Annotated in this window: 56 protein-coding genes (1 of these 56 cut by a window edge); 26 read left to right on the top strand and 30 right to left on the bottom strand. The window is 57.5% G+C overall.

The window, feature by feature from the left end; all coding sequences use genetic code 11:
• From AC5P6E_RS12285 to AC5P6E_RS12275, 3 genes are all read left to right on the top strand, one after another.
• A protein-coding gene (locus AC5P6E_RS12285) for an ankyrin repeat domain-containing protein (RefSeq protein ID WP_495231017.1) crosses the window boundary here: on the top strand, positions 1-765 show its 3' portion. 300 nt of this gene lie to the left of the window's left edge; 765 of the gene's 1,065 nt are visible here — the last part of the coding sequence; the start codon falls outside the window, past its left edge; its stop codon occupies positions 763-765.
• Positions 766-967: 202 nt separating this feature from the next.
• Entirely contained in the window at positions 968-1,201 is a 234-nt protein-coding gene (locus AC5P6E_RS12280; RefSeq protein ID WP_407619606.1) for a hypothetical protein, read from the top strand.
• Between the two features lie 93 nt (positions 1,202-1,294).
• The gene (locus AC5P6E_RS12275) at positions 1,295-1,513 is read left to right on the top strand and encodes a hypothetical protein (RefSeq protein WP_495231016.1); all 219 of its coding nucleotides are present in this window, start codon (positions 1,295-1,297) and stop codon (positions 1,511-1,513) included.
• A 424-nt stretch (positions 1,514-1,937) separates the two neighbouring features.
• On the opposite strand, the gene AC5P6E_RS12270 is transcribed toward AC5P6E_RS12275, so the two are convergent.
• Positions 1,938-2,321, bottom strand: coding sequence for a hypothetical protein (locus tag AC5P6E_RS12270; protein ID WP_407365403.1), 384 nt, complete (start codon positions 2,319-2,321; stop codon positions 1,938-1,940).
• 185 nt (positions 2,322-2,506) lie between these two features.
• Between AC5P6E_RS12270 and AC5P6E_RS12265 the strand changes: the two genes are divergently transcribed.
• The 6 genes from AC5P6E_RS12265 to AC5P6E_RS12240 all read left to right on the top strand — a co-directional run bounded on the left by AC5P6E_RS12265 (position 2,507) and on the right by AC5P6E_RS12240 (position 7,129).
• Positions 2,507-3,253, top strand: a complete 747-nt coding sequence (locus tag AC5P6E_RS12265) for a hypothetical protein (RefSeq protein WP_495231015.1) — start codon at positions 2,507-2,509, stop codon at positions 3,251-3,253.
• A gap of 102 nt (positions 3,254-3,355) precedes the next feature.
• Positions 3,356-4,189: a hypothetical protein gene (locus AC5P6E_RS12260; RefSeq protein ID WP_495231014.1), complete on the top strand. Its 834-nt coding sequence runs from the start codon at positions 3,356-3,358 to the stop codon at positions 4,187-4,189.
• A gap of 318 nt (positions 4,190-4,507) precedes the next feature.
• Complete coding sequence (locus AC5P6E_RS12255; RefSeq protein ID WP_495231013.1) at positions 4,508-5,347, top strand: abortive infection family protein; 840 nt, start codon at positions 4,508-4,510, stop codon at positions 5,345-5,347.
• Between the two features lie 10 nt (positions 5,348-5,357).
• Complete coding sequence (locus AC5P6E_RS12250) at positions 5,358-6,176, top strand: cytidine/deoxycytidylate deaminase family protein (protein ID WP_495231012.1); 819 nt, start codon at positions 5,358-5,360, stop codon at positions 6,174-6,176.
• 25 nt (positions 6,177-6,201) lie between these two features.
• A complete protein-coding gene (locus AC5P6E_RS12245) occupies positions 6,202-6,717 on the top strand; it encodes a hypothetical protein (protein WP_495231011.1) in 516 nt (171 codons plus the stop codon).
• Between the two features lie 175 nt (positions 6,718-6,892).
• Positions 6,893-7,129 (top strand): hypothetical protein, encoded by a 237-nt coding sequence (locus AC5P6E_RS12240; protein ID WP_495231010.1) that lies wholly within the window; start codon positions 6,893-6,895, stop codon positions 7,127-7,129.
• Here AC5P6E_RS12240 and AC5P6E_RS12235 read toward each other — a convergent pair whose 3' ends face one another.
• Positions 7,130-8,161 (bottom strand): HNH endonuclease signature motif containing protein, encoded by a 1,032-nt coding sequence (locus tag AC5P6E_RS12235; protein ID WP_495231009.1) that lies wholly within the window; start codon positions 8,159-8,161, stop codon positions 7,130-7,132.
• 416 nt (positions 8,162-8,577) lie between these two features.
• Between AC5P6E_RS12235 and AC5P6E_RS12230 the strand changes: the two genes are divergently transcribed.
• From AC5P6E_RS12230 to AC5P6E_RS12190, 9 genes are all read left to right on the top strand, one after another.
• Positions 8,578-9,024, top strand: a complete 447-nt coding sequence (locus AC5P6E_RS12230) for a hypothetical protein (protein WP_495231008.1) — start codon at positions 8,578-8,580, stop codon at positions 9,022-9,024.
• Between the two features lie 14 nt (positions 9,025-9,038).
• Complete coding sequence (locus AC5P6E_RS12225; protein ID WP_495231007.1) at positions 9,039-9,650, top strand: hypothetical protein; 612 nt, start codon at positions 9,039-9,041, stop codon at positions 9,648-9,650.
• A 43-nt stretch (positions 9,651-9,693) separates the two neighbouring features.
• Entirely contained in the window at positions 9,694-10,512 is an 819-nt protein-coding gene (locus AC5P6E_RS12220) for a hypothetical protein (RefSeq protein WP_495231006.1), read from the top strand.
• Between the two features lie 556 nt (positions 10,513-11,068).
• Positions 11,069-13,909, top strand: coding sequence for a TraM recognition domain-containing protein (locus AC5P6E_RS12215; protein ID WP_495231005.1), 2,841 nt, complete (start codon positions 11,069-11,071; stop codon positions 13,907-13,909).
• 104 nt (positions 13,910-14,013) lie between these two features.
• Positions 14,014-14,520 (top strand): hypothetical protein, encoded by a 507-nt coding sequence (locus tag AC5P6E_RS12210; protein ID WP_495231004.1) that lies wholly within the window; start codon positions 14,014-14,016, stop codon positions 14,518-14,520.
• 100 nt (positions 14,521-14,620) lie between these two features.
• Positions 14,621-15,190 (top strand): hypothetical protein, encoded by a 570-nt coding sequence (locus AC5P6E_RS12205; RefSeq protein ID WP_495231003.1) that lies wholly within the window; start codon positions 14,621-14,623, stop codon positions 15,188-15,190.
• A gap of 478 nt (positions 15,191-15,668) precedes the next feature.
• Positions 15,669-17,033, top strand: a complete 1,365-nt coding sequence (locus tag AC5P6E_RS12200) for a type IV secretion system DNA-binding domain-containing protein (RefSeq protein WP_495231002.1) — start codon at positions 15,669-15,671, stop codon at positions 17,031-17,033.
• A 91-nt stretch (positions 17,034-17,124) separates the two neighbouring features.
• Complete coding sequence (gene mobF, locus AC5P6E_RS12195; protein ID WP_495231001.1) at positions 17,125-19,947, top strand: MobF family relaxase; 2,823 nt, start codon at positions 17,125-17,127, stop codon at positions 19,945-19,947.
• Positions 19,948-20,008: 61 nt separating this feature from the next.
• Positions 20,009-20,494: a hypothetical protein gene (locus AC5P6E_RS12190; protein ID WP_495231000.1), complete on the top strand. Its 486-nt coding sequence runs from the start codon at positions 20,009-20,011 to the stop codon at positions 20,492-20,494.
• A gap of 43 nt (positions 20,495-20,537) precedes the next feature.
• Here the strand turns inward: AC5P6E_RS12190 and AC5P6E_RS12185 are convergent, their stop codons facing one another.
• Positions 20,538-20,960, bottom strand: coding sequence for a hypothetical protein (locus AC5P6E_RS12185; RefSeq protein ID WP_495230999.1), 423 nt, complete (start codon positions 20,958-20,960; stop codon positions 20,538-20,540).
• 955 nt (positions 20,961-21,915) lie between these two features.
• On the opposite strand from AC5P6E_RS12185, the gene AC5P6E_RS12180 reads away from it, so the two are divergent.
• Together AC5P6E_RS12180 and AC5P6E_RS12175 are read left to right on the top strand one after the other, a co-directional pair.
• Complete coding sequence (locus AC5P6E_RS12180) at positions 21,916-22,146, top strand: hypothetical protein (protein ID WP_495230998.1); 231 nt, start codon at positions 21,916-21,918, stop codon at positions 22,144-22,146.
• Positions 22,139-22,486: a hypothetical protein gene (locus tag AC5P6E_RS12175; protein ID WP_495230997.1), complete on the top strand. Its 348-nt coding sequence runs from the start codon at positions 22,139-22,141 to the stop codon at positions 22,484-22,486. The genes AC5P6E_RS12180 and AC5P6E_RS12175 overlap by 8 nt, the downstream gene beginning before the upstream one ends.
• A 90-nt stretch (positions 22,487-22,576) precedes the next feature.
• Here the strand turns inward: AC5P6E_RS12175 and AC5P6E_RS12170 are convergent, their stop codons facing one another.
• The 8 genes from AC5P6E_RS12170 to AC5P6E_RS12135 all read right to left on the bottom strand — a co-directional run bounded on the left by AC5P6E_RS12170 (position 22,577) and on the right by AC5P6E_RS12135 (position 31,208).
• Entirely contained in the window at positions 22,577-23,635 is a 1,059-nt protein-coding gene (locus AC5P6E_RS12170; protein ID WP_495230996.1) for a hypothetical protein, read from the bottom strand.
• Between the two features lie 74 nt (positions 23,636-23,709).
• A complete protein-coding gene (locus AC5P6E_RS12165; RefSeq protein ID WP_495230995.1) occupies positions 23,710-24,156 on the bottom strand; it encodes a hypothetical protein in 447 nt (148 codons plus the stop codon).
• Between the two features lie 122 nt (positions 24,157-24,278).
• Positions 24,279-26,336: a YadA-like family protein gene (locus tag AC5P6E_RS12160; protein WP_495230994.1), complete on the bottom strand. Its 2,058-nt coding sequence runs from the start codon at positions 26,334-26,336 to the stop codon at positions 24,279-24,281.
• On the bottom strand, positions 26,333-26,707 hold the full coding sequence (locus AC5P6E_RS12155; RefSeq protein ID WP_495230993.1) for a hypothetical protein: 375 nt from the start codon (positions 26,705-26,707) through the stop codon (positions 26,333-26,335). The genes AC5P6E_RS12160 and AC5P6E_RS12155 overlap by 4 nt, the downstream gene beginning before the upstream one ends.
• Positions 26,708-26,819: 112 nt before the next feature.
• Positions 26,820-27,338, bottom strand: coding sequence for a Csu type fimbrial protein (locus AC5P6E_RS12150; RefSeq protein ID WP_495230992.1), 519 nt, complete (start codon positions 27,336-27,338; stop codon positions 26,820-26,822).
• 76 nt (positions 27,339-27,414) lie between these two features.
• On the bottom strand, positions 27,415-29,574 hold the full coding sequence (locus tag AC5P6E_RS12145; protein ID WP_495230991.1) for a fimbria/pilus outer membrane usher protein: 2,160 nt from the start codon (positions 29,572-29,574) through the stop codon (positions 27,415-27,417).
• Positions 29,574-30,200 carry a fimbrial biogenesis chaperone gene (locus AC5P6E_RS12140; protein WP_495230990.1) on the bottom strand — a complete coding sequence of 209 codons (627 nt, stop codon included), beginning with the start codon at positions 30,198-30,200 and terminating at the stop codon, positions 29,574-29,576. The genes AC5P6E_RS12145 and AC5P6E_RS12140 overlap by 1 nt, the downstream gene beginning before the upstream one ends.
• Positions 30,201-30,314: 114 nt before the next feature.
• Positions 30,315-31,208: a M15 family metallopeptidase gene (locus tag AC5P6E_RS12135; RefSeq protein WP_495230989.1), complete on the bottom strand. Its 894-nt coding sequence runs from the start codon at positions 31,206-31,208 to the stop codon at positions 30,315-30,317.
• A gap of 228 nt (positions 31,209-31,436) precedes the next feature.
• Between AC5P6E_RS12135 and AC5P6E_RS12130 the strand changes: the two genes are divergently transcribed.
• Together AC5P6E_RS12130 and AC5P6E_RS12125 are read left to right on the top strand one after the other, a co-directional pair.
• Positions 31,437-32,468, top strand: coding sequence for a hypothetical protein (locus AC5P6E_RS12130; protein WP_495230988.1), 1,032 nt, complete (start codon positions 31,437-31,439; stop codon positions 32,466-32,468).
• A gap of 540 nt (positions 32,469-33,008) precedes the next feature.
• Entirely contained in the window at positions 33,009-34,241 is a 1,233-nt protein-coding gene (locus tag AC5P6E_RS12125) for a chymotrypsin family serine protease (RefSeq protein ID WP_099559573.1), read from the top strand.
• 247 nt (positions 34,242-34,488) lie between these two features.
• Here the strand turns inward: AC5P6E_RS12125 and AC5P6E_RS12120 are convergent, their stop codons facing one another.
• From AC5P6E_RS12120 to acuI, 3 genes are all read right to left on the bottom strand, one after another.
• Positions 34,489-37,242, bottom strand: coding sequence for a UvrD-helicase domain-containing protein (locus AC5P6E_RS12120; RefSeq protein ID WP_495231056.1), 2,754 nt, complete (start codon positions 37,240-37,242; stop codon positions 34,489-34,491).
• Between the two features lie 107 nt (positions 37,243-37,349).
• The gene (locus AC5P6E_RS12115) at positions 37,350-37,670 is read right to left on the bottom strand and encodes a hypothetical protein (protein ID WP_005410147.1); all 321 of its coding nucleotides are present in this window, start codon (positions 37,668-37,670) and stop codon (positions 37,350-37,352) included.
• Positions 37,671-37,816: 146 nt separating this feature from the next.
• Positions 37,817-38,806, bottom strand: a complete 990-nt coding sequence (gene acuI, locus AC5P6E_RS12110) for an acrylyl-CoA reductase (NADPH) (RefSeq protein WP_248853671.1) — start codon at positions 38,804-38,806, stop codon at positions 37,817-37,819.
• Between the two features lie 102 nt (positions 38,807-38,908).
• On the opposite strand from acuI, the gene AC5P6E_RS12105 reads away from it, so the two are divergent.
• The gene (locus AC5P6E_RS12105; RefSeq protein ID WP_043398633.1) at positions 38,909-39,247 is read left to right on the top strand and encodes a winged helix-turn-helix transcriptional regulator; all 339 of its coding nucleotides are present in this window, start codon (positions 38,909-38,911) and stop codon (positions 39,245-39,247) included.
• A gap of 85 nt (positions 39,248-39,332) precedes the next feature.
• On the opposite strand, the gene AC5P6E_RS12100 is transcribed toward AC5P6E_RS12105, so the two are convergent.
• The 8 genes from AC5P6E_RS12100 to AC5P6E_RS12065 all read right to left on the bottom strand — a co-directional run bounded on the left by AC5P6E_RS12100 (position 39,333) and on the right by AC5P6E_RS12065 (position 46,590).
• Entirely contained in the window at positions 39,333-39,530 is a 198-nt protein-coding gene (locus tag AC5P6E_RS12100; RefSeq protein WP_032128612.1) for a hypothetical protein, read from the bottom strand.
• A gap of 115 nt (positions 39,531-39,645) precedes the next feature.
• On the bottom strand, positions 39,646-40,023 hold the full coding sequence (locus AC5P6E_RS12095) for an EF-hand domain-containing protein (RefSeq protein ID WP_483697888.1): 378 nt from the start codon (positions 40,021-40,023) through the stop codon (positions 39,646-39,648).
• 27 nt (positions 40,024-40,050) lie between these two features.
• Positions 40,051-40,449 carry a hypothetical protein gene (locus AC5P6E_RS12090; protein ID WP_483697762.1) on the bottom strand — a complete coding sequence of 133 codons (399 nt, stop codon included), beginning with the start codon at positions 40,447-40,449 and terminating at the stop codon, positions 40,051-40,053.
• A 90-nt stretch (positions 40,450-40,539) separates the two neighbouring features.
• Positions 40,540-42,504, bottom strand: coding sequence for a MacB family efflux pump subunit (locus tag AC5P6E_RS12085; RefSeq protein ID WP_483697760.1), 1,965 nt, complete (start codon positions 42,502-42,504; stop codon positions 40,540-40,542).
• A complete protein-coding gene (locus tag AC5P6E_RS12080) occupies positions 42,501-43,691 on the bottom strand; it encodes an efflux RND transporter periplasmic adaptor subunit (RefSeq protein WP_483697758.1) in 1,191 nt (396 codons plus the stop codon). The genes AC5P6E_RS12085 and AC5P6E_RS12080 overlap by 4 nt, the downstream gene beginning before the upstream one ends.
• A gap of 135 nt (positions 43,692-43,826) precedes the next feature.
• A complete protein-coding gene (locus tag AC5P6E_RS12075; RefSeq protein ID WP_109813647.1) occupies positions 43,827-44,243 on the bottom strand; it encodes a hypothetical protein in 417 nt (138 codons plus the stop codon).
• 323 nt (positions 44,244-44,566) lie between these two features.
• Positions 44,567-45,916 carry a sensor histidine kinase gene (locus AC5P6E_RS12070; RefSeq protein ID WP_010484812.1) on the bottom strand — a complete coding sequence of 450 codons (1,350 nt, stop codon included), beginning with the start codon at positions 45,914-45,916 and terminating at the stop codon, positions 44,567-44,569.
• Positions 45,916-46,590, bottom strand: coding sequence for a response regulator transcription factor (locus tag AC5P6E_RS12065; RefSeq protein WP_401744009.1), 675 nt, complete (start codon positions 46,588-46,590; stop codon positions 45,916-45,918). Before AC5P6E_RS12065 ends, AC5P6E_RS12070 begins: the two co-directional genes overlap by 1 nt.
• Positions 46,591-46,801: 211 nt before the next feature.
• Between AC5P6E_RS12065 and AC5P6E_RS12060 the strand changes: the two genes are divergently transcribed.
• On the top strand, positions 46,802-47,083 hold the full coding sequence (locus tag AC5P6E_RS12060; RefSeq protein ID WP_010484816.1) for a hypothetical protein: 282 nt from the start codon (positions 46,802-46,804) through the stop codon (positions 47,081-47,083).
• 58 nt (positions 47,084-47,141) lie between these two features.
• Here the strand turns inward: AC5P6E_RS12060 and AC5P6E_RS12055 are convergent, their stop codons facing one another.
• Positions 47,142-49,283, bottom strand: a complete 2,142-nt coding sequence (locus AC5P6E_RS12055; protein ID WP_483697755.1) for a TonB-dependent siderophore receptor — start codon at positions 49,281-49,283, stop codon at positions 47,142-47,144.
• A gap of 74 nt (positions 49,284-49,357) precedes the next feature.
• The gene (locus AC5P6E_RS12050) at positions 49,358-50,002 is read right to left on the bottom strand and encodes a TetR/AcrR family transcriptional regulator (protein WP_483697753.1); all 645 of its coding nucleotides are present in this window, start codon (positions 50,000-50,002) and stop codon (positions 49,358-49,360) included.
• Positions 50,003-50,084: 82 nt separating this feature from the next.
• Between AC5P6E_RS12050 and AC5P6E_RS12045 the strand changes: the two genes are divergently transcribed.
• Complete coding sequence (locus AC5P6E_RS12045; RefSeq protein WP_483697752.1) at positions 50,085-51,608, top strand: FAD-dependent monooxygenase; 1,524 nt, start codon at positions 50,085-50,087, stop codon at positions 51,606-51,608.
• A gap of 8 nt (positions 51,609-51,616) precedes the next feature.
• Here the strand turns inward: AC5P6E_RS12045 and AC5P6E_RS12040 are convergent, their stop codons facing one another.
• The 6 genes from AC5P6E_RS12040 to AC5P6E_RS12015 form a co-directional block, all read right to left on the bottom strand.
• Complete coding sequence (locus AC5P6E_RS12040; RefSeq protein WP_010484824.1) at positions 51,617-53,320, bottom strand: ATP-binding protein; 1,704 nt, start codon at positions 53,318-53,320, stop codon at positions 51,617-51,619.
• Positions 53,321-53,501: 181 nt separating this feature from the next.
• Positions 53,502-53,750, bottom strand: coding sequence for a hypothetical protein (locus AC5P6E_RS12035; protein WP_005410137.1), 249 nt, complete (start codon positions 53,748-53,750; stop codon positions 53,502-53,504).
• Between the two features lie 97 nt (positions 53,751-53,847).
• Positions 53,848-54,093, bottom strand: a complete 246-nt coding sequence (locus AC5P6E_RS12030; RefSeq protein ID WP_010484828.1) for a hypothetical protein — start codon at positions 54,091-54,093, stop codon at positions 53,848-53,850.
• Between the two features lie 125 nt (positions 54,094-54,218).
• A complete protein-coding gene (locus tag AC5P6E_RS12025; protein ID WP_010484830.1) occupies positions 54,219-54,488 on the bottom strand; it encodes a hypothetical protein in 270 nt (89 codons plus the stop codon).
• A gap of 103 nt (positions 54,489-54,591) precedes the next feature.
• Complete coding sequence (locus AC5P6E_RS12020) at positions 54,592-55,068, bottom strand: hypothetical protein (protein ID WP_495230987.1); 477 nt, start codon at positions 55,066-55,068, stop codon at positions 54,592-54,594.
• A gap of 93 nt (positions 55,069-55,161) precedes the next feature.
• Complete coding sequence (locus AC5P6E_RS12015) at positions 55,162-56,400, bottom strand: NADH:flavin oxidoreductase/NADH oxidase family protein (protein ID WP_010484834.1); 1,239 nt, start codon at positions 56,398-56,400, stop codon at positions 55,162-55,164.
• 89 nt (positions 56,401-56,489) lie between these two features.
• On the opposite strand from AC5P6E_RS12015, the gene AC5P6E_RS12010 reads away from it, so the two are divergent.
• Positions 56,490-56,629 (top strand): MerR family DNA-binding transcriptional regulator (locus AC5P6E_RS12010; protein ID WP_495231055.1); only part of this gene is annotated, 140 nt, incomplete at its 3' end.

Below are 56,629 nucleotides of genomic sequence, written 5' to 3'. Positions count from 1 at the left end.
GCGGCTGAACATGGAGACGTCGACATGGTCGAGCTGCTATTGCCAGTCTCGGACCCATTGGCAGATCACTGCTGTGCATTGCAGGCTGCTGCGGAAAAAGGGCATAGCAGAGTCGTTGACATGCTTCTTCCTTTCTCAGATCTCAACGATCGCTCACGAGCATTAGGCTGGGCTGCTTTTTTCGGGCATAACGAAATCGTTGAAATGCTTCTTCCTATCTCAGATCCCATGGCAGATCGTTCAAGGGCCTTGCTGCATGCGGCTGAAAAGGGACACAAAGAGATCGTTGAAATGCTCCTTCCTGTCTCAGATTTTAAAGCAAATGGTTCAAGGGCACTGATGTATGCGTCAGAAAATGGACACAAAGAAATCGTTGAAATGCTCATCCCTGTCTCTGACCCTGAGTCAATTCGCTATGCTCTATGGGATGCCTCGAAATTAGGATATCTGCAAATGGCTGAAATTCTAATTCCTGTCTCGGATCCTAAGTCTCATAACTCGCAAGCATTGGGTTGGGCTGCTTTTGGTGGGCATCAAGAAATTATTGAGTTGCTCATTCCTGTATCTGATGTAGACGCCGCTTGTGAGAGTCTTGATGAAACGGAGTCGGCGATGGTAAGAGCTGTCGAAGCGAAGTTAAAGATGAGAGAGCTTCAAGCCTCAACTATCCAAATCCAACAGAGCTTCAATCAATGCGTTGATCAAGCAAAGTCTGACAGCCAGGGCACTGCGGCCACTCAAAGAGCCCAGGCCCGAAGGCTCTGATGCACCTACCCAAGTTCAAGATAGAGCCCCTTCGCCGGGGCTTTTTTGTGTCTCCCATCGGTCGCCTTGCGCTGCGCTCCCAGGTGCTGGCGGTCGGGTAAGCACCAATCCTCTGATTTAGAGGCACTGATTAGATCCTGAAAGCTTGACAAAAGTTCGATCTGCCTTTTGCTTGATTCATCCACTCAATAAAGGAGATCACATGAAAATCAACGCAATTCAGAGACTCATCTGCAAGGCTCGTGAGGCCGGAGTTATTTCGATCAAAGAGGGAGTCTTTCTTTCAACTGGAGCAAGCATCAAGGAGAGATTGCTTGTCTGGGATGAGGCAGCGTCTACAAATGTCGTAGACGAAGAGCTTTGGATCTACACAGAAAACGGGCTGTTTATGCCATTGGGTCAAAGGCCCGAGCGAGAGCTCAACTGCTATGTGTAAAAAAAAGACCGCCGAAAGGCGGTTTTTTACTGCTACATCTATTGACAAAAGTTCGATCTGCCTTTCAATGAATATAAGGTAAGGAGATCACTTATGAACACTCAAATTAAACTCAAAGACATCACTACCCCCGAACAGCTTAGAGAGCGCATAGGTAAAGACGGTTTAGGACTTCCCAAGCTTTCCTTGGGCATTTATTGGAAGCGCTTCAAAGGGTTGATGACGAGTAGCCGGACCAGTGACGAGCAAGTTGAGACTCGTGTTGAGTTCTGCTGCTTCGATGGCACCAAATCAGTCCGCCGATTCGTCTAACCAAGGAGACTCATATGAACGCTTATATCTCACATGTCCAAGTTTGCCTTGCCGCTAAAGAGAGCTTTGGTCTTTGCTCCCCAGCAGACTTCCTTCACGAACTAACGGGCTACGCTCAGTCTGATTTTGATCATGCTTTTGACAGAGCAGCACGGAAGGGCCTGGTCAACGTCTACGGACGAGACACGGTTCTGATTTCGGGCAAAGGTTCAATTTTCTTGCAGAGCCAGGCCATCGAGGCTCATAAATGGCGTGCCGTTGAACGGGCCAAGCAGTGGCTGGTAGAGAGAGAAGAACGTCGGCGTTGGGAAGTCCAGCAGCTCATCAAATCAAAGATGGAATTCGCACGACAACTTCGTGCTGCCGCGCCTTGGGTGCTTCGCACGCGATCATTGATCGCCCCGGGCGGGCCCGAGTCGCTTGCTCACGAACCAGGGCTCTTCCGCTCAATGGCATCCCATCGATCCGCTGCTGCACGGTAGATGAAGCCTAAGGCAGGAAACGTCAGCAGGACTGCTGCCGCAACCGCGAAGTAGGATCTAAGTGGCTGCACATCTCCGTCTTCGTCTGTCCAGCCCCAGTCGTCCGGCATCCAAAACAAAGCGCTTTTGGTGCCCCCATAGATGAAGATGGCAACGCCTAGCCACGCAAGGCCAAAGTAGGTCCACTTTAGGGGTGACATGCCCGACTGGATGTGGGCGCGGCGAACGAACGCTTGTGGCTGGAAGTGGGCACTCCAAACATAGTGGATCAAGGCAATAAGCGAAGCGGTGCTGACAGCACCCGCGATCATTGTAATGACAGACATTTGCCCTCCTGGGCGGACTGAATTAGGTGCGTAGATCACTCATTGCATGTGCAGCAGTCTACCGCCGTGAGCGCTCATTGCGATGCCACCTATGGCGAGCGAATTCTCACGAATAAATGGCAAAAAACATTGCTAAAGAATAGTTTTGCGTTTTAATGAGGTTGTTCAAATAATTAGGAGATCTCATGTTTTTATATCACTGCACTGACAATGAAAATCTTTGCAAAATTCCATTAGATGATTTTACGAAGGATAACCTCATTCGTGGACTGTGCTTTTCTGATAACGCTCTAGATCACTTTGGTGACGTAACGTATCGAATAGAGCTTAAAGATGAGTGGAATATGCTCACTACCGATATGCTTCATAACCTGGATGAATCACCAACCAATTCTATTGACTACATGTCTGACAGGCATGGAAACCCGTTAATTGTTAGGGGGGAAGATATTAGGTCTGCGTTCGAAAAAGCCTGCCTTGAATTGGATTACGATAAAGAACAGTGGGAAAATCTGTGGACATGCGCGATTGAGTTTGACGACTGTAGTGGCAACGATGAGCTTATTGAATATGCCAATGGAGAAGATCCAGCCTGGGATTTGCAGAGCATACGCGGCCGAACCGCCTATCATCTTGGTTTAGCTGGTGCTGTTATTACAGATGAAAACGGAACTTCATACATCATCTCAGATAGCAGCCTTCGACTTGATCGAGTCGAATACGATGAATACGATGACGAGAACACGGAAGATGGGTGGCGTGTCGTGGAAAGGTGCTCGCATACCAAGCGCGCTGATGAGTCTATGTTGACCCAAGAAGAGTTCCAGACAAACAAAGTGGAAGCTCCACCGAGCTTCAAGGAACGCGTTGCGAGCCAGCGTAGTCTTGGTCCGTCCTCAGCAATGCAAGTCACCAGTTCCCATCGTCTTTGATCCAGCGCACAGCGCGTCCGCCGGGTGTCAGGAAAAATCTGACACCCTCGCCTTCACGTAGCGCTTACAATGCGGTTGTAGTCAAGGGAACAGGGGAAGTTCGTGCGCTCTACCATTTCACCGGCCGTCCTGGCCGCACTATGCGTCTTTTTTGTAGGTTGTCAGCAGGACGCGGCTTCAACAACCTCCGGTCACGTGGCAAACAGCAAGCCTCCGATTGTCATTACAGAGGAGCCTTGGGTAGGCAAAGCCTTCGATGGTGAGACGGTTCGTTTGAATCCTCCCATCCGGTTCTACCAGGAGCTCATCCGGGCACGCAACCAGGTGGCAAAAGGCGAGTTCGAAACCACCGCGGACTATGAGAAGCGGAAAGCGGAGCTATCTCTACCTGTTGGCATTGATGCCGGCAAAGTCTATCTCTTCGAATTCACGACGAAGGTCAAATATGATGCTGATCAAGGGGCGTATACAGCGGATCCCAGCTTTTGCACGGACTACGATTTCACCGCCTTGAAGAACACATTGGCTTGCCGCCTGGCTAGTGTCGAGGGTGCGCCGCTAGTCAACAGGCGGGAGGTCTACGGACAGACCCAACTGTTTGAGAAGAAGACAGACACCGAGTATTCGGTGCTCATGTCCCCACAAGATGTTCGTAAGATCGCTAAGCGTTCCTCCCAATACGCAAGCTATGCGTTGCCCTCGAAGTGTCCAGTGGCAGTAGAGGAAGCTAAAAATTACGGCCCGATTGCCATGGCTTACGGTGTGACCTTTGAGCGACCTGACTTCGTCAAGGGAGACACCATGCATCTGCACACCTATCCGGAATATAGGAACGAATGGGACGTAGAAAAGATAGGCGTCTTTGGCAAGATGGCATCACTGGTCTGCTACACCAACGACGAGCACAAGCGTGTGGTCTATCGGCAGGTGCTCTAGATGCCACATTCTAAAATTCGCAGGCGAATGCGATTCGTGCACGGGCTGGCTCTTCTGTTCTTGGGGCCTCTCGCGTCTTGGCTCGCCTTCGGGCTACTTGTGGAGTTCCAGGAGTCGCCAAGTTCGGTAAGCACGATTCCGTCAACTTGGGGCTACTACCTTGGGATCACGGCGATCCCGATGATCTTCGGGTCGATTCTTGTCGCATTTGTGCGCCCAGCATATGGATGGCTGATCTATGCGCTCGGCGCTGCATTTATGCTCTACGGACAGGCTGCATTGTCGGCCATGCCAACTCCTTACTGACCGGAGCAAGCCATGCTGAAAGAGTTCCCCAAGCCGTTGGCTGCCACCATTGGTGATGTCGTTGGCTCCTACTACTACAGTCACCGACGCTTGGAGACGATGCTCTACGAAGCAGGCGCTTCTGGCGATGTTCCTGAGGGAAATTGCGTTGACAAGGTTCAAAATTGGCTTGTGAGAGAAGGGAAGGAGGATGTCTCTAAGGCCTTCACGATCCTTGGCAAGCTCATTGAAACGCTGATGGATGGTGAGGTCTCGACCTGGGATCCCGACAAAGAGCTCACTGCTCGCAAGCGAATCAATGAAATTCTTGCTCGCTATCAACTGTCCTATGGATTTGGCGGCCGCATTCTGGGCGCTCACTCTGTCACAGCTCCAAGCAAGGCGTTCGGCGATGCTTTGAAGGACTTCTCGGTCGCAGAAGTGGAGGAAGAGTTTGAGCGAGCGGTGAGATTCATTGACAGTGATCCGGCTGCTGCCGTCACGGCAGCATGCGCCATTGTCGAAGCTCTCTGTAAGCACTACATCGCCACTGAGCGCCTGGACCTACCCACGAGTCAGACAGTGAAGCCCCTGTGGGTTGTCGTTGCTAAGCACTTGAAGCTGTCGCCTGAGCAGCTGGAAGACGATGACTTGAAGCGTGTGCTGTCAGGGCTAAGCTCCATCATTGACGGGCTCGGTGCTTATCGAACGCATGCGGGCAGTGCCCACGGCCAGCACAAACGCGCCTACAAGGTCGCTCCAAGACACGCGCGCCTTGTCGTCCATTCCGCCCATTCCCTTTGCCTTTTCGTGGTAGAGACGTGGAAAGAGCGCAAAAAACGGGAAGTAAACGTGCCTCCATCAAAGAGATGAGTCTAGTTCAATGACGATTGGAACACTGGAAAGCCTAACTGAAAGCGAGCTCTTTGATCGAGCTATACAGGAAATGTTGAAGTGCCCTGAATACCCGAAGATTGGCGCAGTCATATCTAAAAATGGACGTGTGCTGTCAACGGGTTTCAAAGGGGAGGTGAAGGGTGTCCACGCCGAACGAGTTGCCATTGAGAAGCTGAGTGTAGATCAACTCAACGGGGCTAAGATCCATACAACACTCGAGCCCTGCGTTGAGATGAGCGTCGATCAACCCAAAAAATCTTGCTGTGCGTTGATTTTGGAGTCTGGGATATCAACGGTCAGTATCGGTGTTCTAGATCCAAATGGTCGAATTTATGCAAATGGGATGAACTCTCTTCGCGATGGCGGGATAAAAATTGAGGTTTTCCCGCTTGAAATCCGTCAGAGAATTGAGGCTGTGACCTTTCCCTTCGACGACTTTAGTAAAGCGATTGGTGATGGGAAGCGCCGAATTCGTTCGGTCAAGAATGGAAAGAAGTTCGAGGTTCAATTTTCGATAGACGATCACAGAAAGATCAGCTTTAGTATCAGTCCTCTCTCGATGCCACTCGACCGCATTGACCTTGTGTCCGACAATGACTCAGTGCGCTTAGCGCCGGATATCACAAAGTTTGGTGATATCCCTGATCCAGTGCTCTACCAGGACCCGTCGCATTTTGCGAGACTTGGGGTGGGGGAGATAGCTGTCATTGCTAAAGCCAACGCTACCATGGCACTGCTCGTGAAGATCTTGGATATTAGCAGCACTGATATCTTAATTCAGTGGGAAGTGAGAGACATTCCGTGAAGTCGATGCGTCGGGAGGTAGTGAGATGATCGAGCTATCGCGTCAAGGGCCGTTGGGAGAGTCCCCGGAGCTTGGATCGAGCATCCTGGCCCCAAACTTTGCAGTGCTGACGACCAAACACGAGTGCTGGACATGCGCAGCCGTGGTGCCGGTCAGCGCTTTGTGGGTGCCAAGCTTCGTTGAGCGCTTCGATGACGGCGAAGAGCTCTCCGTCGAAGATGCAGCCGTTTTCAGATTTGTGGAGTCGATCAACCTTCCAGCCGCACGGCACATCTCAGCAGTTGCCCCATGGATGGCTATGGCGACGACGAAGGGATCGGGCACGCGCTACCTTGCTAACCATTGTCAGGCGTGCTCGGTAGTGCAGGGTGACTTCCACCTCTTTGGAGTAGATGGTCCTTTCGGCTTAGTCACGTTGGAGAAGCAAGGGACAGAGCACATTAGCGTTCACGCTGTCGATTGCGCGATTGAAGCAGCTGCCGGCATTGCCCAAGCGAATTGGATCGACGAAATTTCAGCTCGTGCGGTCCAGCCTGGGTAATTTTCATAGAAGCTCACAGCACTCCACAGCCCCGCTTATGCGGGGTCTTTCATAGGTGATGTCTGTTGCTGAACGAGCATTTAGGAATAGGGACGGTGTTCTCGTGTCCTGATTTTGAGGTGACGGATATCGTCGTTTCGAAGCTTGGCATCCCGCCAAGATTTGGAGACGGATCATGAAATACACGGTTGAGGTTAACGGGGTTGTGCAAGTGTCGGCTTACATCGAAGTCGAAGCCGACTCTCCGGCAGAGGCTTTGGAAATGATTGATATCGACTCAATCCCGGATGATGATTTTGGTGTTGAAACCTGGCTTGGATATCCTGAAATCCAAAAAATATCCGATGAGAGCGATACGGGGTTGGCGTCGAGCTATGACGATCATCTTCCCGACGTTTGGGAGCTCTGCTAATTAGAGTAGTGAGAAAAGGCGAGCTTCCAGGACGGCATAAGCACCGTCTTTGGAAGCCTCGACGATTCGCTTATGGTGATAGACAGCGAGCCGCTGGCTGCGGTTAGCCTCAACTTTCGCAGCACTTTTCCGACGCTTTCTTATCGCGTCTGGTCTATCCGAAAGGACGCGAGATGCGTCAGGGCAGCGGGCGAGCTCACCGAACTTGCTGGCATGATTAGGCCGTAGGCGCGATCTGAGCGCAGCGACAGACCGAACATGATCTGGCCAGAAGTCTTGCCACTCGCTACCGAGCGCATGTGCGTTTTTGCCAGGGACTCGCACTGGCACCATCAAGGCGTTGAGCTCGATGAGTGACCAGATCAGTGGCAAGAACAGATCGGGGGCAACCTTGAACACTTGGCTAGAAGCTCCCACAGACACCGTATCGGCTCCAAGAAATTTGGTCAGCACACGAGCAGCACCCAAGCTCTGAGCGTCACCTGAGCGCGAGCCTAAGCCAACCAAAGCTAGCTCAGAACTGCGGTGCGCGAAGACACGAAAGCGCGGCTCAGCCCAACGCTTGGCCAGGTGCTTCAACACTGTGCTCTTCATCGAATTGCGAGTATGGGGCGTCCAGTGATTGGCAGAGCGCGCCAGGAGCTCGACGCGGCGCTGCATCAGGTCAGTTGGGGAAAAGCCCAGGACGCGGCCGTGCGATGGAAGGGGTGGGGCAGCAGCTGGGCTGCAGAACGCACCGCCCAGGCTGAGCAAATCTGAAGTGCCGCGCATGCGATTGCAGCGCTCACAGCACAGTAAGCAGTTCGAGAAGTCATCCGGGCCGCCGTGCTCAATGGGAACGATCTGAGCAACGACGATTGATGATTCCTTGGTGAAGTCGGTCTGGCAGATGGGGCAGGAGGTCTGCATCGATCTCAACTGCCCACGAAGTTTTGTTGGCAGATGGAATGATTGGCGAGCCGATAGTTCAGAGATGGCTTGGCTGAAAATCGCGATCGGATCATCAAGCGAACTTTGCTTTGCTTCGTTCACTTGCTCGATCCTAATTTTGTCTGTTGTCTCCATAAAATCTGTCGTCTCCGGTTCTTGCTTGATCTCATTTCAGTGAAGCAGAAATAGAGATCGGCGCAAGAGTCAGCATCGAAAAGAAAGACCAGGAGCGTAAAGAAAAGGCAGAAGCGTCGGCTGGCGGAACGGCAAAGGCATCGTCATTTTCACAAGTCTAGATCATACACATGACGCACCTTGGGGTGTTCCGCGCTGACCCCCGCGCGCCCTGTGTAGAGCCTCTGAGAGCTTTGCACCGCAAGGATTGAAAGAAGCCCCCGACAAGGGGCTTTTTTAATGCCTTCAATTCCCCTCAGCATCTTTCGCTAAATAGTTTTAAGCAGACCCCTTGCCAATTCACGGAATCGCCTTACGGTCAATTTATGCCAAACGGAGAATTTATGAAGCTGATCAAAAGAAATGTATTACTTGAGAGTGATCAATTGAGATCACTCAGTGCAATGGCAATTCGGAAAAGAACAAGCGTCAATGAGTTGGTGCGACTAGCTGTCGATGGACTGTTGAACAGCCAACTGCTCAATGAGCTCCATGAAAAAACAATGCAAGAGCTTAGGGGTTTTGCTGATCGCGAGGAAAAGCGACTGGCAGAAGTTCGTAGAGAACTTCTTGCTGATCTAAGTGCAGGAGTCCAGGCAATGAACGAGGCATCCGAGCGGCACATCGAACGAAGCACTGATCTGACCAAGGCCTTTGTTCGCAATCTTTCAGATGCATTGAACGGTGAACCGATCCAAGAAAAAGCGATGCCGGCAGTGAGATCGAGCCGAGAAATATTGAATGGGATGCAGAGTCAAGGCTTCACCAAAACTAACAACAACCCTAACTAACAAAGGAGATTTAAATGAACAAACTAAAATTAACGATGATCGCAATGCTTGCTTCCTCGCTCGCTGGATGCGCCACCATTGATCAACTTGCCGGTGGAAGTGCATCTCCGGTCAACAAAGTCACAGTCGCGAAAGGTGCGGGAATTGGCTGCGCAGCTGGTGGTGCACTCGGGGCCATCTTTGCAGGCAAGGACGGTGCGCTGAAAGGCTGTGCGGCGGGCGGATTGATCGGTGGAGGCTTTGCTTACAAGCAAGAGCTGGCACGAGCACGTGAAGCCGCAGATGCCGCCCGCTTGGCGGGAATGAAGGCCACAGTGGACGTGAAGACTGAGACCACTGCTGATGGCAAAGCCACGGAAAAATTCCAAGGTCTACTGATCGAGTATGACCCCGCATCCGTAGTCAAGCCGGACGAAAAGACCAAAGCCTTCTTCGACAAGCTGAGCGCAATCTTGAAGTCGTCAAAAAATGAGCTGACTGTTCGAACCGAAGGTGGAGCAGGGTGCTTGGCAGTCGTCGGTGAACTCAATGGGCGAGCAGCTTTGGAAAAACACAAACTCGACAATCAATGCGGAAAAGTAACACCCCACCGCATCTTAGTCTCCCCACTGCCGGAGTTGAAATAAGTGGAGCCCTTCGGGGCTCTCCTTATCTCAAAAGGAGATCAAGATGAGTATCAGTGATTACGAACGAAAAAAACTATTGGAAAAAGCTGCAAAGCTTAAAGCTGAAAAAGAGGGTGGACCATCTTTTCCAAACCCTCTAGATGAGCAGAAAGTTCAAGATCGGAAGATGGATCTGCGCTTGAAACAGACCCAGGTCGCGGCCAAGGCAACTGCAAAAGCCACTAGCGGATTTGCCAAAGAGGTTGCGGCCAAGGCTGCCAAGCTTGCCCAGGAACAAGCGCAGCGCGCCAAAGATAAGGCAGATGCATGGAAGCAGGCACAAGATGCGAAGCGAACAGAGCACGAAGAGATTAAGCAGATCCAGGATGCTGAGCTTGATCGGGAAAAGCAAAGCACGGTCATCGAGAACACACCTGTTGCCAATCCCAAAGCCCTATCGAAGCCAACTTTCAAGATCCTGGCTTCCATAGCAGTCTTCACCGCTCTTTCGGGAGCAGGTGCATGGGTCTGGACGCAACACGAGAGCGAGCAGACCCCTGAGCCGCACCAGGTCGAGTTGCCTTCCACACTGCCGGTTGCGCCACCACCTCAGGTGCAGGAAGCGCCCAAAGCCTCCGAGCCCGTCCAGGTCGTAGAGCCTGTTCAGGAAGTGGCTTTGACGCCCATTGTCGAGGAACGGCGAAGGTCGGCTGCACCGATGCCTCAGAAGGTAGACCGATCACCTGCACCCAAAGCGGTTGCTCGCGCACCCAAAGAGCGATCAGCGATGCGACAACAAATTGAACAACCCAAGGCAAAGCGGAGTGATTGGGTAGACAAAGCTAACAATGATCTCGATCACTTCGCAGAGCAATTAAAGTAGACAAAAAGCGCAGCTAATATGTTGCGCTTTTCGCTTTTTGGCTTATTGCTGATCTACCACTCAAAAAATAGGAGATCAGTGTGTTCGAAAGTTTATTTCGCCAATTTAGAACAAAGGTCAAAAGCGCGGATGGATCGCGCTGGATGCATCTTCACGGAAGGCTTCTCATTGGAAGCGTTGAAAGCAAGGGACTGGGTCCGTTGCACCCCGATGTTATTCGCACTTACTACTACTTCCACAAAGACCGCTACCCGCTGGACGGGGTCATGACGCAGGCGGGCTGGGGGAGAGACTGTCAAAGGGCCGATATACGCAGACGAGTAGAGACGGGTTATGTAGGTGTCTATGCATGCTTGCTTAGCATAGCCCTCATCACTCTCATGTTACTTGCCTTCATGATGATGCTGGGCCTAGGTTCACTCGGGAACAAGGTAGGTAGCGCAGTAGGTCTCGCGCCGTCATATGAGGCGTGCAAAACGCAGTATCAGAAATCAATCGAGACTGGCTCCGATGTCAATCCGAAGTGCCAAGAGGTGATGGAAAAGGAGGGTGAACTATGATCCCGACTATCTTTCAGGTGCTGAGTGTTCTCGGCAAAGTCCCGGGCTTGAAGCGATTTGTTGATGTTGAAGCGTCAATCCAAGAGCGCACCAATGACGAAATTCATGAAGTTGTCGGCGCGTTCGATGACTTCATCAAAGTGCCGAGCAACATCTTGGTCGATGTCAAAGAGGAAGATCAGGCCATTGTTGAAGCGTATGGGGCAATTCAATTCCCCGATGGCCGCTGGCACGTAAGCGATGATTTGAAGCATTCGAAGGACCTTGAGCCGTGGATGCCAGACGCCACTGATGACATGATCGTTCGCTTTGAGAATTCTAAGATCACGCGTTCTGGCAAGCCCATGGATGGCGCAGTGCTTCCTCAAGACACGATCACTGGATCTGTCTCGTCGGCAATGCCATTGATGTTCGCAGCGCTTCCCGTGATCGCTTGCGCAGCTTTCATTCTTAGTCGCTTCCTTGGAGCTTATGGATACCTGGCTCTTTTTGCAGCAGTGCCGTATCTCAAAGCCATTCGCCTCGATAAGTCAGCGTCACATGCTATCGGTTCCTTCTTCTGTTTGCTTGTCGGGCCATTGATTGTCGGAATTGCGTCGCTCGAAAGAGCTCGAGCTGACGAGAGTATTGGCGCAGCTGGTATGCATGCCCTCAGAGGGGTCTTAACAGGATCGGGCCTAATTCCTTTTGGAATCGGCTTTCTGGTTCTTATAGCCCTCACCTTTGCCTGTTGCTATTTCAGCAGTAAGCAAGGGACTAAGCATGAGAAATCACTCGATCTATTCACGAGGGCGTTGAAGGTCGAAGTCTCATTCGTTGTCTATGCCGTGGCTGTTTCGATCCTCCCTGCACCTCTTAGTTTGATTTTCATTTTTGCAGTGCCGAATTTGTATTGTATCCGCTATGCGCAGATCGAGCGCGAAACCCGCACGTCCGAGACATCGTCAAACAGCAATCACTTCACTGTCGGTCGTCACGAGAAGACTGCGCGCAGCATGATGAGGAAGCAATGGGTCGCTCAGGCGTTGCGTGCGCTCAATGATAAGACGCCGCTAATTCCCCTGGGAAAAGCCACTGGCTTCTTGTTCAACAAGATGTATCGCTTTGCGCCCGTCCCCGGAAAAATGCTGGTGGCTTCGTTAAAGGACACTTCTCAACACATCTTGGTCATCGCCAAGTCTGGTGGCGGCAAGACCTTCTGGCTTCGAAAGTTCATGGCATTGGTCAAGTTGACGAAATGGGCAGGAGCCATTGTCGGTGACGGCAAAAATGTGCTGGTTCGCGAAGTGATGAGCTTGATGGATATCGTGATTGAGCCTGGTATCAACCTGTCTCTAAGCCAAGGGATGAATGCTCAACAGCTTGTCCAGGCGTTTAGAGAGTTGAAGCGAAAGGGCAAAATGTCCGAGGACGAAAGCAGCTTCTGGACAAGCATGGGCTTCATCGTCTTAGAGCACGTAGCGATGATTGTTGAAGCGGCATGCGAAGCCGAGAAGTTTGTTCGCAGTAACACGGCACTATTGATCTCTGACGAAGAACAGCAGTTGATCAAATTCACTTCTATCGAGCGATTGGCTGAGCTGGAGGGTGATCAAGAGCGATTGTCGCACGCCAAAAATGCAATTGCTGAGACCAGAGCAAATATCCGCAAGTTGGAAGCATCTTTGAAGCAGCCGCGCTCGTGCTACTGGACAATTGGTCAGATCCAGCGCTTCTTAAATGTAGTCAATCAGATCAAGCAAACGGAAAAAGGGTTCGAGCTCCACGAAGAGTTCCGGGGCGCGTTCGACTTCATTGAAAAATCTGGCTATCTGAATGTGGCGGATGCAGCCAACCAGATCAAAGGGTCAGTCTCGTATTTCGCAAACACCTGGGCAGTGATGGCACCTGAAACCCGCACCAGCATCACTTCGAACATCGACAACGCCTTGAACGACGTCTTCCGTGGGCGACATCTCAAAAACGCGGATGGAGTTCTGTGGGCCGACACCGAGACAGGCATCGACTTTCAAGGCGTGTTGACCAATAAGCTCTGGATCGGGGTGAACTTGCCAACCATGGTCCATGGGGTGGGTGGACAGATCACAGCAGACATCGTGCGAATGCGAGTCTACAACCTCATCAAAAATCGCCCTGTCAATTGGGCTGACCTTGAAGGGCACAACCCTGTCTTCAACTTCATCGATGAGGCTCAGTCGGTCATCGGCGAAGCAGAGCGTGATTTAATCGCAATGGCACGAAGCTTGGGCTGCTACTTCGTGTTCTTGACGCAGAATATCAGCTCCTTCCTTGCTAATTTCAGTGAGCACGGGGCGCACAACTTGTTCGAGCTATTTGCTACCAAAGTTCTTATGCAGAACGAAAGCTCACATAGCACATACAAGTATTTCCAAGAAATGTTGGGCAAAGCCAGGCTCACGCCATATAAAACCGCGTCAGTGGGGATCAACAACCAGGCTATGCTCCAGCGCTACGCCAATAGCGCCCTGGTAGATCCTGAGCACCCCGATGCTGTCTTCATGCAGAAGCTGAGAGAGAAGGGAGTCGGCGCGATCCAGAACTCCTATGTCCACTCCGCTCCCCGACAAATCGACGTAAAGGATGCGGCGCACCGCTTTGAAGACGTTGCTCGAATTAAGAACTTCGATCTTGAAACAGTGCAGGGCACTGAGTTGTCCTGGGTGATGGACGATGACGATTTTGCTAACACGCTGTTCCAAGGCCAGGCATTGATCGTCGTGTCGCGCGCCGGTTCAACGCGAACAGAGATCTGTGAAGTCGGAGGCCTAGAGGCAGATCAAGTGGAGGATTTCATGAGAGAGAACAGATCGGCCTGATCGACTCTCTCTCTACAGCATTAGCCCCGATTGCTCGGGGCTAAATGCTTTACAAGGTCCCAGTTTGCCTTACGTTAGTTTTACCCCAACTTTGGAGACCATTCATGACAAGTTTTGCAGAAGCACAAAAGAGACGCAACGAGTTCTATCAAAACAGCCCAGGTCCACAGATGACAATGACTGATCAAGTCAAGTCATTTAAACAAGAGGAACATAAGATCACCTCCCAAGTGAGCGATGCTCTGAGAACTGAACTTACTTCACTGTCCAAAAGCGCCGATCCGGATTTGCTGAAATCGAAGGTTAGTCAGGTCGATTTCCAAAGCAAGCTGTCGGTCTATCGCTCTGACCAAATTGAACAAATCATACATGCGCAAACGCAGAACGCGGAGCGCGTGTCACGCAGTCAGAACAACGACGGCTATCAGAAGCAGTTCATCAACCGAGATGGCATTGACGAAGAGAAGCAACACGAAGAGAAATTCAATGCATTCATGCGCGAAAAAGGACGTGTTCCGCAGGAGGGAGAGATGGAGAAGTTCACTGCCAAGCCAACGATCACTCAGTCTGAAAAGCCATGGGAGCAAAAGACCAAAGCACAGTCGATGTAAAAAGAGGCCCTTCGGGGCCTTTTTCTTACGCCTCATCCCTTGACTTTCGTTGCATCTGCCTTTGACTGATTTTACTCAAACAAAGAATGGAGATGCAGGAATGATCAATGCTATCGAACGCTTGCCAATCATGGAGCGCGAGCTTGCCAGGATGAATGCTTGTTCGAACCCATGGCAAAAGAAGTTGATTGAAGTAGCGAATTCAGTGTGCTTGGGTAGGTCGGATGGTCCCCATGCCGTTGACGACATCACATGTATCTTTCTCCACAACCTTTCGATGCTCGATCATCCGAGCAAGTGGATGGGTGATCACCGCTACGAAGCTTCCAGCTACGTCGATCTACTACATAGCCTTTTGATGTTCGGCGCTGATCCGAACGCACAGCTAAGCAATGGGCGCAATCTCTTGGATGTGCTCACCGCCGAAGGCCGATATTGGCTCTGGAAAGACGTAAACGAGAACGTCCCAATCCTTGTGCTTGGTGCTTTCTCCCTTGGCGCTGTCGCATCGGCAGATGCAGCTAAGGCAATGATCCTTCCTGTGTATCCGCACATCCACGCGGATCACATTGATATGGAGTCGGCTCTAGTCTGCTCCCGTATTGACTTGCTACATCTTGATCGCTGCACCCCCAGTCCATCGGGACAAGCATCTGCGAAACGTCTATGAAAGTGGCGGTCTACAACGCATTCGGCAAAGTCCCGAACTCCATCCCGCCTAGCCAACCTGTTCGCCGGGTTGACCATGGCGTAGCGTTGTTCCTGATCCTGCTTCTAACGGTCTATCCAAGCCTCACCTGGCTCGCCTGGCAGCTGCCTGATAGCCCACTGACCCCGAGCCTGTCCTTTGACCTGGTGGGGGCTCCTGCTGCCATCCTCAACAAGCTCACTTTGGGGACTGTCTATCCAGCTAGAGCACATGAATACGTCAGCGCCATGTGGGAGCCCTGGAAGGTCTGGATTCGTGTTGGCCCATCACTGGCCGTCAGTTTGGCCGTGGCGTCTTGGGTAGGTGCAAAAGCTCTAGAACCCCGATCAAACACATGGCATGTATCGGGCCCAAGGCTCCTGGAAGGGAGGGAGGCGATCCGAGAGGCACATCGCCGCTCGATGAAGCCACGGCAGATCAAGGAGGATGGATGGCTAGGATGAGCTTGAAGCTCCACCCAGTGTTGCACCTACCCAAGTCTCACTGGTCGAGGCACACGCTCTTACAGGGCTCAGTGGGAAGCGGCAAGACGCAGATCTTGTTGCCGATCATTGAGCAGATTATCCGGGCCGATCACAAGCTGTTTTTGTTCGACACGAAGGGCGACTTCACGAGCTACTTCAAGAAGCCGATCATTGTTTTTCCCTTCGACGAAAGGAGCTATGTATGGGATATCGCAGCGGACTGTCGCTATCCACTTCAAGCAGCAATCTTGGCGGAGATCCTTATCCCAGGTAGTGCAGACCAGAAGAATGGAGACTTCTGGACAACGGCAGCAAGGCAGCTACTTGTTGGCGCAATTCGATCTCTACAAGCCGAGAAGCCTCTCCAATGGACCTTTGCTGATCTTGCAGAGCGCAAGAACAGAAACGCTGAGGACATGCTTCCAACAATCCAAGAACATTTCGCCACAGCGACAAGCTTGGTGGAGAACACTGAGAGCCAGACCACCGCTTCATTGCTTGCCACGCTCGTGGCTCAAACGAAGCTGATCGACGACCTGGCATTGGCATGGCCCGTGCGCAAAGAGAATCGCCGCTTTGCCATCACGGAGTGGGCTCAGGATGGCTATAAAGGACGCAAGCAAGTCATAGTGCAGAGCGGCCCGGAAGAGGCTATGACAAAGGCCTACATCAGTGCCTTGGTGAACCTTGCTGTCCCTGAGATCATCTCGCCCAAGCTCCCAGATGCGGAGAAGGATCGCTTCATCGGTTTCGTGTTCGATGAGTTGGCATCGGCTGGCAAGATCAACATCGGTCCGTTGATTGATAAGGGCAGATCCAAGGGCGTAGTGTTTATTGGTGCGTTTCAGGACATCTCGCAGATCAAAGCTACCTATGGGGAAGACTTCCAGAAAGCTCTAACATCCATGGTGGGCACCCATGTGATCTGCCAATTGCAGATGGGCGACACGAGAGAGAAGGCTGCTCAGCAGCTGGGGAAGCATCGTGTCGCGTATCGAACGCATGATGAAAAGGCCACAGTGCATGAAGAGAGCAGGGCACTGATCAGCCCAGGTGAGCTTACGGACCGCCTTGGCCCGCGCAAAGGCAAGCAATATGGCCCGAATGGGTTTGGGGTGCGAGCAATCGTTCAGATGGGCGGAGATCCATTGCTCTTGGACTTTCCTGGTGTCGTCATGAGGACCAAGCGTCCTGGGCAGATCCCCGCTCGCTGGATGACTCAACCTCACCAGCGCAACAACCTGGCCATTCCCGGACCTACCCAGGCTGCATCTCTTGGCGCTCAGCCAAAGCGGGTGGGGATGACGAAAGAAGAGATCGATCAGTTCTTTCGAGAATGATGCAAAGCATCCACACCCAACCACGTCCTTTGATCTTGACGTTTGCTCTGAATGCCTTTAACTGATCACATCACATTAGAGGAGATCAGACTTGATTCCAATTACCGCACTTACAGCGCAAGGCAGGAACAAAGACGGCAAGGCAGTCGTTGAATATCTGCTCGCTACCGAGGGCCTAATTCGCTACTACAACGGCGAGGTTCAAGAGGTCTCGGCGTCATATTGGGGCGGTAAGCTCGCGCATGAAATCAAGCTCGCTGGCGTTGCTGTGGACGGTAGGCATATGCTCTCTCTATGCGACGGATTTCATCCTTTCACTCATGAACCGCTTTGCCAGAATGCCGGCGAAAAGCCGGTCCTGAAACCAAAGTTCGATGCGAAGGGTGCTCCGCTCCTTGATGAAGATGGCAACCAGGTCATGATTGAACAAGGCGGTCACCGAGTTGGTTATGAGCTGACGTTTAGCGCACCAAAGTCGTTGTCCACCGTGTTTGCACTGGCAGATCAAGACGAGCGAGAGAAAATACTGGAAGTCCAGCGTAGGGCTGTCGAGCGGGCCTTTGGCTACATCGAAAGCAAGGTCGAGACCAGGCGTGATCAAGGTGGTAAGACTGTCATCCCAGTCGATGGATTGATCATCTCTTTTCATCAGCATCTAAGTTCAAGGAATCTGGACCCTCAGATTCACACCCATGCGCTTGCGTATGGTGTTGCTAAGGGTGTTGATGGGAAGTGGGGAACCTACGACAGCCATGAGATCTTCGCCCACCGCAAAGCTGCTGATGAAATCTACAAGAACGAGCTCGCTGCGGGCTTGAAAGCCCTGGGCTACAACATTGAACAGCACATCGAGGTCAATGCACTGGGCGAAAAGACGGGTGTCCGCACCTGGAATATTCCTGGCACAGAACGGCTTTCGGAGCTTTGGTCTAGTCGTCGAGAAGACATCTTGAAGCACCAGCAGGAAAACGGTGGGACGATGCAGCAAGCGTCTCTTGCTACACGCAAGCACAAAGATGAACCTACTTTTCTTGAACTGGTTGAGGCGTGGAAGCAGGACGCCGTTGAGTTACAAAAGGAGCACCCAGAGCTTCTGATGACCGTTGCTGAGATCAAACAGCAGAAGATCACCAAGGAATTCGTTCCAGCTACGGACGAAGAGATCTTGGAGCTTCTCCACGAGAATGAAGCAATCTTTGATGAAAAAGAGCTCCGTTTTCGGTTGGGACAGGCTAACTCGGGAATGATCGATTCAAGCCAACTGGACGTCATGGTGTCGGACTTCATCCAGCGCAACAATCTTGTTCGTGTCTGCCCTGAGCGAATCCACACGGACGACATGGGCTCATCCCTTGCTCGCCGGCATACAGAGCAGCGCTTTGCTGCCCCGTGGATGGTGTCGATGGAGCGAGAGATCCTACACAAGACTCTGAGTCGCGAGGGCGAGACCTCCCAGCACGTGCCGCTCGATAGGCTCAACGACGCCATCCAAGCCTTCGAAGCAGCCAAGGGCTTCCAGATCAGTCCAGAGCAGCGTGAGGCAGTTGAGCACCTCACCATCAATACAGGGGGCGTGGGCGTGCTTTCAGGGCTTGCTGGAACTGGTAAGACGACAGTGAGCCAGATTTACGCAGAGGCGTTCAAAGCCGATGGGCGCACCGTGCTAGGAGCCTGTGTTTCGAACGAGGCGGCCGAAAAGCTTCACCAGGAATCGGGCCTTGTGTGCACTAGCGTTGCCAAGCTGATCAGTGACCTGGGCAAGTCCAAGCTCAAGTTGACCGAGAACCACGTTGTCGTCCTGGACGAGGCTGGAATGGTCGACAGCCGCCAGACTCGTGACCTGATGGCCCACTGTCAAAAAGCAGGAGCAAAGCTCATCTTGCAGGGTGACCAGGAACAGATCCAACCTGTCGGTGCAGGTTCGGGAATGTCCATCGCCAAGGATGCGATTGGGGACGCAAAGCTCACCGAAATCCGTCGTCAGAAGAACGCACAGGACCGTCATACAGCAGGGCTGTTCTACGACTATGGCGCGGATGGCAAGGTGCGGAACGCCGATAAGGTGCAGTCACGCGGTGACATCATTGAGAAGAGCAAGAAGATCTTCCAAGCGCTTGCAGACAACGGTCAAGTAGACGAGTGGGCAACAGGCGAGCAAGCGAAGAAGGCTTGTATCAAAGCCTATTTCAACAGTCTTGCACCTACCCAGGAACGTCTCATTCTTGCTCACTCGAACGAGGATATGCAGGATCTCAATAAACGGGTCCGTCAGGAATTGAAGGCGAGAGGTCAGGTAGACAAAGAGGACTTCACTTTCCGATCTATTGGCAAAAATAGGGCGTTTCGTGACCTTGCGTTGAGCCGGGGTGATCAGGTCATCTTCAACGTCAAAGATGAAGGCCTGGATGTCATCAACGGGACCAAAGGGACGGTGAAGAGCATCAAGCGAAGCAGTGCGGGTGGGGTAAGCCTCGGCGTCGAGATCGAGCGCAACGGGCTCACGAAGGTGGTTCGCTTTGACTCCCACCAATACAGCGCTCTTGATCTGTCCTACTGCTCGACGATTCACAAGGCCCAAGGGCAAGGAAAGACCGATGTCTTCCACCTAGGCCATGCTGGGATGACCGACAACCAGAGCGCTTTGGTGGCCTTTACCCGACTGACGAAAGGCAGCTACACCCTGTTTTCCGATTCGATGAGCCTGGACCAGATCAAAGGAAAGCTTGGGCAGCAGCGGCTCAAAGAGAACGCCATCGAGGTGAAAAAGCCCATGCGAGCGAAGAAGCCCGACCTGAAAAGCGAGTTTGAGCAGCTGGGTCAGCAGCTGGGGCAGAAATTGAAGGTCAATTCCGATTTCGTGGCACGCCTTACCGCTCGTCGGAATAGGCAGGCTAGGATAGCGTTAACACGTTGATTCTGCTCTAGATATGGTGCAGCATTCCCTTGCCGGGGCTGGCCTGGTCAAAGGAATCGACATGAGCCTTCTTACCAAGTTCTCCAACATCTTGAACCAGCAAAACAAGGAAGCTGTGGATCAGGGGCTTGATAGCATCCATGGTGACCAAGTCGCTCACCAGGCCGACCGGGCCCGGGACTATCGGGGACAGGCTCGCATCGCTCAGTTCCAGAACGTGCAGCTCGCAAACCAGGTCCACGATGCAGCTGCGGAGCTTGCCGTGGTCAAGGCACAGCTTGCAAAAGAGCGAGAGAAGACAAAGCTCTTCGAAGACTGCTTGATCGGGGACCATGCGGTCATTTCGACGCTCGAAAGCGTGATCCGTGTGCTTCGACCGTCAGATCTGAGCGATGAAGCGCTGCGTGAGCTTGTCAACGAGAAGGTGAGCAAGGCGCGTGTCAGTTCGGAAGTTGTTCAGGGGGGTAAAAATCGACTCACCATCTTTCAAGAGGGTGATGAGTTCTCTGATCACCCCGATGGCGGGTTCTTCTACGAGTTCTACTGAGCACCTTTTCAATGAAAAACCGCCGAAAGGCGGTTTTTTTGCGTCAGGCACCTGGAACTCTTGCGCGTCCAACGGTTACGACGTGCTCGCGAACACGTGGGATGGCTTCTGATACACGACCTGCGAGAAGGATCAACGCTGGATCGCTGTTATACATCTTGACCCACATGCGCTCTCGGATACACAGATCAAGCACCCGAACCTGCTTGAGCAGTTCTTCGTAATCGGGGATTGCAAGTCCGCGAAGCATCGTGACGCTACCAGACAGCGATGATCCCATTTCTTCCCAAAGATCTGCTGATTCTGCCTCACCAAGCGCACCCTGCACGCCTGAGTAGACCATCATCCACCGCGCAAAATCTTCCGTCACATTGAGGTCCTTGCTGTAACGGTAGTAGCCATAAGCCTTGGACAAAATCCAAATTCCAGCCGCGCACAGGGCGACTGTCCCAATCAATTCAAGCATCCTTGCAGCATCCATGGAAAATTGTGGAGGCACTATACATCAGGCTTAATAGCTTGGGGCTCCAGTCTCTGACGATGATTGCACGATCAAATTACGGCCGAAATCTTGACACCTAGCTGATTCGCCTTTTGATGAAAAGACCCATCAGAGGAGATCACAATGAAAAACATCCCACATCCACTTTTGCTCTCAGTCGTTGTGGCGAGCTTCGTCACCATGCTCGTGCTTTGGCCGAGCTATGGAGCTTCGCCCTTCCAACTCTCTACATACATGGCATCAGCTGCCCTCGCACTGGCTCTGTGCTTAACGCGCTTGAAGAAGATCTTGGTGGCAGAGCGAGTAAAGGCCAAGCGATGAGGTCTCGAGGCTTTGCACTGGTCGAGCTCAGCCTTGTCGTTGGCCTTGCTGCGATAGCCGGTGTAGGTGCCTGGATGGCCTTCGGTCCCACATCCGCTGGCACAAGGATCCAACAAGAAGCGGCAAGTCTTACCCAACTGGCTGACGCCATCGCTGCGGACTTCGCCGTCGAAGAAGGGCGCTATCAAAGCGTCAGCACAGCAAGCGCCGTTGAGCGTGGGTTGGCCCCGTCTGCCTGTGTAGTCGGCCAGGAACTGAACTCTCGTAGCTTAGGCAGCATCGAGCTCTCACCCCTCAATGCAGGGCAGGGCTTCCGAATCACCGCGACTGCAGTCCAGGCGAACCTGTGCCTAGGGCTGGTGCAGAGCTCTGCCAGGGCGTTTTCGGAAGTCCACGTCAATGGTGTGCTTGTCTACTCTCGCCGTTCAATCAATCACAGTGCGTTAGCTGAGAGCTGCGCCGAGGGTGGCGAAGTAGCATTTGACCGGATCTAGCCAATGTCAAAGGTTTGGCCACGGTGCCTGTCTCCGTCTCGACGAGTGAGACTAGGGCATCGTATGCTTGGGGTTCAACCAACAGTGGAAGTAGGGGGCGCGACGTGGCAGAAGGAACAGGGGGCGCGGGTTCGGGCGGAATTTGGGCGTTGGTGATGAGTGTTGTCACTCTTCTTTTGAAGATCTGGGACTCTATTCCCGAAGAGCAAAAGAATAAAATCATCAATACTATCGTTGAAAGTTTCACGAAAACTTTCGAGGCCTTCTTTGATAAATTTCACGCATGGGTTAAAAGCGATAGCGCCGATGCAGCTCCGGAGATGACCCATGAGTGATCGGAATTTCTCATTGTCGAGCTTCATTGCTGAAAGCAGTGCCGCAGCAAGTAAGGCACTCCCAGGCCCGTCGGCTTCAACTGGTGGTGAGCTTGGACAGGTGGCAACAAGGATCGCGGACGGCATTACGCCGATCCTGGCCATCTCTGGCCTCAAGAAATCAGAGCAACAGAAGTTCGAGGAATCAGCCGTTGATCTCGTTACGTCCTCGGAATTTATTGATGGACTTAGCGAAAAGGTCGGGGTTCCGCTTGAAGGCGAGACCAAAGAGCAGTTCGTTAGCCGAGCGAAGTCGGAGTTGCGAACCCTCCTGACTCAGAAGTTGCTCAAAAAGAAGTAGAGAGCAATTGCAACTGCTTTCATAGAGCCCGTCTTCACGACGGGTTTTTCTTTGCCAGACTTGCAACTGTGCGCAAGCAGAACGATCAGCTTACAGCAGCCCAAGAGCCTGTCGTGCACGCACGATCAGCATGTCTGCCTCCCCATTGGGCATGGTCTCAGCCGTAAAAGGCGCGTTGACGAAGTAGCCTTCATCTTGGGGCCTGATGTTGACGCCGGCATTGACATAGCTCTCGATGACGACTTGCTTAAGCTCATCAAAGACAGCGAGTCCCGCCTTGTCATCCATCCGATTCCAGGTGCTTCTTAATGCTGTCCATAACCGAGGGATCAACGCAGTAAGCCCTGAATCGGCGTAGGTCGGGCAGAGCACCTTAAGATCCGTCTCGTCCTGATTGGCATCAAGGTGACCGAGCAGATACGAGGCCAATTTGAGAGGCATAGCCGTGTGCGTGCCCGCTTGTAGCAGGAGCGTATCAACGCTGCCGTGAACGCGGAAGTCCTTAATCTTGTCCCTTGCTCGCTCAAGATACAGCCCAGCTGACTCATCGAAGTTCTTCGCGTATTGCTCGTTCAATGCTTCAACATCACCGATAAATCCGGTGAGGCGACATGCTGCATATTCCTCCCAAACGGCGGTTGCGGTGTGCAGAAATAGGTTGTCGGCAAAGTTGCCGTCCTTAAGCTTTTCATCAAGCCCTGGGGATGATTCGTCTCGCCATTTCAGCTCTGCAACGTGACCAAGCTCATGGGCAATCAAGTGCAGTGCTTGCTGAAAGCCAGGAAGCGTGTCGTCAACGATGTCCTGGATGAAAGCTGCGCTGTATACGACGTGTGTCTTCTCGATTCCGTCTCTTTTCACAGTGACGGCCTTTGCAATGCATTCGACTTCCGCAGTTGAAGTGAACGAAGGCGGTGATACGCCGGGCTCACCCATGTCAACGGACGCTATGGCCGATGCAAGGTCATACCCGACTGTCACGCCTGCCAGTCGTTCAAGATCCAAAACACGACTGCATGCCGTAAGAGCCACAGATAGGTGCTCATAGAACACTTGACCGAACTCTTGGCTTGGGAATCCCAAAAGCGCAATTCTAAGGTTCTTGGGAACCGTAGAGGCCGGCATATCTTGAATTGATTGTTTTTCCACAACTGGCTCCGTAGATAGCGAATCTTAGCCGCCTGGCTGACCCTACCTCAGCAGTTGACCGTCTGAGCTGTGAGCTAAGCACCTGACTCAACAAAGGCTTCTGCTTCCTTGGTCAGACCGCTACACCCGGAACCAAGGCTATCGTAGAGGTCGCCAAAATCACGTGTCATCAGAACGCAATGGATGCTGTAAATTGCAGATCGACGAATGTAAAGCTGGTCGTCTGGGTTCTGCTCTTTTAAGAGCTCAAAGAACCTTGCCCTGCCCATGAAGTATTGGTAGTCCCGTTGAGCGGCAATGGCCTTCTGCGCAACGAATTCAAGCGGGTAAATTTCAAGATACTGCTTGACCTCAGGATGTCGATCTAGTTCGCCGGCTTCGTGATGTATTTCATATATCTCGTGGAAGAAGTGTGCCTCCACAAGCTTGGTGCTGAAATTTGCTCCGTGATATGCAAACGAGCTGATACCAAATGCAGCTTGCACCAATGCCTCTGCTACTGCCCTATTGTCGCTTGACATGTTGACCTCCGTGTAAGGAATGACATCATAAGCTATAGCAAAAAAATGGGGGCCCCCTCACTCAAAAAGGGAGCCCCCGCCCAGGGAGAAGGAGATCGGATCTCCCTGGGGTTGAACAATAATTATTGGCCGAGGTTGACTGAGATCCCGATGCCGCCTTGCATAGATCCGCCACCCATTCCTTTGGAGAATCCTGCCGACAAGTTGACCCTGTCACTCACGCGGGCCTTCCAACCGACAGCCACGGCAGCTTTGTTGCCGTAGAAGCCCACACCCGCTGTCGCATGCACTTCTCCGATCACTCCGGAAGTCTGTGCACCCATCATCGAGGCGAATGCTGCGGACTGAGCTCCCTGGATCTTGACCTCACGTTCCAGGTTGCCAACGCGCCGTGTGGCGTCTTCCCAACGATCTGACCACTGCTGCTGCATGTCATAGAGCTGGCTTCCATTGATCGCATCGGTGGAACCTTGGCTGATAGAGTCGTTTCCGACGCCTGTCACCCGATTGCCACCGGCATTGATTCCCTCACCATTGATGATGGTCTTGGCTACCTTGATCGATCCTTGATTGGACAATTCGACTTGATCGGACAGGCTCACAGAAGTGCTCCCATCTGCTTGGGTCTGAACTTCGATGTTCTTGCCAGCTGCAACTTTCGCAGAACCGTCTTGGCCGTCTTGGCCGGGTTCTCCTTTGTCTCCTTGCGCTCCTGCCTCACCTTTCTCTCCCTGGGGACCCTGTGGTCCAGGTGTGCTGGATCCACCACCGCCTGGCGCGTTCTCCAAACCTGTCACCCGGCCATCCAGGTCTGCCAGCGCGTCCCCCACGGTGTTGTAGCTCGCACCACTCAGGAAGTCGTAGCTCGGGGCGACAATGGTGTTCGTGATCGCGTTGTAACTTGCGCCGCCACCCAAATAGCTAGTGGTCGAAGAGAGGGCGCTTTGGGTATTGGACACTTGAACGGAGACGCTGTTGAGCTGAGCCATGTTGACCGCGTCATTCTCGTCTTGACCACTGGCAATGTTCGTCAAGCGAACGGGCTGACCAGCCGCACTGCCAAAGCTTGCTGTCATTGATTCGGTGCACGATGCACCGTAGCCAATGGCGATACAGTCCTGGCCGGCCGTTGCGTAAGCACCCAACGCCACCGACGCGTCGCCTGCAACGGTTTGATGTCCACCCGCAAAGGCGGAATCACCCGCTGAACTGAGACTGCCGATGACTGTCGATCCATAGAGCGAAGCCGCGCTATCTGTGCCAATCACCGTGTTGTATGTGCCAGCTGCCTTGGCCCCGGGACCTGCTGCTACGACCGACTGACCGCTCGCTTGTGTGGCATCTGAGCCATCAGAGACAGGAGAGGTCGCTTTGAAATACGGTGAGGCCGATCCACTGCTTGGCTTGTTGTCCAACGCAGTCAACGCAGCTCCTACGGTTGTGTAAGTCCCGGTCGAAAGCGCGTAGCTTGGGGCAGTGAAAGCGCCATTCGTGAAGCTCGCTCCGCCCCCCAGAGACGCAGCAAGTGGGGCAATCTGGCTCACGATCACTGCATCATTTGCACCCTGGCCGGCTGCAACATTGACGATTCGGCGACGCAAGCTGCTGTCACCCACAGAAACGGTATTGGCACCCCCGTCTGTGGAACCGTGGCCTAGGGAGACAGCATTTTGGGAGGACGCTTCGCCGCCAATAGCGATTGTGCGGGCCCCTGTTGCTTGTCCACCAATTGCGATTGCAGAACCGAACATGCTGCCGTTTGCGACCGCGCCTGAACCGATGGCAATGCTGCCGATGGTGCCCGCATAAGCACGGTATCCAAGGGCTACCGCTTGCTGGCCAGCGACAGAAAAATTGCCGATTGCCGAACCGCCCCAGGCAGATGAGGCCGTATCGCCAAAGGCAACGCCGCCGTCTGTATTGGTAGCCCGATTCCCAACGACAGTTGCCGTTCCGATTGGGTTGGCATCAATGGAGTTGTCTGTGGCTCCTCCGGTCGTCAGCCACGCCGAAGCGCCGTTGCCGAGCACGAGACAGCCGACTACACCATTGTCCCGGCATGTGGCGTTCTGGGAGCCTTTGATGATCATTTGGTCGCCGACTGTGTCAGCAATGGCCGGATTGGCGAAGGCTGCAAGTGCGAACGACAGCGCAAGTGAGAGTTTTCGGAAGGCCTTCATTGCTTCACCCCACAAACAAACGTGGGTCCAGGCACTGCGCTGATTTTTCCGTCTTTGTCTGGCTTGGAGATCACGACTTCTTGGAAGCTCGCTCCTTTCTTTGATGCGAAGGAAACGGAGTAGCGCCCGTCTTGACCGGTGCGGGCTTCTGCGACTGGTGACGTCCCTTGGTTGGCGCGAACGACGATGTGAGCATCAGAGGCGAGTTCGTTAGCAACGATCAATGCGCCTTGCACTGTGCAAACGCCGTTTTGAAAGGTGACTGTTGGCTTGACCGCTGCATTGAACGCTTGAGGATCGACAGTTGTGATCACTGTTGCAAATGCGGGTGCTGATAAAAGGGCAAGTAGTGGGATAAATAATTTAAACACTGGATCTCCGTTTCGTTGAGTTGCCTTCAACAAAACAGAAAAAATCTAAAACGCAAGACGTTGATCACAAAAAAACCGCCCGAAGGCGGCTTTATTTTCTAGCGGGGCGATCTTAGTAAGAGATCGTGATTTGACGTTCTGCTGTGTAAGTGCCAACAGCTGCATATGTCGCGTCCGTGTTGACAGTGATGCGAGTGCTAAACACTTGCTCCGCGCCAGTTCCCACTGAGCTCAATGCTGCATTGTTTGCAGTAGTGCTAAAAGGTTGCCAGTTCGACGGACCGCTCAGGCCAAAGCTTGCGCGTGCTTTGATTTCTTTGGATGTGGCGGCGTCGGTCATCACGAAGTTGCCAGATGCGTCGGCGGTATCCATCTCTACCGTATAGGGGAGGTCTTTGTTGCAGGTGACAGTCAGATCCTGGATCGCAGAGAGCGCAACGATAACGCTGTTCTCGTCCTTTTCACCCAGCTGCATAAATACATCATCAGGAATTCCCATTTTGCAGACTGCTGCCTGGACTGCTGTGATGTTCATTGTCTGCGTCTCAGTTGCAGCAAAAGCCGGATTTGCAGCAGCCATTGCCAAGCCAAATGCTAAGCCGGTAGCAATGGTAATTTTATTCTTTAACATCGATTGATCTCCTTCATTGATAAGCGGAATTGCTTAGGATCCAATCGAAGTTAAGGTGAATTTTAGATTGCGCAAGTCATTCGCACGCAATTTCTTCAAGATGTTTTTCGCTCCTATCTATGGGGAGGACACCACTGCAAGCGACGATGTCGGTCTTGATGGAGATGGTTCCACCCGCCCTGTAGTTGGATAGGAAGATCCGACCGTCATCTGCTATCGGAACTTCTAAGTCGTCTGCGACCGCGACCCCTGAACCACGCACGATCTTCCCTTGGAACATCGCTCGCAGTTCTAGCGGTTTGGTGTAAGAGATCGGGAAGGTCACTTTGCTTCCGAACAACCGTGGCGGCGTCGCTGTCTGTGTGCGCTCGTTGACCTGGGCATCGAGGGGCAGGGAGCTTACGTCTAGACCAACGTTCGATGTTCGATATGCGGACAGGGGGAACAATGCGTATCCACGCTTATTCGTGACTTGTCTTGACCCGTTGGCGTTGAGCTTGGCGTTAGAGGTGTCAGCAACTTCGACGAGAGCAAAGGAGCGATTGAGAGTGCGGCCGACAAGTGCGCCACCTTCGCCCAGCCAGACTGAGCCTTCATACCGGCCTGACAGGCTCGTTTGACCTTCGCGCATCGTGGACTGTGCTTGTAAGCGTCCTGCGCGGGTGTCGAGCCCGGCATTGGCGTAAGAGCCCGTGTCAGACGTCCCCAATCCATAATTGATCTTTCCAGCTCGGCCATTGAACGCCACGCTTCTGTGGTCATCGCTGAACGACATGCTCGCTCGCTGTCGGTTGCCAAATGGCCGGGTGTAGAACACATAGAAGCCGCTCTCATCGCGGTCTCGATAGAGCTGGACGCTCAACGTGCTCTTGGCACCTGAGTAGCGTCCGGTGAGGCTCAGGCGCTCGTTCTGAGCCCCTGTGGAATAGGTGTTCGAAGACCAGGACAATCCAACCTGGAATGGGCGATGGGTGTATGAGAGGCTCGCCAAGTTGCTTCTGGTGATGACAGATCCGCCGCGCCATTGATCACTGAGCTGCCAGCTGTCCGTTGAGCGTTTCTGGGTCTGAGCGTTGATGGACCAGTTGCGAGTCTGATAGCTGTAACCAGCAGAATATGACAGTGAGCTTTGCCCATCTGATTGGCTTGCCAAGCTGCTTAGATTGAGAGCGCCGGCCGTGCCCAGGACGATGGTTGCATCCAAGCCTAGGTTCGCGTTCCTCCCCATCAGCTGCGCAGACGATCCAAGCGTAAGGAATGAGCTGACGCCTCTGCGGTAGAAGCCCGCGAGCGCAAGATCTCGGTAGTCGTTACCAATGGATCCGAAGCGGCTCAGGCCGCCAGTCACAGCCCATTCTGATGCCCCGGGGCGAAGGGCACGGTTGGTAAAATAGAAGTCACTCTGGATGATCTGTTCGCGTCCAAACTGATCTCTCAGGACGACAGACGACGAGTTCAAGCCATTTAGCATTGATCCCTGTTCGATGGAGTAGGGGCCTTGGTCTAGGTTGAGCTGGCGTTGCCTCTCATTGTTGAGATAGATCTCGGCAGTAGTTCTGCTATCAGCAATGCCGGCGATGACAGGGACGGGGTAGAGATCGCCCGTAAGCTCGCGCTCCGTGCCGACTTTAAAACCCAGCAAATTCGACGTGGACGTGATGCCGAGCGAGGGCGTAAAGACATCCCCGATCTCCACCGATAGACCTTTCTTGATGAAGTCCTTGGTCCATGTGGTCAGACCCCGCGTATTCGTAAATCCACCCGGTTGAACGTTCAATTGCCCCGTGTTGATCAGCACACCACCTGCGAGACCTGTTCGCATGTCGTAGCCCCAAGATGCTGCCCAGTCGCCTCGATAGGAGCGAACGATTGCCATGTCCTGGTTGATCAAGACTCCTCTTGGTGAAGGGTCTGCTTCGACAAGCGCGTCCACTGATCCCACAATCTGAGGCTTGAAGTATTTGCCAGGGACCGTCAGGACGATGAGCTGCTTCTCATCTTGCACTTCCACCCTGACACCAAGTGCTTTCATGCTTTGGATGGAAGCAAAGTCGCCGACCAAGCCGTAGCTTTTGAGCTTTACGGATGGCACGAGCAAATCGCCGTCATCCGTTGTGGTTGCTAGAAGTGCCTCATCGATGGCTTTTCCGTTGATCGCAATGGCATAGATGCTCTCAGCACCGAATGAATCCGAACACCAAAGAAGAGGGGCTAGCGCAAAGACGCGCCAAGCCATTACTCAATCACTAGCTCGGTGGCGACGCCATTGATCAAAGCCTTGGCCGATGTCGCGTTACCCTTCGAGATCACCATCTCCTCCCCAGGGAGCAGGTAGCCGACGAGGCCTTCCTTACGATACGTCCCGTAATCGATGTTGGCGATTTGGGCAGTGATCAGGCTTGTATTGCGAAGAAGGATGGTTGATCCAGAAGTCTTTGCGGTCACCGTGGCTCGATCAGATGCTCGCCAAAAAATGGGGAAGTTCATGTTGAAGACGGGCTCAACCCCAGTCGTTTCCAGCTTCTTGACGTTCTTCTCTTTCACGATGACGCGATAAGCAAGCTCATTGCTGGATGTCTCGCCGTTGATGAAGCGGACTACTTGAGATTTGCCGCCTTCAAGATAGAACGAGCTCGGGGCAAAACGGATCGCATCAATTGGTGTGCGGGCCTGCTTTCCATCAACCAAGGTCCATTTAAACGCTTGGAGCTGGTATTCCTTCTTTTCATTCGACGTGTTGACGACAGTCAATGAGCCATTGTTCTTTTGTGGACTGATCGTTTGAGCCAGGGGCGAGACTTGCATTGCATTTGATGCAAATGGACAGAGCGCTAGTGCTGCGCTTAATAGTAGATATTTCATTGGATCTCCGGATTTTTTAAGTGTCCTTCACAAATAACCCGGGTCCAAATATTGTCAAGCTGTGTGAAATAGAAAAGCCGCAACAATGTGCGGCTCTAGGTTCAAACAGTTCGATCAGGAAAAAGCGTAAATGAAAAGGTCGGTCCCCGCCATGCATGCTCTATTTTGGCGCTGAACTGTCCACCCCCAAGAAAGGAACCGATCTTTGCCCATAGCGGTGCATGTGGCTTCCAATGCAGTTGGGCACCAAGTCGAAATCAGCGCTCGTTCTAGAATTAGAGATGATGGTTCGCCTGCGCTCGAGATGAACTTAGGTAGGGTTTGCCCGTGTCGTTTCGCCCATTTGGACTGACCACACTCGGCTTTCATCTCAACGTGCGGGTAGTCTTTTGGAGAAGTCCACCGGCCGCCCCAGTTCAATCCGAGGATCTCAGCCAGCTCGCCGAACCGCTCATAGCCCGCAATGACATGAGGGTCGCTCAGATTCCAGCTCGGCTTTCCTCCCACGTAGATAGCGGCATCCAGGGCTAAGCCATAGTTGTGGCAGCTTGACCAAGCTCCAACACTCGTGACCCCAGATGCGGACGCGAGGAGGACGGCTTGGCGTTCAGGGCTTCGATATCCTTCAACTGGTCTTAGATCAAAGCCTTCGTCTCTCATGACATCTTGAATGGCTTCAATCTTCTCTCTCAGGTCAGGGTGAATGCCTTTCCAAATTCGTTCTTGGCCAGGATGGAAGAATCGATAGATCCGTCCACGTGACTTCTTCGTTGATCTTTGTGTTTCGGCTTGGAACGAGATGCTCTTTGACACGACTTCTCCATAGGAAGCAGGAGTTGAAGATCCATAGATGATGCCAGTTGATTTTTGATCAAAGAATTGAGCGTGAGCTGTGCTCGGACTCACCAGGAAATTCGATGAAGTGAGCTTTGTCCAATAGGGTTCTTGAGCGGCAAGGGCAGTTGTTGGTGTAAGGAGTATGAGTAAGCTAAAAAGCAGTTTGCGCATTGGATCTCCGGTTTTATTTGAGTGTTAATCACAAATAAGCCGGGGTCACGCAATGTCAAGGATTCATCGACCAAAGTTTTCGTGTCGCTCGTTAGTTTCAGCTATCCATCGGCTGGGCCGCAGGCTCGACCTTAAATCAATGGCCGGTGGCTCTGGCGCGGTCTTGACGGCGCGGTTAGCTGACGTAAGAATTGGCAATGCCTTGCCTGGCGTTCACTAGGAACATGCGTGGATTACGGAAATCTCCCCGAGCAATTTCGTTTCAGTCACAACTTCTCCTTTTTCCTGCACGATCAGCTGGTGTCGACATGGAAAGAGGGGGAGAAAGCGGACATCTTTTCCGTCCAGGTTGTTGCGAACGCTCCCATTCAAGAGGGGCTTGGCGGTGATGAGCTGTTCAAGTGGATGACGGAAAACGGCCATCGTGACGAAATCAAGGAGATGTATTACAAGCAGCTCACGTCTGCATTGCTCAGGGACTTCTTAAATTTTCTCTATGAGGCTTTAAGGTGCTCTGCGAAAGGCAAGCTCACGGTCGCATACGCACTCTTGAGGAAGCCCTTAAAAGAGAACCTTCTTTACCTTGAATGGTTGCTCGCTGATCCCGAGGACATGCTTACTGTGTTCGAAGGTGACGAGCTTAAGGCGAAGTCGATCAGTAAGATGAGTGAGAAGAGGAAATTGGAGCTCATCACACTTGCGATGGAAAAAACGTCACTAGGGGGATGGATGCAGCCCAAGCTTATGTATGACCTTCGCTACAACAAGCAATTCGCTTTTGGCTATGAAGACCTTTTTCAAAAAGCAAATCATCTTGTAACAACCTTTCCAGGTCTAGAGACAGAGGCGGCTAACTTCAACTTCATATTTTCGACAGAAGAAGCCTGGTTGACTCAATGGGAGGGCTTTTATAGCTACCTTCCGCTTGTGGTCATGCACACGATTGATGTTGTTGAAGCTCTTGTGTCCAGCTTCGCCAAAAGAAGAGACGATGAATTGGATTTAACTTTTGTCAGAACGCGGATCGGATTTGCGCACTGGGTTGATCTCCGTTCCAATGGTCTGGGCTCTATCGAACTCATGACAGAGATCAGATCTATACTTAATGAGCTGGATTTGGACTGCCCGAATTGCACTGAGCCCGTGCTGTCAGACAACGAGTCCTTGTTCAAGCTTTACGAGCAAAATTCGATTGTCTGCTCTGGGTGCGGATGGACCTTTGACGTCAATTCAGGTGTTGAAGCAGCGGCGGCCGATTAAATTGACGCCCTAACTAAGGCCAGTCGACATCGCTGTGCTTGAGTCAATGGGACTTTGGCAATAGACTCGAAGGACACTCACCAGGACACATTCCGGCTAGAGTTCCTTTTTAATATCAATAGGTTAGTGCTGGGATCGTTTAGTCCCACTCTCTCCGCCAGTTGTTTCAAAGAGCCCCTGGAAACAGGGGCTTTTTTGTTTTCTCGCCTTGCTGCTCGTCAGTTCATCAATCCAGCTATTGGGTTCCAGGGGCAGAGGGGCTGCAGTCGCGCAGAGCACGCATGCTGCCAAGCGTTCTGGCTGACAGGCGACAGAGAGAGTGTGCAGGACGTGAGATCAGGGGCCAAGATCCCGCGTGGGTTCCAGCGAGCGCATCTCGGGCTACCGGCTCCGTGACAACACACTGACGGTTGAAAATGGAACACTCTACTCAATAGCAATCGTAACCACGTCGTACACTAATACTCGGCCCGCAACAGGCTGCGCAGGATTCCCACGGCATTCATTGGAGGAGGCTAAGTGAAAGCAGGCGCTATTTACATGAGTGTGCTCGGACTGCTCTTCGGGAGTATTGTGTCCACCACTGCACTTGCTCAGAAGAATGTTTCCGAGAGTGAGAAATTGGAGGAGCTGGATGAGGAGACTGCGGTTGCGGTCAGCTCCCTCCTTTCCAGAGTCAAGTCTCTATCGGTTGATGAAGCAATCAGACGGATTCAGCTGGAGGCGGCAGTGGCACCCAGCATCCAGGACATTCGTCGAGAGTATGCCGGGCGCTTGACGGAAATCAGCATCGAGCAGTCGCCTGACTTTCACGTTTCGGTGAAGCTCAAGGGAGATGGTGCTGTAGCAGGGCGGCAATGGACGACGGCGGCTGGTAAAGCACGTGTCGAGTTCTCCTCTGGGCACCTTTTCACGGAGGAGGAGTTCACCAAGCAACTGAAGGAAATTCGGCTGGCAGCACAGTCAGCTATCCCTGGTTTCGTTGGATTGACCGGATATGCCGGAGATAACGAGGCTGAGGTCAGAATACGTGGGGATGAACAGGACGCCAAGAAGTACATGGGAATCCTGTCCAAGCTCGAACGTGCCTATCGCGTAAAGCTCCGTTTCAAGACGTCGGACGTTCCTGAAAGCAATTCCATATATGCAATCGGCGGAGCCGTGCTGCAGTCAAACAATTCATACTGCACCACCGGATTTACGGTGAAGCACGTGGCTACAGGTCTAAAGGGAATCATAACGGCAGCGCATTGCCCCGACGATGTCATCTATGGCAACTATGGGAGTAGCCAGAACGGGACCTTGGTTACGTTCCCCTTGATATTCCAGGATCAAAGGAACGATGCGCAAACCGATGTGCAGTGGCATCGAATTCCATCTCCGCACATTCCTTTGCTGGAGGCGTACGCCTCGTCAACGGTGTCAACGCGATTTATTGCGAACGTTTACAATGTGCCAGCGAAAGACGGTACCATCTGCTTCCGTGGTTCGCGTAGCGGATATAGCTGTGGAATAGTCACGTCGGTTAAGCATAGTCCTGGAAACATTTGTGGGCCCACCGAGTCTATGCAATGCGATGAGGTCTGGTTCAAGGTAGAGGGAAGCTCGCTCGCGTGCGGTGGTGGCGACAGCGGTGCTGCAATGTTCTTCCAGGATACCGGTTATGGCATTGTCAAGTCTGCGCGCTCGGACACGCCGCTGCCGGGCGAGTGCAAGTCGCTCACCGGAATGCCGTTCAGTCGCGTCAGGGCTTGGGGGTTCCAGCCCAACTAGAGACTGCCTCAATAAGCTTCTCTGACTGGTTGAGCCGTGTATTGAGCTCCGTACGGTCTATGCAGCTGGCGACGCTGCTGGTACCAGCGACGTCGCCTACATGGCCGTCGTTCTCTCCGCCAGAATCATGAAATGGCCCCTGGGAACAGGGGCTTTTTTCTGCCTCCGCAGCTGCTGTCCGGCCATCGAACCATCAGGCCAGCTTGCACGGGTTGGCGTGGGTGCATATGGGTTTGGCTGAACGCGCTTACCCGCGTCGCCCACCCCTCGGCTTGTTGTGGCACAACGGGTAGCTGGAGCACGACCGGAAAGCCCCATGCGGCCCATTGCGGTCCACAAACACGCCGACCTTGCACACTGGGCAGCGTTCTTCGTGGATGGCCGCGCCTGAAATCGCGGTCACTTCCACTGCCCCGTCCTTCACCAGCTCATCCAGGAACGGCGAGTGCTTGCCCTGCAGGGTGAACATCGCAACCGACCGTCGCGCTCGCGTCAGCGCCACATAGAACAAACGCCGTTCTTCGCTCAGTGGATAGGTGTCGCCATCCGGCATCGCCAAGGAAAGCACAGGATCATCCGCGCGCAGGCTCGGGAAGCCTCGATGGACCATTCCCGGCAGGATCACATAATCCGCCTCGCGCCCCTTCGAGCGATGAGCGGTCAGGAACTCGACGTCCATCGTGCTGCCAAAGGCTGTCTTCCAATCCGAAGGCATCGCGCTGCGATCGGCGCGGTAGCGCCCCAGGATGAACACCGTCACGCGTCCATCGCGCCCTTGTGGCACCGCCCCGGACAACAATTGCTGATGCAGCTTGGTGAGGTACTGGCGAACGCCATCCTGCACCTCCTCACGCCGATTCATCTGGAACGCCTGCAGCACCGGGCCCATTGCCGGTGCAGCGGAGCGAACCTCCTTGACGATCTGCGCGGGGTTGCGGCTGATGAAGCGGCTGGAAACATCACACAGTACCTGAGGGCAACGGAACGTCTGCTCCAGTTTCAGCACCTGGCCATGGCCCATCCATTCGCGGAATCCGGTCATCACCGAAACGTCGGCACCGGCGAAGCGATTGATCGACTGCCAGTCATCGCCTACCGCAAACAGATAGCGGCCGGGGCGGCTGACCAACGCACGGCAGAGCCGGGCGCGGGCGCGCGAGGCATCCTGGAATTCGTCGGCCATCACCATTTCGTAGGGCGATTCATAGCGGCCCTGTTCCAGCAGCCCGGCCGCCATGTTGAGCATGTCTTCGAAATCGATGCCGTGCTCGTCAGCCAGTGCGTTGTCCCAGGCCTGGAAAACAGGGCTGGCGATCTCCAGGAAGCGTCGATGCCGTTCCCTGAACTGATCTTCGGGCATCTGCCGCAGGCGCGCGGCCATATCGTCCAGCGTCAGACAGTTGCTCTTGGCGTGGGCAATGAAGGTGCGCATCAAGCCGATCAGGTCTGCATCCGGCATCGGCTTGGCGCCCTGATCGGGCAACTCGCGGTCAGGGTTCGGGTCGAGTTCGACATCAGACGCGCCAAGTCGCTCCGCAAGATCCTGCAGTGCATGTCCACTGCGCAGGCCGAACGAGGTGGTCTCGACAAGGGCTGTGCCGCGTGCCGCATGCTGCCGGCGCTTCCACTGCATGCCTTCGGCGTAATGGGCGAAGTGCGCCGGCGGCTGGCCATTGGCATCCAGCGCAAAGTGCTCGTGATACAGCCCGGCGTCCGGGTAATAGAAGTCCGGACGATACTGGCGATGGGTGTCGGTCGCCGTATCGAATTCGTAGCGCCGCTCGTAGTCGTACGTCACACCGTTGTAGAAGAGCCAGTCGGCGATCACGCACTCTTCCAGGCTCTTCACCCGCTCACCCTGCAGGGTGCGGATGTAGGGCATGCCATCGCGGTCGTAGCCGTCGGCCTCCATTTCCGCGCCGAATGGTGGCAGGTCGCGCCCGAACACCAGGCGGAACATGTCCCATTGGGTGCGGAAGTGGGTCGAGCGATCCTTCAGGTCGTCCACCAGTTCGGCCAGCTTGTTGAAGCCCAGCGTGGCGTCAATGGCCCATTCCGGGATATCGGGCTTGCGCCCCGTGGCTTTGGCGATGATGGCCAGGCCGAGTGCATGGAAGGTCCGTACCTCAATCGTGATGTCGCCCATGCCTAATCGGTCGAAGGAACGCTGTGCGCGTTCTTCAAGCTCTCTGGCGGCATCCTTGTTGAAGGCGAGCATCACGATGCGTTCGGGTTCGACAAAGCCGCGGTCAATGGCATAAGCGGCCTTGGCGACCATCGTGGAGGTCTTGCCTGAGCCGGCCGCGGCCACGACCTGGACCCGGTTGTCGAAGCAGATGACGGCGCGGGCCTGTTCCTCGGTCAGCGGTCTACTCTCGACCCGGTCCAGGAAATCCTTGGCCAACACCAGCTCGCGCCGGGTCATGGCCTCGTTGGCTTCGGCCCAGGCAGCGGGCCAATCCAGGTTCCAGTCGCGCAGGACGTCCAGCGCTGCGCGATGGCTGTCCGCATGCAGATCTTCATGCACGTCCTCATCGCGGAACAGCTGCTCCAGCTCCAGCGGCTGCAGGGGCAGGGCGGAGCGCTTCGCCAGCAGCGCCTGCTGCTGCTCGTGGGTGATCCAGCGGCGGCCGGCATTGCCTCGGTCGATGAGGGCGTCCGCGTCGTTCAACCACGACTGAATCTGTTGCAGAACGCTGTCAAACAAGGCATTGCGCCCACGCGTGGTGCGCGCAAAGAGCATGTGTTTCAGGGCCGCAGCAAGCCGGGATGCTTGTCCGTTGGGGAGCCCGTCTACGCACAGCCCAGCGGCATCGCCGGTCTGCAGCTCGACCCGTGACCAGAAGACCCCTGGATGGATCTGCACCTGCTGGTCCTCATCCACGCGCTGCCGGAACTGCTGGCCGGACACACTGAGTTCAACATACTCGCCATCAAGCCGCAGCGACCAATGGGGCGAACGGGTCACGCGTCGGCCCCAGCCCGAGGGGCACCATTCCATAGACATCCAGATACTGCCTTGCAAGCGTCAATAGGGCTTATTGGGCCCTTGAGCCCACATGATAAGGGCCCTAGACGATGCGTGCTGCCTTGCCTGCAGGCACGGCGTCACTCGTAGGCGCGATCCTGCTTCGTTGGCGGGACCTCCACCACATCACCGCGCCGGATCAGCTCATCCAGATCCACCGCCGAAGCGGCCAGCGCGTCCTGCGCATCGAAATCCCACTTGTCCTTGTACTCGCGCGCCAGCAGATCGCAGACCGCCTTGGCACGCGGATAGGCATCGTCCTTGCCCTCGTTCTGCTTCAGCGCATCGCGATGGATCTGGCACAGCATGAGCTGGTGCGCATCCTCGGCGCGCTCGCGCTCCCAGGTGATGTCGGGCAGGCCCGAAAGCGCAGCGGCAAGTGCGAACGCGGTCATTGGCATGTCAGGTGTCCAGGTAGCGATGGGAACCCGAGCGTATGCGAGCGGCGTTGGCTTGAGGTCACCGCCGCCCGCGTCGTTTCACTGCGTGTTCACCATTCGCCGCAGCATGGAAACTGCATCAGATGCAGTGGATCCAGACGATCTGCTCACGCATTCACATCCACAACAATCCGCCCACGCACCTTGCCCGGAATGATCTGGTCGTAGACGTCCAGCACCTCGGCAAGCCCGATCAGCTGCACGGTGCTTTCCAGCTTCTGCGGGTCCAGGTCGGTGGCAAGACGATCCCACGCGCGCTGGCGGACGGCCTGCGGCGCATTCACCGAATCCACGCCGGCAAGCGTCACGTTGCGGAGAATGAAGGGCAGCACCGAGCCATGCAGCTCATCACTCTGCGCCAGCCCGCACGCGGCCACTGCGCCGCGGTACTTCGTCTCGGCAATGGCGTTGACGAGGGTAGGGCCGCCTGCCACATCCACCACGCCGGCCCAGCGCTCGGCACTCACCGGCCGTTCGCGCGGTTCTGAAAGCTGCGCGCGGTCGATGATCTCGGCGGCGCCCAGGCTGTGCAGATACTCGGCGTGTTCCGGGCGCCCGGTGGCAGCCACTACGCGATAACCCAGCTTTGAAAGGATCGCCACCGCAATCGAGCCGACGCCACCGTTGGCGCCGGTCACCAGCACATCGTCCTTGTCCGGCATCACGCCGGCATCTTCCAGCGCCAGCACGCACAGCATCGCGGTGTAGCCGGCGGTGCCGATGGCCATGGCGTCGCGGGTGCTCAGGTTGGCGGGAATCCTGTTGAGCCATTCGCCGCGAACACGGGCGCGCTGGGCGAGGCCGCCGTGGTGGCCCATGCTGAGGTCCCAGCCGTTCAACACCACGCGGTCACCGGGTTGGAAACCGGCATTGCCCGACTCCAGTACAACGCCAGCCAGATCGATGCCAGGGATCAACGGGAACGTCCGGATCACCGGGCGCGTGCCGGTGAGGGCCAGCGCGTCCTTGTAGTTCAGCGTGGAGTACTCGACCTGCACCAGCACGTCGCCATCCATCAGGTTGGCTTCATCGAAATCGACCAGCTCCGTGGAAACGCCGTCGTTGGTCTTGCGGGTCAGCAGTGCCTTGAAACTCATGGTGCGGTCTCACGTTCAATGGATGAGCCCATGCTAGGCTCGCACCACTATCGCAACAAGAACGATGATTTTCCGTAGGTACTATGGTTTTCCGGAGTATGCATGCGTAGCAGGCGTTGGGACGGCAAGAGCGGTTGCGCGGTGGAAGTCACGCTGTCGGTCATGGGCGGCGTGTGGAAGCCGGTCATTCTGTTCCACCTGATGACAGGCAAGCGACGCTTCATGGAGCTCACGCGGCGTGTGCCCAACGCTACCCAGTCCATGCTGACCAGCCAGCTGCGGGAACTGGAAGCCGACGGGGTGGTGATCCGCCACGTGTACCCGGAAGTGCCGCCGAAGGTGGAATACGAGCTTTCCGAGTTCGGGCGCACGCTGGTTCCGGTGCTGCTGGCCATGCGCGAGTGGGGTGAAACCTATCGTGGTTTCAAGCGTTCGCCCTGAGGTGATTGTCGGCCGAGCATGGAATATGGCGCGCACCAATGCCAGCCCCCGGAGGGGGCCGGCATGAATCACGGCAGTGCGTGACTTACGGGATGGTGCAGCCGCTGTTCCGTAGGCAGCGGGCAAATGCCGGGTAGCACACCTTCTCGCCATTGCCCGCCGCCAGACAAGCCTCGTAGGCGGTGTAGCACGGGGTACAGCGGGACTGCGCGGAGGCACTGCCGATTCCCAGGGTCAGTGCAGCAGCCGCAATAGCAACAGACAGCTTGAATCCAATCTTCATGCTTCACTCCGTTGATAGCCCTCCTTGGGCATCTCGGAGGCTAACGTGGGAAGAGGGTGTGTTCAACCCGCACCGCGTCCGGATGGGCATCCATCTTCAGCGCCCCGCCCTGGATTTACTTTGTTGGCGCGTCTGCAGTCTGAGCGGCCACCATGGCTTGTTGCATTTCCTTCAGTGACAGATAGCCATCACCATCGGTGTCCAGGCCCGCAAAGTACTTCGCGATCTCCGGCACCACGATGGCTTCCTCCTTGCTGATCCGTCCGTCTTTGTTCTTGTCCATCGCGGTGAATGCGGCGTCGATTGAATCGGCCTGCTTGTTGAAACGGCCCTGCTGAAATTCTGCGTACTCGGACTTGTCGACGCGTCCATCCTTGTTGGTATCCATCGCGGTGAACGTGGAATCGATGTAGGCCTGTTTCGGATCGGCCGGAGCGGCCTCGGCCAGTAATGGGGCAGCGCACAGGGCAATCAACAGAGTAGTTCTGGTCATGGGGTGTTCGTCCTTGTTGAGGGTCAATCAGCGGCAGGGATAGGTGTAGCCGTCGGCGCCGCGATAGGTATCGTTGCGGCGGTCGTAGTTGCCGTAGCGGTTCATGCAGTAGTCGGCGCGCTCGCGGACTTCGCGTTCGCGCTTGGCAGCAGCGGCAATCACGCCGGCCACCACCGCTGCACCCACCACGCCAACTACCACGCCGGTGGCTTTGGCGTCGTGCCGGCGCTCGCGTTCCCGCTCACGATCCCGCTCACGTTCGCGCCGCTCCCATGCATCGCGCTCCCGATCACGGTAGTCCTGGCTCCAGTGTGGGCTGTAGCGATCGCCACGCTGTGCGTGGGCGTCGCTGGAGTAGGGCATCAACACCAGTAGCTGCGCGGCAGCTACCAGCAGCAGTGCGGGCTTTCCTGTTCTAAGAAGCATCGTCCAGCTCCTGTGCGGACATTCTCGGTAGCCGTAGTACACACTGCGGACATTGCGCGAACCTGCTGTCAGTACAGGTAGATGCATTGGCTATTGGACCAGTGCCTCCACCGGATCGAGCCGTGCGGCACGTCGTGCCGGCAGAAATCCGAAGCCAACGCCGATCAGGCTGGAACAGGCGAAGGCGGCCAGAATCGAATTGACGGAGAACACCAGGCTGAAGCCCGCATCGGCCAGCTCCAGAGCCGCGCCCAACGCAAGGGCCACGCCGATGCCGAGTACACCACCGAGCAGGCAGACCAGCACCGATTCGATCAGGAACTGCTGCAGGATGTCGCTGCGGCGCGCGCCCACCGCCATGCGCACGCCGATCTCGCGGGTGCGCTCGGTCACCGACACCAGCATGATGTTCATCACGCCGATCCCGCCGACCACCAATGCGATGGCCGCGATGGAGCTGATCATCATGGTCAGGATGCCGGTGGTCTGTTCGATGGATTCACGGATCTGCGCGTTGTTGCTCATGTAGAAGTCGGTGCTGCCATGACGCCGCGTCAGCAATCGTCCGATGGCCTGCTCGGCCGCTTCCATGCTGATCGCATCGGAAACGCGTACGGTGATGCTGGACACGTGGCTCTGCCCCAGCATGCGTGCCATGGCGGTGGTGTAAGGCAGCCATACCCGCAGCAGTGACGCATCGCCGGCAGCACCGGCATCTTTCTTCACCACGGCCACAATACGCACAGGCACGTTGCCCAGCAGCAGGGTCTGGCCGATGGGATTGTCCGCGGCAGCGAAGAAGCGAGCGCGGGTATTGGCGTCGATCACCACGACCTGCTGGTAGCCGCTCACACCCGGTGGGCCGAAGAAGGCGCCTTCGCCCAGCTTCAGGCCATGCACGCGGAAATACTGCTCGCTGACGCCCTGCACCTGCACGCTGGCCGAACGGTTGCCGCGCAGGGCAGTGCCGCTGGTGGCAACACCGGGGGTGGCGCTGTCCACGAATGGCTGCCGGGCAAGGGCCACGCTGTCGCCGGGAGTGAGTGTTTCCACCCGCGCGGAATGGAGGTCGCCAAAGCCCGATCCGGGATAGATTTCGATGGTATTGGTACCCAACGAGGAGATGTTGGACAGGATGGCCTGCCGTGCGCCGGTACCCAGTGCCACCACCGCTACGACCGATGCAATGCCGATGATGATCCCGAGCATGGTAAGGAAGGTGCGCATGCGGTGGGCGTTCATCGCGCGCAATGCCATGCGGAAGGCCTCAGCGAAACGGTCCCGCCAGACCCGCCAGCCGCTGTTGCCCACAGGCTGGGTCACGGCTGGCGTCGCCACGCCCGCTGACAGACCAGTACCGGTTGCACGATCATCCACAATCCGCCCATCGCGGATTTCGATGATGCGCTGCGCGTGCTCGGCCACGGCCATGTCATGCGTAACCAGCACCACGGTATGGCCCTCGGCGTGCAGCTCGCCGAGGATCTTCATCACTTCTTTGCCGGAATGCGTGTCCAACGCACCTGTAGGTTCGTCGGCGAAGATCACTGCGCCGCCATTCATCAGCGCACGTGCAATCGAAACGCGTTGCTGCTGGCCACCCGACAGCTCACCAGGAAGATGCTGCATGCGCTCGCCCAGGCCAAGCCGCGACAACAGCGTGGCCGCACGCGCAAGGCGTGCATCGGCAGGCATGCCGGCGTAGATCGCAGGCACTTCCACATTGCTCAGTGCAGTCAGATCGGTCAGCAGGTGGTAGCGCTGGAAGATGAAGCCGAAGTGTTCGCGGCGTAGTTCGGCCAGTTCATCCGGCGACATCTGCGCGGTCTTGCGCCCGGAGATCTGATAGACACCGGCGGAAGGGCGATCCAGGCAGCCCAGGATGTTCATCAGCGTGGACTTGCCCGAACCGGACTGGCCTACGATGGCCACCAGTTCACCTGCGTGGATATCCAGGTCGACGCCGTCGAGTACCACCAATGTCTGCTCGCCTGCGGCAAACTCGCGGCGTACGCCGCGAACGCGCAGCAGCGGCTCGGTCGTGGTCGTGCTCATCTGGACTGCGTGGGTGCGCTGGTGGCTTCGGCGTCGGCCTGCGCCAGCACGACCTGTTCGCCTTCCTTCAGCCCGGTGCGTACTTCCACCTGGATCTGATCATCCAGCCCGGTAGTGACGCGCCGCGTGCTGGCGCGGCCGTCGGCACCACGTACCTGCACGCTGTAACTGCCATCGGCGGCGCGCGCACCCAATGCGGCCGAGGGAATGGTCAGTACGTTGTTGGCGCGGCCCAGCACGATGCGGACCTGCGCGGTCATGTAGCTGCGCAGGCGGCCATCGGCGTTATCCACGTCGAACTGGCCGTTGTAGTACATGGCCGTGCGGCTGCCACCCGACACTGCCGGTGCAGCAAGGCTGGAGCTGTCTTCGTTGGTGATCGATTCCGGCGCTGGCGCGATATCCCGCAACGTGCTGCTGTAGCGGCGGCCGGCATCACCAAGAATGGTGAAGAATGCTTCCTGGCCAACAGACGTGTGTACGACGTCGGCCTCGGAGATCTCGGCGTACACCGTCATCACATCCTGGTTGCCCAGCATCACGATGGTGGGGGCGCTCTGCACCGCATTCACGGTCTGCCCCTGGCGCGCGACCACGGCCAGTACGGTTCCGTCGGTGGGGGCGGTGATGCGGGTGTACTCCAGATTGGTCTGAGCAACATCGACGTCGGTCTGTCGGCGCGCCACTTCACCGTCCAGCGCAGCGACCTGTTCCCGGGTGGCATCGACCTTGGCCTTGGCTGCATCGAAGTCGGCGCGGGCCACCAGTTGCGAGGCCGCCAGTTGCTGCTGCCGATGCAGTGTCAGCTCGAACTGGCGCAAGTCGGTGGCCAGTGCATCGCGGTTGGCGCGCGCGGTGCGCTGCGCGGCCTGCGCGCTCAGCAATGCATTGCGCTGAGTGCGCGAATCGATATCGGCAATGAGATCGCCGGCTTTCACCTTGTCGCCCAGCTTTACATGCAGAGTATCGATGCGGCCGGAGACCTGTGCACCCACGCTTACCAGTCGCGAGGGCTTCAGCGTGCCAGTGGCCTCCACCACCTGTTCGATGTTGCCGCGAGCGACCGGTGCAACCTGCAGGTGCGGAGGTGCTGCGGGCTGCAACCACGCGAACAGAATCAGCGCGCTGCACAGCAGGCCGGCAGCAATGATGAGCGCACGGCGGCGCTTGCGCGGTACGGCGCTCATCGGCGCAACATCCAGAACAGACAGGTCATCGGGGGTCCTCGCGGTAGTAGAAACGCGCGTTTGTCGTGGCAGACGTGGTTGACCGTCGAGTCTCGATGCGCTGGGTTGCGTGAACCTTGCGGGGCGATCGTTGTTTCAGCGCGCGGCGTGAAGAGCGAGCAGTGCCACGGCGATGAACTGCAGGGCGCTAACGAGAACCAGCAGTGCATTTCGCAGCCGGTGACCTGCGATGCGCGCAGCGCAGAGTTGAATCGCCGCGCTGGCCAACAACCAGGGGAAGGTCGAAGCATGCAGCTTCGCCATTCCTGCACCGATGGCGATCAGCAGCGTACTGGCAATCATTATCCCAGCGGCATGGCCGTCCAGGGCCCGCAGCAGCGGTGGCGTTGGGTGCGGGGTTGCCGCCCGCCATGCCGCCAGTCCATGCAGCGCAGCATGCACGGCAACGAACAGGAACACGGCCGTCGCCACCGCTGTGCTCGCGTGCCGATACGCTGAAGCCACCAGCGCAATGCCGGGCAGCAGCAGAAACAACGCGCCGAACAGCCGCATCAGCACGCCAGTGCGCTCGATATCGGGAACTGTCCGCAGCCAAAGCGGCCAATGTTGCAGGCCGGGCGCGCGGACATTGTGTGGGCGGCGATTCCATGCGGCAGCCGTAAGTCCCGGCGAATTCCGCGGTGGCACAGTGCGTGCGGAAGGGGACGGTGGGGGAGCTCCCTGGGTCACATGCAGGCTTCCTGTCAGATAGGAACGCGGTGGCACGGCAGGTGCCACACCCCGATGCTGTCCAGCGAACATTGCCGCAACCTTGCCTGTCCTCGCTCCTGGCCACGCATGGACAGGCGCCGGTTACACAGGTGCATGCGATGTGTTCAGTGCTCCAGCGGTGGCGTGCTGGTCACGCCCGGATGCAATGGAAACTCGACACGGATCAATGCACCACCGCCCGGCGCATCCAGAATCGTGACGTGGCCGCCGTGGCGGTCGATTACCTGGCGCACCAGGTTCAGCCCCAGGCCCGCGCCTGTCTGCCGCGGCCGCAACCGCTGGAAGGGTTCGAAAACCCGTTCGCGCTGGTCGACCGGTATGCCGGGGCCGTCGTCCTCGACCTCCAGGCAGCTGCCTTGAACGCGCACGATGATCTGGCGTCCGCCATGTTCGGCAGCATTCAGTACCAGATTGGAAATTACCCGCTCCACTGCGCCGGTCTCGCCGAGCACCGGGAAATGTGATTCCACCGCCACGGCTACGGTCTTGTCCGACTGGATCAACAGCGGCGCCAGATCGGCGGCCACCCGTTTGGCCACCCGCGCCAGGTTGATGGTTTCCTTCGGCCCGTCTTCGTCCATGCGGTGCAGATCCAGCAGCTGCTCTGCCAGCGTCGCCAGCCGCGCCACTTCCACGGCCAGGCTGCACGAGGTGGCGTCGTCGGCCGCATCGACCTTTACCCTCAGAATCGCAATGGGTGTGCGCAGCTCATGCGCGGCGGCGGCGATGAAGCGGCGTTGCCGTTCGTGCCCCTCGTCCAGCCGCTCCAGTGCTTCATTCACCGCCGTGACCAATGGAGCGATCTCCACAGGCACAGCGGTTTCTGTCAGGCGGACACCGCGGCGGCTGGCGGAGATGTTGCGGGCTTCCTCGGCGATGCGCTCCACCCCGGCCAAGGCCCGTCTCACGATGATCGGTGTCAGGACGATGGTGGCCAGGCCCAGCAGCAGGAAGATCGGCAGGGTGATGATGTGTGCCGCCAGCGCCATCTGCCAGGTCAGCGTATCGGTTTCGCCATGGGCCATGATGGTCAGCTTGCCGGCCGGCCCGCTGTGCTGGCGGACCACGACGGCCAGGCCATCGCTGCGATCCCGCCCGCGCAGGTCGCCAAAGGGGATGCCATCCAGTGCGCCTACCAGCGAGGCATAGGCCGGCGGCACAGGTCCGAACGTAACGTAGTGGCCATGCTCATCCTCGGCGATGAACCATGCACCGGGAACGATCTTCAGCAGTTCGGCCAGTTCCGGTGTGTTCTGCACGTACAGTTCGCCATTGCGGTCGCGGTGCACCGCGTCGGCGGCCACCGGCGCAAAGGTCTGGATGGTGTAGTAGCCACCGCTGTCGGCACGTATCAGCACCATCAGCAGCGCGAAGAACGCCACCAGCAACGCCATTAGCTGATAGATCAGCGTTTTGACGATCAACGGACGCTTCAGCGATGGACGACGCGCCATTATTTGGCTTCCCGCATCAGATAGCCGACACCGCGGATGGCGTGTATCTCTACTCCTGCGTCGGCATCGGCCAGCTTGCGGCGAAGGCGCGATACGTGCGAATCGAGCGTGTTGGAATGGATGCCGTCATCGAATCCATACACCGCCATTTCAATCGACTCGCGCAGCACGGTGCGACCCAGACGCCGGGCCAACGCGGCCAGTACACGTATCTCACGGCGCGGCAGCTCCAGCCGCTGCCCGCCCACGCTCGCCTCGCCCGATGCCGGGTCGAACACCAACCGGCCGATGCTCACCAGTTCCACCTGCATGCCGCTCGGCCGACGCCCGGCAGCGCGGATGCGGGCGAACAGCTCTTCGAGTGCGAAGGGCTTGGCCAGATAGTCGTCCGCGCCCTCATCCAGGCCGGCGATGCGGTCCGGCAGCTGCCCCAGCGCGCTCAGCACGATGATCGGCACCCCGGGGTTGCGCTCACGCAATAGCGGAATCAATCCCAGGCCGTCGCCGTCGGGCAGGGTGCGGTCCAGCAATACTAGGTCGTGCGATCCGCAAAGGGCCGCTTCGCGGGCGAGCGCCAGCGTGTTCGCCAGATCCACCACGTAGCGCTCGCGCTGCAGGGCGGACTTCAGGGTAGCGGCCAGTTCGGCTTCGTCTTCGATCAGCAGGATGTGCATCGGCAGGGCTTGCGCAGGAAGGGGGCGTGGCGGGGCGGTTCGGCACGCGCCGGCACCGTATTACAGGAACATTGCGTGAACATGGCGTGCCTTCCCGATGTCCCGCAAGACTGTAATGACGCGGGAAAGACCGCATCGGCGCAAGGTTCGCGCAATCCGGGCACTCCAGCCTTGGCGCCCTTCCGCTGATCCCCAATCCCCTGGAGTACCCATGAAGTTGTTCGTTCCGTTGTTGTTCGTGGCCGCGCTGAGTGGCTGCACCACCGCCAGGATGACCGTTACCCCCGATGGCCGACGCGGCGTCTCCATCGACTGCAGCGGCTCCAGCTCCTGGAGTGGCTGCTACGAAAAGGCCGGACAGATGTGCCCAGGCGGCTATGTGGTCTTCAGCAAGGATGGCGACGACGGCAACGCCATCGCGGTGGGCAACAAGAACGGCTTCACCTCCACCCAGATGGCCACCCGCTCGATGCTGGTGGCCTGCTCGCACTGATGCCGGGAGGGGAGGTGGGTTGCCACCTCCCCCTGTCATCGTGGTTCGCAACCCTACGTCAGAAGCTGTAGGCCGCCTGCACATACACCCGTCGTGGCTCGCCGGGGAAATGCCCGTTGCGTTCGATGAAGCCACTGGCCGCGTACACCTTGTCGAACAGGTTCTTGACGTTGGCCTGGAACTGCCACTGCTTCCACGTCGTCTTCCAGCTCATGTCGAACACCGTGTAGGCCTTCACCGTCTGCCCATCCAGGCTGACGCGCTCGCCAACATGATCCGCGCCCAAGCCGATGGCGGAGTTGATCGCCGGCAGGTCATAACGCGTCCACAGTCCCAGCTTGTTGCGCGGCGCATTGGCGAATCGGTCGCCGGAGGCGTTGGTGATGCCATTCGGGCCGGCGTCCTTCACCCGCGCATCGTTGTAGGCGTAGGTCAGGTTCAGCACCCAGCGCTCGGTGAGGTCGGCCAGAAGGTCCAGCTCCATGCCGGTGCTACGTACCAGGCCCAGCGCGGCCAACTGGTTCACGCCACCGATCACCTCGCCGGTGGCCTGCACGATGTTGCTGCGGTCGATCCGGTAGGCCGCCATGTTCAAGGTCACACGGTCGGCCAGCAGCGACTTCATGCCCACTTCCCACTGCTTGCTGCGCTCGGCATCGAACGGTCCGCCAGCGGCCGGGTTCTGGTTGGCGGCACTCTGCGGCACGAAACCATTGGCGATGTTGGCGTAGACATTCAGGCCCTCGCGCACGGTGAACGTGCTACCCAGCCGCCAGCTGAGATCGTTGCCATCCATGCTGCTGCCACCCATGCGGTCCTCATCCTTGAAGCCATCCCAGCGCAGTCCGGCCAGCACATGCCAGCGTGTGCCCAGTGCCAGTTCGTCCTGCAGGTAGCCGCCATAGCGCTTGCTGCGGGTGGACGTGCTGCGCCAGGGCAGGGCCGCCAGGTAGTAGTCGTGCCAGGTACTGGCGCCGTACACGGGATTGAACAGGTCGATGCCGCGCACCGGCCCGGCGCCACGCGCAAGGTCAGCGCTGTTCGCGGTCTGTGCGGTGAAGTACGCATCCAGCCGGTATACATCGGCGCCGAACAGCACCTTGTGCTCCACCGCGCCGGTGGTCACCCGCCAGACTGCATTGCCGTTGGCAGTGAATGCGTCGTTGTCGCGGATCTGGTTGCGCAGCTGGCGGGTCATCCATTCGGCCACGCCATCGCGGTCACGATCGAGCAGGCCCATCGGCTCGTGGTACATCTGGTGCTCGTTGTTGCTGAACCAGCGGGCGGCGAAGTCCAGGTCCAGCGTGTCGAGCGGCGCGAAGCGGTACTGCGCCAGCGCCACCTTGGCGCGCATGTCGAGAAAGTCGCTGGCCTCGTTGTGGTTCCAGCGGCGGTCGGTCAGGAACGTGCCTGCATCGTTGACCGGCACGCCGCGCAGACGGTTGCCGCCAAGGTTCTGGGTGATGTCGGTGAACTGCAGCACCAGTTCGCCGGTCTGTCCGACGTCGAAGGCCAGCGAGGCATCGCCGATCACGCTCTCGCTGTCGGTGTTCCAGCGCACGCCCTTTTCATTGTCGGCATAGAGCCCGGCGCGATAGCGCACGCTGCCGGCGGCATTCAACGGCCCGGTACCCTCGATCGATCCGGCACGGAAGTCCTTGTCGCCCAGCTGGACCTCGATGCGGCGCTCGGCAGCGGCTTTGGGCTTGCGGGTTACGTAGTTGATGACACCGCCCGCATCACCCCCGCCATAAAGCGCGCCTGCCGGTCCCTTCAGCACTTCCACGCGCTCGATGTTGAACAACTGCGGCACCGAGAATCCTGCATACGGGTCGCCGCGCAGACCGTCATACAGCACGTTCTCCTGGCGGAAGCCGCGCAGGGTCACCCCGGCATAGCTGAAATAGCTGATGCCGCTGATGCTGCGATAGAGATCGGTTACTTGACGCGCCGCCTGGTCGTCGATCAGTTCACGCGGGATGACCTGGATCGACTGTGGGACCAGCTCCAGCGGTGTATCCGTGCGGGTGCCGACCGCGGCATCGTCCACCCGGTACAGCGCCTGTGCACGTCCGCGAACCTCGACCTTGTCCAGGTCCTTGGGCGCGGCAGTAGAGGACTCGGCAGCATGGGCAAGCGGTGCCAAGGGCAGGGTCAGTGCCAGGTACAGGGTGCGTTGCAGGGGTGTGCGAAGGGGCATTGGGGAGGGGCTATGTGTCTGCAAATGAGAAAGATTAGCATTTGCAACGCGTCGAAACCTATCCCCCGAATGCGCTATGGACGCGCGCCGGCGTCCGTATATGGGGTGCCCGCCAAGGCCACCAGTACCCCGGTGGCGCCGCGCACGATCAGCTGCAGCATGGCCTCGCGCGGGTCCTCGCCCTGCAGTTGGCTTGCCAGTCCTTTCTCATAGGCCGCCACCATCGACGCCAGCAGCATGGCCGCGCCCAATCGCGCTTCGGCGTCATGTCCGGGCCGGCCGACAGCGTCGGCCATCAATTGCGCCAGATCGTCAGTCAACTGCGCCTGCAGCCGTCGCGCGTGCGCGACCAGTACCGGGCTCTCCGCCACGGTGCCCCAGAAGGCGGCAGCACCGGCATTGATGCGCAGCAGTGGATGGCCCGCCTCCAGCAACTCGCGCACGAGTGACTGGAAGGCCATCAGCGGGGTCATTCCGCTGCGCGCCATCATGCCCTCGCGCAGCAGCGTGCGCGCCTCCTCATCGCGATCGAACACCAGGTCTTCCTTGCTGGCGAAGTAGTTGAAGACCGTCTTGCGTGAGAAGCCCGCGGCTTCGGCGATCTCGGACATGGAGACGGCCTCGAAGCCCCGCCGGATGATCAGCTCGGTGGCGACGTCGGAAATCGCTTGTCGGGTCTCGGCTTTGCGCTGCTCGCGACGGCCAGGAAGCGGGGTCATGGGTGGTTCACGTGTGAAAAGGTACACCGAGTGTAACATTTGTCCCGCCAGAGCGCCGACCCGGCGCTCACAAGGAATCTCCATGCTGTACGACGTCGTCATTGCCGGTGCTGGCCCGGTTGGCTTGTTCCTGTCCTGCGAACTGGCCCATGCCGGGTGTTCGGTGCTGGTGCTGGAACAGGCCGGGTCCGCTGATTCGCCGTTGAAGCGCCTGCCATTCGGGCTGCGCGGCCTGAACGTCCCCACGCTGGAGGCACTGGATCGGCGTGGCCTGTTGGACGCGGTCGTCGCGACTCAGGTGCTCAAGCCCGACAAGGGCGCGCCGCCGCTAGGCACCGCCCATTGGCTGGCGCAACCGCGGGCGCTGGGTGGCCACTTCGCCGGCATTCCGTTTGCGTTGGACGACGTCGACCGCACGCGCTGGAGCTGGCGCCTGCCGACGCCAGTGGGCACTCAGATGGCGGTGGAGCTGCAGGCCCTGGAAACGGTATTGGCCGAACGTGCGATTGCGCTGGGCGTGCGCATCGAACGCGGGCGTGCGGTACAGGCGGTGGATGCGCACGAGGCGCAGGTTGCCGTGCACATCGGCTCCGGCAGGGTCCACGGCCGCTGGCTGGTCGGTTGTGATGGGGCCCGCAGCACGGTACGCAAGCAATCGGGCTTCATCTTTGCCGGAACCGGGCCGGAGTTCACCGGTTACACGCTGCTGGTCGAACTGGCAGATGGGTGTGTACTCACACCGGGCCGACAGTTCACCGATCACGGGATGTGCAATTTCAACCCGCCAGGCCTGCTGGCGCTGGCCGATTTCGACGGTGGCGCGGGCCATCGCACGCCACTGGACCGGCACTCCGCGCAAGCGTTGCTGCGGCGGGTGTCTGGCCGCGAGGCAACGATCACTGCATTGCACCTGGCCACGACATGGACCGATGCTGCGCGCCAAGCGACGGCCTATCGCAGCGGCCGTGTGCTGTTGGCAGGTGATGCCGCGCACATGCATTCACCGTTGGGCGGCCAGGGGCTGAACCTTGGCATCGGCGATGCGATGAACCTCGGTTGGAAGCTGGCCGCCGTAGTGCGGGGCAAGGCTGATGAGGCGCTGCTGGACAGCTATCAGTCTGAGCGCCATCCGGTGGGCACCAAGGTGCTGGACTGGTCGCGCGCGCAGGTTGCGCTGATGCGTCCCGGGGCCGGCTCGCGCGCGCTGGCAGCGATCATGGCCGACCTGGCCGGCACCCGCGATGGGGCCACGTATCTGGCCGAGCGGATCTGGGGTGTTTCGCAGCAGCTGGAACTTGGCGGAGAGCACCCGCTGGTCGGCAGGAGCGCGCCGGACTTCCGGTTGGCCGATGGCCGCCGCCTGGGCGAACTGCTGAGAGCGGGGCAGGGGGCGCTGCTTGTTTTCGACCCGGCGTCTTCGCCGCCGCAGCATGGCCAACGCTGGCAGCCTTCCATCGCCTGCGCCGCAGATACTGGAGATGCGGCATCGGGTCTGGGGGCGGTGCTGGTGCGCCCGGATGGCATCGTTGCCTGGACCTGCGGCATAGGAGGAGATATGCCCGGCCTTGATTCGGCGCTTGCTTGCTGGACCGGTCCGACGCGGTGATCTGCCGGCTAAAGCGCAGTCACCATCGTCTGCGAGCGACGGCTGGCCTCGGTCATCACGGAGGCCAGCTGCTTCAGTGAGTAGGGCTTGCGCAGCAGCGTGAAACCGTGGCCTGGATCGCGGGCCAGCAGTTCGCTGTAGCCACTGGTGAGAATGATCGGAAGATCGGGCAGGCGGCTGCGGATGGTGCGGGCGAGATCCAGCCCATTGGTCCCGGGCATGACCACGTCGCTGAACACCACGTGGAAACGCGCAGCGTCGCGCTCGAGCTCCGCCAGTGCCTCGTCGGCATTGCGCGCGAGTACGACGTTGTACTCAAGCTCGCGCAGCGCCCCGACTGCAAACTCGGCCACATCCACGTTGTCTTCCACCACCAGTACGCACAATCCGTGGCCATGCAGCAGCCCCTGTTGCGTGGTCGGCAGCTCGATGGTGGCGTTTTCCTGCGCCAGCGGCAGATACAACGTGAAGCGCGTACCGACACCGGCCTGGCTCTGTACGTCCACTTCGCCCTCGGACTGCTTGACGAAGCCGAACACCTGGCTGAGGCCAAGCCCGGTGCCCGCGCCCACTCCCTTGGTGGTGAAGAATGGCTCAAAGATCCGGTCCACCACGGACGGATCGATACCGGCACCGGTGTCGCTGACGCTGATCGCAGCGAAGTTGCCTTTCATCGGCGCCGCGAACCGCACGGAAGGCACCGATGTCAGCTGTTCCACATCGATCGTCACCTTGCCGTGGCCGTCAATGGCGTCGCGCGCGTTCACCGCGATGTTGATCAGTGCGGTGTCGAGCTGGGTCCGGTCCAGCAGTACCGGCAACGGGGCGTCGGGCAGGTTTACTGATACGGAGATGCGCGCACCCAGTACTGTGGTGATGATGTCTGAAAGCGCGCGCACGCTCTCGCAAAGGTCGAACACCTGCGGCGACAGGCTCTGTCTACGCGAGAACGCCAGAAGCTGGGCGGTCAGGCGAGTGGCGCGGTCAGCGGCGGTTTCGATGGCCTGTACATAGCGCAGGCGCGCATCTCCGGCTGGCCAGGTATGCAGCAGCATGTCCACGGAGCCGGTGATGACCTGCAGCAGATTGTTGAAGTCGTGTGCAACGCCGCCGGTCAGCTGGCCGATGGCCTCCAGCTTCTGCGACTGCCGCAGCTGTTCGCGGGCGCGTACCAGTTCAAGGTGGGCCTCGCGTGCCTGCTCGGTGATGGCCGCCACCTGGCGCGTGTGCCGGTCGCGCTCGATCACCCGTTCGGTCTGCTCGCTGACGACGCAGATGATGCCGGCCACGCCTCCGCAACCGGCACGCAGCGGCGAGTAGGAGAACGTCCAGAATGTCTCGCGCAACGTGCCATCACGGTCCATCATCAACGGCATGTTCTTGAAACTGCGGCTCGTGCCGCCGAAGGCGTCGTTGACAGCATCGACGACGTCGGCCCAGACGTCCGCCCAGACGTCTTCCAATCGGCTGCCCATGGCGCCGTGGAGCTTGCCGCCCAGCATCGGCAGGTAGGCATCGTTGAAGAAGAACGCCTTGTTGTCGCGGCCCCATGCGATCCACAGCGGCTCCGGAGAATCCAGGATCATCGCCAGCAGAGCGCGAAGTTCGGGAGTAGCGTTGGCGGCGTCGGCGGAACGGGCCCAGTCGCTGTCCTGCAGCAGCCGGTAGGCGAGTTGATCGGGTGCCGAGACAGGAAGGGGGAAGGGATGCATGGCCGTGCGTGAAGAAAGGTGCCGCAGCTTAGCCGAGGTGATGTCATTGCGCTCTGCACAGGTCCTGCGCCCTGGCCGTCATCGGCCCTTCGGGCCGACGAGGTGGCTCACGGGGCGGCCTCTGACTTCACCATCATCCCTGCGCCAACAGCCTGCGTCATGGCACCGTCGTATTCCAGCCTCAGACACCCAGAAGCGAATTCACCTGCCAATCGGCAACCCGCGCATGGCTCACCGCCTGATGACTGCCGCATCCATCGCAGCGGAACAAGGCACCGCCCGGCAGCTGGACCAAGTTGTCTTCGCTGGCCGAGCGGGTTTCAGAACAGTGCCGGCAGATGACAGTGAGCGCCGTAATGCGCTCCACTCCGCCAGACAGGTCGAACACAGCTTCAAAGGCATGGATGACAGGGTGACCAGTGGCCGGCATCGGGAAAGTCGTCGCGGTGGGGAGGCGTTATCCTGCCCTTCTGATCGTGACGGGCTGGTCATCCGCATGCATCGGAACGATCAAGATGCCAGGCGGCTCAGAGATCCTTCTTCCTGCCGCTCAGGTCGATCGGCCTGTCACTGCCCTTGCGCTCGCTCGACCACACTTCCATGCCCTTGTTGCAGCGGCTCTCGCGGGCAGCCACTTCGCGCGGCAGGTCCTTCAGATGCGGTGATTCCTGGCAGGCCTGATGCATGTTGCTGTCGTCATAGGTGGCACAGGCGCTGAGCGAGGCCAGGGCAACGGCGGTGAGGGAGGCGCGAAGCAGGGGCTGCAGGGTCATGGGGAGGTCTCGGGTGGTGCCGGGCTGGCCATGGCATTCAAATCCGTGACCCCGGGCACGCACAATCCGACCAACCGCACTTGTTATTCTGTAACAGATGCGCGATAGTCCCGCGCCTGCTGGGATCAGGCGACGCAGATCATCAGCATCATGCTCAGCGCCAGCATCAGCACGAATACGCGCCGGCTCAGCGCAAGGCAGGCCAGGCAGGCGGCCAGTGCCCAGGCAGCCAGCAGCGCGCAGGCCAGCAGCCACAGCCCGATCACCATCAAGGATCCACTCGCCAGTGCGGACAGTGCGATCGCCTTGAACAGCGTCACGCCCAACACACTGCCGAGTACACCGGCCTGAAGGGCGATGGCATCGTGACGGGCAGGGGCGGGTGGGTGGTGCATGTCGGCGGCGTTCGTTCGCTGCAAGGGAGGCGCAGCCACTGTGCCCGACGGCATATCCACGCCATGTGTTTTTCGCGCACGCGATGCGAAGCCGGCGCAGGCTTCAGTCGAACTCGCCCTCGGCCGACTCCAGCCGTTGCCGGTAGGCCGCCCGATGCTGATACAGGCGCTGGCACTCGGCGGACCTGTGGATCCGGCTGGCCGGTTCGTTGGCCACGGCGTCGCACATTCTTGCGATGTGGTTGTTGGACGCCAGTTCGGTCACGAAGAACACGACAGTGATACCGGTACCGAGCAGCACCACGTAGAGCAGGCGGCTGAGCCAGCGCGTGCGCTTGCGCTCGAAGTGCTGCTGGAGGGTCAGGTCGAAGCGGATGATGCTGAGCACGATCCAGATGATCGCGACCAGGAAGCAGAGGGTGGGCAGCAGGCCACGCCAGAGCCCGGCCTCGTAGACCGATTCGTTGTAGTGGACGGCCGCGCCGGCACCGGCGATGGCGATGGCAAGTGCCCAGTTGCGGCCCAGCGAGAGCAGGTCGTCGAGCAGCTTCTCGCGGTTCCTGGTCGATCCTGCTGCCACGTGGCTTCCATCTCCAAGTTGCGACCGGCGGCGGAGTGCCGCCGATCCTGCAGATGGTGGAGCATCGCTGTGGTGATGAGAAGTCCGCGCGGCTCAATGTGCGATGACGCGGGCGCCGATCCAGCGCCGGTAGCGGCGGGTCCGACACTTTACGTCCGCCTGTGCCAGCAGCAGTGCCCAGGCCGGTGAGATACCGGGCGCGGTGGGGCGGTGCCGGCTCAACCGGCCCAGCTGATACTTCACTGCGGCCATGTGCGCGCTGGCCGCCAGCGGCTTGCTGCGCCAGTTGATGTTGCGCAGTGTCGGCACCGGGTCGCGGCCCTGCTGCCAGTGCTGCGGCAGATCCGGCTCGATCGCCAGCGCGGTGGCGATGCCGACCATGGCCATGCCGCTGGCCAACACCTGTTCTGCCACTTCGCGGCGGCGGATGCCGCCGGTGACCATCAGCGGCATCGTTGCCACCGTGGCGATCTCGCGTGCGAATTCGAGGAAGTACGCTTCGCGGGCCACGCTGCGTTCGTCGCGTGCGGCGCCGGTCATGGCCGGTGCTTCATAGCTGCCGCCGGACAGTTCGACCAGATCCACGCCGAGGGGTGCCAGCATCTCCACCACGGCGCGCGCGTCCTCGGGCGAGAAGCCGCCCCGCTGGAAGTCGGCGGAGTTGAGCTTCACCGCCACCACGAAGGTGGGCGCCACGGCCGCGCGCACCCCCTGCACGATCTCCAGCAGCAGGCGCGCGCGGTTGTGCAGGCTGCCGCCCCAGCGGTCATTGCGTTGGTTCGACAGCGGCGACAGGAACTGGCTGAGCAGGTAGCCGTGCGCAGCATGGATCTCCACCCCGCTGAAACCGGCGCGCTCGGCCAGCTCGGCACTGCGGATGAAGCGCGCGATCACCGCGTCGATGTCGTCCTCGGTCATCGCCTTCGGCGGTGCGAACTGCTTGGACAGCGCGCCCATCTGCAAAGCAACGGCTGACGGCGCGAGCGCGGGTTGGCCGAGTGCGGCCGGCATCTGCCGCCCCGGGTGATTGATCTGCATCCACATCTGCGCACCCCGCGAGCGGGCAGTGTCCGCCCAGGCGGTGAAGCGGTCGAGGTGACGATCGTCTTCCAGTACCACGCCGCCCGGCCCGGTCATGGCGCGCCCATCGACCATCACGTTGCCGGTGATGATCAGTCCGGCGCCGCCGTCGGCCCAGCGCTGGTACAACTGCAGCAGCGCTTCGGAGGGGGCGTGGTCGGCATCGGCCATGTTTTCCTCCATCGCCGCCTTGGCGATGCGGTTGCGGATGACGGCACCGGAGGGTAGTGCCAGGGGCGAGAACAGCGACATCGGACAGCTCCAGGACAGGGGAATGGCGCTACGCTAACCTTCAAGTTTGATTGAAGGTCAACAGGTTCCGATGTCGAGGATTCAGGCAGATGAAGATCGGTGAGCTGGCCCGGCGCACGGGTCTGGCAGCGTCGCGCATCCGATTCTACGAAGAGGCCGGGTTGCTGGTGGTCCAGCGGCAGGCCAACGGCTACCGCGACTACCCGGAGCAGGCGGTGCTGTTGCTGGA

It is taken from the genome of Stenotrophomonas sp. YJH_SMC_16 (assembly GCF_059367875.1).
The sequence above is the reverse complement of the archived record's forward strand: the minus strand, read 5'-3'. Positions and strand labels throughout refer to the sequence as shown.

Bases quoted from the DNA above. Each gene is read 5' to 3' on its own strand.
- AC5P6E_RS12280 (WP_407619606.1), top strand. From the start codon at position 968: ATGAAAATCAACGCAATTCAGAGACTCATCTGCAAGGCTCGTGAGGCC.
- AC5P6E_RS12275 (WP_495231016.1), top strand. From the start codon at position 1,295: ATGAACACTCAAATTAAACTCAAAGACATCACTACCCCCGAACAGCTT.
- AC5P6E_RS12270 (WP_407365403.1), bottom strand. From the start codon at position 2,321: ATGTCTGTCATTACAATGATCGCGGGTGCTGTCAGCACCGCTTCGCTT.
- AC5P6E_RS12265 (WP_495231015.1), top strand. From the start codon at position 2,507: ATGTTTTTATATCACTGCACTGACAATGAAAATCTTTGCAAAATTCCA.
- AC5P6E_RS12255 (WP_495231013.1), top strand. From the start codon at position 4,508: ATGCTGAAAGAGTTCCCCAAGCCGTTGGCTGCCACCATTGGTGATGTC.
- AC5P6E_RS12250 (WP_495231012.1), top strand. From the start codon at position 5,358: ATGACGATTGGAACACTGGAAAGCCTAACTGAAAGCGAGCTCTTTGAT.
- AC5P6E_RS12245 (WP_495231011.1), top strand. From the start codon at position 6,202: ATGATCGAGCTATCGCGTCAAGGGCCGTTGGGAGAGTCCCCGGAGCTT.
- AC5P6E_RS12240 (WP_495231010.1), top strand. From the start codon at position 6,893: ATGAAATACACGGTTGAGGTTAACGGGGTTGTGCAAGTGTCGGCTTAC.
- AC5P6E_RS12230 (WP_495231008.1), top strand. From the start codon at position 8,578: ATGAAGCTGATCAAAAGAAATGTATTACTTGAGAGTGATCAATTGAGA.
- AC5P6E_RS12225 (WP_495231007.1), top strand. From the start codon at position 9,039: ATGAACAAACTAAAATTAACGATGATCGCAATGCTTGCTTCCTCGCTC.
- AC5P6E_RS12220 (WP_495231006.1), top strand. From the start codon at position 9,694: ATGAGTATCAGTGATTACGAACGAAAAAAACTATTGGAAAAAGCTGCA.
- AC5P6E_RS12215 (WP_495231005.1), top strand. From the start codon at position 11,069: ATGATCCCGACTATCTTTCAGGTGCTGAGTGTTCTCGGCAAAGTCCCG.
- AC5P6E_RS12210 (WP_495231004.1), top strand. From the start codon at position 14,014: ATGACAAGTTTTGCAGAAGCACAAAAGAGACGCAACGAGTTCTATCAA.
- AC5P6E_RS12205 (WP_495231003.1), top strand. From the start codon at position 14,621: ATGATCAATGCTATCGAACGCTTGCCAATCATGGAGCGCGAGCTTGCC.
- AC5P6E_RS12200 (WP_495231002.1), top strand. From the start codon at position 15,669: ATGAGCTTGAAGCTCCACCCAGTGTTGCACCTACCCAAGTCTCACTGG.
- AC5P6E_RS12190 (WP_495231000.1), top strand. From the start codon at position 20,009: ATGAGCCTTCTTACCAAGTTCTCCAACATCTTGAACCAGCAAAACAAG.
- AC5P6E_RS12185 (WP_495230999.1), bottom strand. From the start codon at position 20,960: ATGCTTGAATTGATTGGGACAGTCGCCCTGTGCGCGGCTGGAATTTGG.
- AC5P6E_RS12175 (WP_495230997.1), top strand. From the start codon at position 22,139: ATGAGTGATCGGAATTTCTCATTGTCGAGCTTCATTGCTGAAAGCAGT.
- AC5P6E_RS12165 (WP_495230995.1), bottom strand. From the start codon at position 24,156: ATGTCAAGCGACAATAGGGCAGTAGCAGAGGCATTGGTGCAAGCTGCA.
- AC5P6E_RS12160 (WP_495230994.1), bottom strand. From the start codon at position 26,336: ATGAAGGCCTTCCGAAAACTCTCACTTGCGCTGTCGTTCGCACTTGCA.
- AC5P6E_RS12150 (WP_495230992.1), bottom strand. From the start codon at position 27,338: ATGTTAAAGAATAAAATTACCATTGCTACCGGCTTAGCATTTGGCTTG.
- AC5P6E_RS12145 (WP_495230991.1), bottom strand. From the start codon at position 29,574: ATGGCTTGGCGCGTCTTTGCGCTAGCCCCTCTTCTTTGGTGTTCGGAT.
- AC5P6E_RS12140 (WP_495230990.1), bottom strand. From the start codon at position 30,200: ATGAAATATCTACTATTAAGCGCAGCACTAGCGCTCTGTCCATTTGCA.
- AC5P6E_RS12135 (WP_495230989.1), bottom strand. From the start codon at position 31,208: ATGCGCAAACTGCTTTTTAGCTTACTCATACTCCTTACACCAACAACT.
- AC5P6E_RS12125 (WP_099559573.1), top strand. From the start codon at position 33,009: ATGAGTGTGCTCGGACTGCTCTTCGGGAGTATTGTGTCCACCACTGCA.
- AC5P6E_RS12120 (WP_495231056.1), bottom strand. From the start codon at position 37,242: ATGGAATGGTGCCCCTCGGGCTGGGGCCGACGCGTGACCCGTTCGCCC.
- AC5P6E_RS12115 (WP_005410147.1), bottom strand. From the start codon at position 37,670: ATGCCAATGACCGCGTTCGCACTTGCCGCTGCGCTTTCGGGCCTGCCC.
- acuI (WP_248853671.1), bottom strand. From the start codon at position 38,806: ATGAGTTTCAAGGCACTGCTGACCCGCAAGACCAACGACGGCGTTTCC.
- AC5P6E_RS12105 (WP_043398633.1), top strand. From the start codon at position 38,909: ATGCGTAGCAGGCGTTGGGACGGCAAGAGCGGTTGCGCGGTGGAAGTC.
- AC5P6E_RS12100 (WP_032128612.1), bottom strand. From the start codon at position 39,530: ATGAAGATTGGATTCAAGCTGTCTGTTGCTATTGCGGCTGCTGCACTG.
- AC5P6E_RS12095 (WP_483697888.1), bottom strand. From the start codon at position 40,023: ATGACCAGAACTACTCTGTTGATTGCCCTGTGCGCTGCCCCATTACTG.
- AC5P6E_RS12090 (WP_483697762.1), bottom strand. From the start codon at position 40,449: ATGCTTCTTAGAACAGGAAAGCCCGCACTGCTGCTGGTAGCTGCCGCG.
- AC5P6E_RS12085 (WP_483697760.1), bottom strand. From the start codon at position 42,504: ATGAGCACGACCACGACCGAGCCGCTGCTGCGCGTTCGCGGCGTACGC.
- AC5P6E_RS12080 (WP_483697758.1), bottom strand. From the start codon at position 43,691: ATGAGCGCCGTACCGCGCAAGCGCCGCCGTGCGCTCATCATTGCTGCC.
- AC5P6E_RS12075 (WP_109813647.1), bottom strand. From the start codon at position 44,243: ATGCGGCTGTTCGGCGCGTTGTTTCTGCTGCTGCCCGGCATTGCGCTG.
- AC5P6E_RS12070 (WP_010484812.1), bottom strand. From the start codon at position 45,916: ATGGCGCGTCGTCCATCGCTGAAGCGTCCGTTGATCGTCAAAACGCTG.
- AC5P6E_RS12065 (WP_401744009.1), bottom strand. From the start codon at position 46,590: ATGCACATCCTGCTGATCGAAGACGAAGCCGAACTGGCCGCTACCCTG.
- AC5P6E_RS12060 (WP_010484816.1), top strand. From the start codon at position 46,802: ATGAAGTTGTTCGTTCCGTTGTTGTTCGTGGCCGCGCTGAGTGGCTGC.
- AC5P6E_RS12055 (WP_483697755.1), bottom strand. From the start codon at position 49,283: ATGCCCCTTCGCACACCCCTGCAACGCACCCTGTACCTGGCACTGACC.
- AC5P6E_RS12050 (WP_483697753.1), bottom strand. From the start codon at position 50,002: ATGACCCCGCTTCCTGGCCGTCGCGAGCAGCGCAAAGCCGAGACCCGA.
- AC5P6E_RS12045 (WP_483697752.1), top strand. From the start codon at position 50,085: ATGCTGTACGACGTCGTCATTGCCGGTGCTGGCCCGGTTGGCTTGTTC.
- AC5P6E_RS12040 (WP_010484824.1), bottom strand. From the start codon at position 53,320: ATGCATCCCTTCCCCCTTCCTGTCTCGGCACCCGATCAACTCGCCTAC.
- AC5P6E_RS12035 (WP_005410137.1), bottom strand. From the start codon at position 53,750: ATGCCGGCCACTGGTCACCCTGTCATCCATGCCTTTGAAGCTGTGTTC.
- AC5P6E_RS12030 (WP_010484828.1), bottom strand. From the start codon at position 54,093: ATGACCCTGCAGCCCCTGCTTCGCGCCTCCCTCACCGCCGTTGCCCTG.
- AC5P6E_RS12025 (WP_010484830.1), bottom strand. From the start codon at position 54,488: ATGCACCACCCACCCGCCCCTGCCCGTCACGATGCCATCGCCCTTCAG.
- AC5P6E_RS12015 (WP_010484834.1), bottom strand. From the start codon at position 56,400: ATGTCGCTGTTCTCGCCCCTGGCACTACCCTCCGGTGCCGTCATCCGC.